The organism is Amycolatopsis sp. NPDC102522 (genome assembly GCF_055584485.1).
Genome location: NZ_JBVJLY010000003.1, coordinates 1 through 55011 on the forward strand (window position 1 = coordinate 1; position 55011 = coordinate 55011).

Consider the following 55011-nt stretch of genomic DNA (forward strand, 5'->3'; position numbering starts at 1 on the left):
TCAAGATCTCCGGCGGATGGCGCACCCACCACGGCGCCACCACCTGGCTCACCGTCCGCTCCTACATCTCCACCACCCGCAAAAACGGCCACAACGTCCTCGCCGCACTCCGCGCCGCCATCACCGGAAACCCCTGGCTACCAACCAACCTAGCCACCAGCTGACTAGTAACGATTCGTGTTCTAACCCGAATCGCCACTCACGACCACCTTGTCTTGAGCCGCCATAACCTCATCACCGTGCCGATAGGCCCACTCCCCAAAGGCCTCGATCGGACCGAGAAGGCTGACCCCGAGGTCCGTCAGCGAGTACTCGACCTTCGCCGTCCGCCCACAGTCGCGCCGGTGGACCAGGCCGTTGAACTCCAGCCGCCGGACGGTCTCCGTGAGCACCTTCGTGCTGATCCCGCCCAGCCGTCGCCGTAACTCGGCAGGCCGCTGTGGCCCGTCGCGCAGCGCCCACAGGACGACCGGGTTCCACGTGTTCGCCATCAGGTCGAAGGCCAGCCGGGCCCGGCAGTCGGCGAGGAAGACGTCGTTCATGGGACCTCCGGTAACCACTTGGTACCCGCGCGGCTTTCTACGGTCGTGTCGTAACTCGATCTTAGGGAGCGGCACATGCGTATCGGTATTTTCGGCGCGGGCGGGATGGCGGAGGCGCTCGGGGGCCAGTGGGCCGGGGCCGGGCACGAGGTGATGGTCGCCGCACGCGACCGCGCCAAGGCCGCGAAGATCTCCGCCCGCGTGGGCACCTGGGCGGAGACAGCGCGCTGGAGCGACGTGATCCTGCTCGCCGTCCCCGCGCCGTCGGTGGCGGAAGTCCTTGCCATGGCTGGAGATCTCGCCGGAAAGGCGCTGATCGACTGCACCAACGCGGTCGGCCCCGGCGCCTTGCTCACGATCCCCGACCAGGCGGAGCGAATCGCCGCCGCCGCGCCGGACGCGCACGTGGTCAAGGCGTTCAACCTGTGCCACGTGGACGTCTGGCGAATGACGCCCCCCGTGTTCGACGGCCGCCCGCTCGCGGTGCCGCTCTGCGGCACGCCGGACGCCGTCGAGGTGGTGAGCTCCTTGGTCCGCGACCTCGGTTGCACGCCCCTGAACGCCGGCGGACTCGACCGGGCGGGGCTCATGGAGGCGACCATGGCGTTCATGGTCGGGCTGTGGTTCGACGGCCACGACGCGCAGGCCTGCTTCCCGCCCCTTCCCGCCTGAATTCAGGGTCGTCCCCGATGTGCCGGGCCGGGTGGCCGGGCGAAGGTGTGCGGCATGGGGAAGAAGACCTGGCGGCAGCTGACCGTGTGGCTGCACGTGATCACGTCGGTGGGCTGGATGGGAGAGGCGCTGGCGCTGTTCACCCTCCTGGCGATCAGCCGCACCACCGACGACGGCGCGATCCGCGTCGCCGCGACGTCCATGGCGCACCAGATCGACTCGCTCCTGCTGGCACCGCTCGCCAACGCGTCGGCCTTCACCGGCTTCATGCTCGCGGCGGCGACTGCCTGGGGGTTCACCCGGCATTGGTGGGTGCTGGCGAAGTTCGCGATCACGCTCGTCCAGCTCTACGCCGGGATCTTCCTGCTGTCGGGCGCTTTGCGGGATTCCGTCGTGGCGGCGCGGGCCGGTGAACCGGCGCCCACACCGCCGGCGCTGGTGGCCGGAACGGCGCTGATGGCGAGCGCTTTGGCGTTCCAGGCTTGGCTTTCGATCGCGAAACCGTGGGGAAAGGCCCGCACAGGCGCGAAACTGCCGGTGGCGCCGACGTGGATGTTCGTCGCCGCGGTCGTGGCGCCGCTGGTGGACATCACGGTGGGCCTGCTGCTCGGGTACCCGTTGCCCGCGCTCTCCCTGATCGTGCTGATCGTCCAGCTGGTCCGGCGCCGCCGGGTTCTCGCCTCAAGTCCGTGAAGGCCTCCTTCTCTACCTTCAGAGTAGGGAAGGAGGCCTTCACGGACCTTCAGAGCTGGTCCACCGCCGTGATCCGGATGACCGCCGAGCCCGCCTCGTCCGACGCCGCCAGGTCGACCTCCGCACTGATACCCCAGTCGTGGTCGCCCGCCGGGTCGTCGAAGATCTGCCGCACCCGCCAGATCTCGGCTTCCTTCTCGATGATCAGCAGCTTGGGCCCGCGCGCGTCCGGCCCGATGCCGAGCGTTTCGTGCTCGTCGAAGTAGTCCTCGATGGCGTCTTCCCACGCGTCCGCGTCCCAGCCCGAAGCGGCGTCCAACTCGCCGAGTGTCCCGTAGGAACGCCGGGCGGCCAGTTCGACCCGGCGGAACAGCTCGTTCCGCACGAGCACCCGGAACGCCCGCTCGTTCCGCGTGACCGCGGGCGGCTCGGACGGCGGCCTCGCCGAAACGGGGCCTTCCTCTTCGGGATTCCGCAAGGCTTCCCACTCGTCGAGGAGACTGGAGTCGACCTGGCGCACCAGTTCACCGAGCCATTCGATGAGGTCCTGCAGCCCCTCGTCCTTGGCCTCGTCGGGAACTGTGTGCCGGAGCGAGTCGTAGGTGTCGGTGAGATACCGCAGCACCAGCCCTTCCGAGCGGGCGAGCTGGTAGAAACCGATGTACTCCACGAAGTTCATCGCGCGCTCGTACATGTCGCGCACGACGGACTTCGGCTTGAGCTCGTAGTCGTCGACCCACGGATGCCCTTGCCGGTAGCGGGAATACGCCGCCTCCAGCAGTTCCTCCAGCGGTTTCGGGTACGTGACGTTTTCGAGCAGTTCCATCCGCTCGTCGTATTCGATGCCCTCGGCCTTCATCGCCTGCACGGCCTCGCCGCGGGCCTTGAACTGCTGCTGCGAAAGCACCGGCCTCGGATTGTCCACAGTGGATTCCACAGTGGATACGACGTCGAGCGGATAGGACGGTGATTCGAGGTCGAGGAGTTCGATCGCGGCCAGCGCGAACGGCGAAAGCGGCTGGTTCAGTGCGAAGTCGAACTGCAGGTCCACGGTGAGCCGGACGATCCGGCCCTGCTCGTCGGGCTCGTCGAGCCGCTCCACGACACCGGCCGCGAGCAGCGCGCGGTAGATCGCGATCGCGCGCAGGATCAGCTTCCGCTGAGCGGGACGGTCGGAATGGTTGTCCTCCAGCAGATGCCGCATGGAGTCGAACGCGTTGCCCGGCCGGGAAACGACGTTCAGCAGCATCGAGTGGCTGACGTGGAAACTCGACGTCAGCGGCTCCGGCTCGGCCGCGATCAGCCGGTCGAAGGTGCTCTCCGTCCAGTTGACGAACCCTTCGGGCGCCTTCTTGCGGACAATCTTCTTTTTCTTCTTGGGATCGTCGCCCGCCTTCTCCAGCGCCTTGGCGTTTTCGACGACGTGGTCCGGCGCCTGCACGACGACGTAGCCGTCGGTGTCGTACCCGGCGCGGCCCGCCCGCCCGGCGATCTGGTGGAACTCACGTGCCTTGAGGTGCCGTTGCCGCACCCCGTCGTACTTCGTCAGCGCGGAGAAGACCACTGTGCGGATAGGTACGTTGATGCCGACGCCGAGCGTGTCGGTCCCGCAGATCACCTTCAGCAGCCCGGCTTGCGCGAGCTGCTCGACCAGGCGCCGGTACTTCGGCAGCATGCCGGCGTGGTGCACGCCGATACCGTGCCGGACAAGCCGCGACAACGTCTTCCCGAACCCTGCCGAAAAGCGGAAGTCGCCGAGCATCTCGGCGATGGCCTCCTTCTCCGCCTTCGAGGTGACGTTGATGCTCATCAGTGTCTGCGCGCGCTCGATCGCCGCCGCCTGCGAGAAGTGCACGACGTAGACCGGCGACTGACCGCCGTGGAGCAGCTCGGACATCGTTTCGTGCAACGGTGTCAGCGCGTAGCGGAAGGTGAGCGGCACCGGCCGCTCCGCCGAGGTGACCACCGCGGTCGGGCGGCCCGTGCGCCGGGTGAGATCTTTTTCGAAGAACGAGACGTCGCCCAGCGTCGCCGACATCAGCACGAACTGCGCCTTCGGCAGTTCCAGCAGCGGCACCTGCCAGGCCCAGCCGCGATCCGGCTCCGAATAGAAGTGGAACTCGTCCGCGATGACCTGGCCGACCGGCGCGTCGGCGCCGAACCGCAGCGCCATGTTCGCCAGGATTTCCGCCGTACAGCAGATGATCGGCGCGTCGGCGTTCACCGCCGAGTCGCCGGTCATCATGCCGACGTTCTCCGCGCCGAAGATCTCGATGAGCTGGAAGAACTTCTCCGAGACCAGCGCCTTGATCGGCGCCGTGTAGTAGCTGCGGAGGCCGCGCGCGAGGGCGGTGAAGTGGGCCCCGACGGCGACCAGGCTCTTCCCCGAACCCGTCGGTGTCGACAGGATCAGGTTCGCCCCGGAGACCACTTCGATGATGGCCTCCTCCTGCGCGGGGTACAGCTCTAGCCCGCGCTCGGCTGTCCAGGCGGAGAAGGCTTCGAACAGCGAGTCGGGGTCGGGAGCCGCAGGCAGGAGGTCTGTAAGTGTCATCAGGAGGCCTATCGTGCCATCCGTTGGTCGCTTCTTGCCCAGGGGTGATCGCGCCCATCGGCGGAAACCCGTAGGCTTCGCGGTACCGCGCACCCACCGGGCAGCATCACCCGGCCGCGCGCACACAGGCGGTAATCCGAGAGGGCTAAGGAATGGCACAGGACATCATCCCGATCGAACTCGGCCTGCCACAGGGTGACGTCGTCACTCTCTGGGCGCCGCGCTGGCGGGAAGACGGCGAGGAATGGGAAGCCTTCCTCGGCGACGAGGAGGACCTGTACGCCTTCCCGGACGCCGCGCATCTCGCCGCCTTCGTGCGGACTTCCGAGCAGCATGACCTGCTCGACCACCCCGCGTGGGAGGTCGTGCCGGCGCTGAACGTGCCCGAGCTGATCCCGGACGACGACCACACCTACGACCTGGTGGGCGTCCCCGAGCTGGTCGCCGAGAAGCCGGACCAGTGGACGCTCGGCGAGCTGGCCGAGATCATCGGCATCGTGCGTTCGCTCGCGGACGTGTGCGAGCTCGAAGAGGTCCACGAGGTCCTCGACGCGCACGAGAGCTTCTCGCTGCTGGACCAGGGCACGCTGCCCTTCTCCGGCCGCGACGGCGAGCGCCTGTGGGCGGACCTGTCGCAGGCGGTCTCCGAGAAGTGGGACATCGTGCTCGACGCGATCGACGGTCTGGCGACCGCTCCCGACGTCGACGAGAAGGTGCTTGAGCAGACGGCGGAGGAGCTCGCGACCTTCCTCGCGGAGTCCGCCGAAGCCGAGGCGGCCGCCGCCGAGGACGACGACCTCGAAGACGTCGACGAGGACGATGACGACGAAGACGACGAGCCCGTCGGCTTCTGGGGCGAGGTCGGCATCGACCCGATCAAGATCATCACCTCCGGCGCCGAGTACTACACGCTGCGCTGCTACCTCGACGACAAGCCGATCTTCCTCGGCAGCGAAGGCGAGATCGACGTCTTCTCCTCCGAGAAGGCCCTCATCCGCGCGATCGCGGACGGCAAGGAGCTGGCGGGCAACGATCTCGCCCAAGTGTCCACTTGGGACGAGGTGACCACGAAGGCCACCGCGGGCGAGCTCGAGATCGAGGTCGACACCGAGAACACCTACGTGCTGACCGGTATCGCCGACGACATCGCCGAAGGCCCGGAGTCGATCGACCCGACCCAGTTGGAGCTGGCCGTCGAGCTGATCACCGACGCCGCCGAATGGGCCGACGACGACAGCGTCGACACCGCGCTGGCCGCCAACGAAAGCCTCGGCTGGCTGGTGTCGTTCGTGCTGCGGCCGGACCCCACGCGCCTCGAGCCGAGCGCTCCGTTCGACGCCGAGCAGTCCGAGTGGCGCAAGCTCGTCGAGACCTTCGAAAACCGGCTCACGGTGGTGTAGCTCGCGCGCTGACGAAAAGCGCGCCGAAGGGGCGCCCTGGCCGTACGCAACTCACGTTGGGTGCGGAGGGCGCCCCTTCATCGCGTTTTCGTGGGCCTTCGGCCCGAAAGAGGGCGCGCGAGGTGAAGTCTCTCGTCGCGCTGGCGCGCTTCCGAGAGACAGTCCGCCGGTCACCTCGCGGCCCCTCAGGTTCGTCCTGAGGGGCTCTTTTCGTCTTTGACGGGTATCAGGGCCACGGCCAGCGCCGGGAAGACCGCGGCCACGCAGAAGGCCAGCGCGTACCGCGAATCACCGATCACCAAGCCCAGCATCGGCGGCGTCAGTGCGGCGGCGATGTTCTGGCCGGTGTTCTGTGTGCCCATCGCCCGCCCCGCCCACGCGAGCCCGGCCATCTCCGCCGACGCGGTGAACCCGAGCCCGTTGTCGGACACGGTGATCACCGCGGCCAGGACGAGCGCGAGCAGCACCAGCCACGGCCACGTCGCGTCCCCGAGCGCGACCAGCAGCATCGCCCCGGCGCTCGAGATCGCCAGCTGCCGCATCGGCCGCAGCCTGCTGCCGACGCGGTCGGACCAGTAGCCCGACACCAGCCTGCCCAGCGCGCCGAGGATCTGGACAGCGCCGACGAACCAGCCCGCGGACGCCGCCGTCCAGTGATGCATGGTCACCAGGTACACGGGGGTGAACGCGGAAACCGTGAACTGCGGGACGACGAGCAGCGCGCTCGCGCCGTGGACCCGCCACAACGCCGGCTTCCGGTACGGCGACGGCGGCTTCTCCCCCGGCGCGGTCCCCGACTCCGGCCGCGGCGGGTCGACCAGGAGCCAGGCGACCAGGAGCGCGACGACGACCGCGGCCAGCGCGGGCAACATGAGCGAAACCTGGAACCCCCAGCGATCCGCGAGCGGCGGGAGGCCGAACGCGGCGACGCCCACCCCGAGCGGCTGGGCCATCTGGCGGATGCCCATCGCGAGGCCGCGTTCGGCCGGGCCGAACCAGCCGAGGACAGCCCGGCCGCTCGCGGCGTTCACTGACGCGGTGCTCGCGCCGGCGAGCAGGAACACTCCAAAGAGGGTCCCGAGCGAGTGGTCACCGGCGGCCGCGTACACGAGGAGTAACCCCGAGACGCCGAGTCCGAGAGCCATTACCAAACGCTCTCCGTAACGGTCCGCGGCCGCACCCCACAGGATCAAGGTGAACAACAGGCCAAGACTCGGCGCCGCGACCACCGTTCCCGCTTCGGCGAGCGTGAGGCCCTCCGCACGCTGCATGGACGGCACCAGGAATGGGATCCCGTAGAGGAACGAACAGCTCGCGGTCTGCGCGGCGAGGCCGAGCGCGAGGATGAGCCAGCGTCGTTTTCCGCCGATCCCCACGTCCGCGACCTGCGCCATCATCGCCACCGTTTCACTATTTGGGAAAGTTCTCCTACATAGTGAACGATAGTTGCCGGTGCTAACTAACGCAAGGCGGCATACCCGGGCTTGATCACCGTGTTGATGATGTCGAGCCGCTGGTCGAAATCGAGGAACGCGGATTTCATCGCATTGATGGTGAACCACTCGAGATCGGCCAGCCCGAAGCCGAAGGCCTCGGCCAGGGCGGCGAATTCGCTGGTCATCGAGCAGCCGCTCATCAGCCGGTTGTCGGTGTTGACGGTGACCCGGAAGCGCAGCCGGGCGAGCAGGCCGATGGGATGTTCGCCGATCGAGCGCACCGCCCCGGTCTGGACATTGGACGTGGGGCAGATCTCCAGCGGGATCCGGCGGTCGCGGACGTAGGCGGCCAACCGTCCCAAATGGACCGTGCCGTCACTGTCGGTCTTGATGTCGTCGACGATGCGCACACCGTGGCCGAGCCGCTCCGCGCCGCAATGCTGAATCGCCTCCCAAATCGACGCGAGCCCGAACGCCTCCCCGGCATGAATGGTGAAATGCGCATTATTCGTCCGCAGAAACTCGAATGCGTCGAGATTTCTGGTAGGCGGAAATCCATCTTCCGGTCCGGCGATGTCGAACCCGACCACGCCGGCGTCGCGGTAGCGGACGGCGAGGCCGGCGATCTCGAGGGCCCTGGCGTGCTGGCGCATCGCGCAGAGCAACGTCCCGACGCGGATCCGGCCACCGGCGGCCGCCACTCTCCGTTCACCTTCCGCGAACCCGGCCTGAATAGCCTCGACCACCGCATCGAGTGACAGTCCGCGTTCGACGAAGAGTTCGGGCGCGTAACGCACCTCGGCGTAGACCACGCCGTCCGCCGCGAGGTCTTCCACCGCCTCGGCGGCCACTCTGACCAGCGCTTCCTCGGTCTGCATCACGCCACAGGTATGCGCGAACGTCTCAAGGTACGAGACGAGGGAGCCGGAGTCGGCGGCCTCGCGGAACCATCGGCCGAGTGCGACGGGATCGGTGGTGGGCAAGGCCCGGTACCCGGTCTGGTCGGCGAGTTCGGCGACCGTGGCGGGACGCAATCCGCCGTCCAGGTGGTCATGGAGGAGAACCTTGGGAGCGCGGGTCAGTACCGCCTCCGGGATGCGGGAACTACTGCTTTCAGAGGACATACGTAACGGTAACCAGGCTGTCATTCCCCTACATGGTGGTAAGTCACCGGCTCTGGTTAACCCTCAGCTTTGTCGATCACGGGCTGAATCGGCCATCAGGGGCAGAGCTCGGCATTGTCCGATACCCGGGGGCCATACGCACAGCAATTTCGCAATGGATAAGCTTCACGTCACGTCCCTCCCATTTCCCCGCCCCCGAAGGACACCGCAGTGACCACTGACAACCACATTGCAGCCCCGTCCTTCGACCGGATGCGCAACATGCTGGTGCGCGCGGCCGAAGTGCGTGAGAGCGAACAGCAGCAGATCTTCGACGCGCTCGACGACATCTACGCACGTCTGGCGCCGGTCGACTCGCTCGGCGCGGTCCGCAAGCGCCTCTCGGAGATGCCCGACCGCACCGAGACCGGCGTGCTCGCCGAGCGCCTCGACGAGACCATGTCGCGGCTCGAAGCGCAGGACACCGCGATCGCCGCGCTGACCCGCGCCGTCGAGAGCATCGTCGACAAGCTGGCCAAGCCGTTCGCCCAGCTCGACGGCCGCCTCGACGGCATGGCCGCGCGCCTCGAAGGCGTCGGGGGCCGGATGGACGGGCTCGAGGACAAGCTCCAGAACATCCACCGCCGTCTCGACGAGCTCGGCGCGCACCTGGACAAGCAGGACGTGAAGACCGACTCGCTGCCGCAGTCGGTGATCGGCCCGGTGCGCGAGCGCGTCGAGCAGGCCGAGTCGGCCCTGCGCGACCGCGTCGACACCGTCGACCGCGAGCTGCGCACCCGCGTCGAGAACCTCGACAAGGCCACCAAGGAAAGCCTCACCGCGAACACCGAAGCGCTGAAGACCGCGCTGACCGAGACCGGCGAGATGATCGACGCCTCGGATCGCCTCGACGGCCTCGGCGACCGCCTCGAGAAGGTCACCTCGCGCCTCGACGACCTCGCGGAGCGGCTCGACAAGGTCGAGGACGGCTTCACCGGGCGCCTCGGCGACCTCGACGGCTCGATCCGCAGCGGCCTGTCGAAGGTCGAGAGCACGCTGCAGAAGCAGCCGGACACCGACTCGGTCGACACGCTGGTGCGCAAGAGCAACGACGAGTCCGTGCGCCGCATCGGCGGCCAGCTGGACGAGGCCATGGCGACCTTCGCGGAGCTCATGCTCGGCGGTGGCCCGGCCGTGCAGCAGATCTCCCCGCCGCCGCCCGCGCCGCGTCAGCCGCGTCGCAGCTCGCGCAACGGCCGGGCGCCCAAGGCGGCCGACGCCAAGGTCAAGGCCGACGGCACCGACGAGACCACCGACTGACCTCTTCACGCGTGAAGGCCCCCTTCCCCGGCTCCGCCTCGGGAAGGGGGCCTTCACGCTTCTCCGCCTCGCTACGCCCCCCGCCCTCCGACCTGCGTTTAGCGGGCTAAACGCGATCTGGCGGCGACTGGCACGCCCCGCATTTAGTCCTCTGAATGCAGTAAGGGGCTCACCGCGACAAGGGCGCGCGCCGCGGGTGCCCGGTGTGGTCGCCAGGAGCCAGCCACCACACCCCGCGCGTGCGGGAACGCGTCGCGTTTAGCGGGCTAAACGCGATCCGGCGCCAGCCGGGCCCCGGACGTCCTGAAGGCCCCCTTTGAGACGTTCAACGTCTCAAAGGGGGCCTTCAGGACACGAGGCCGCGACCCGGGGTCCGGCGCCGCCACAGATCGCGTTTAGCCCGCTAAACGCAGGTCAGGGGCGCACGGTCTCCAGGACGAGCGGAGCGGAGTCCGGCGCAGAGGAGCCGACAGCGTAGGCGTCTTCGAGCGCAGCGAGAGCCGAAGCAACGGCGTCCGGAGTGTCCGTGTGCAGCTCCAGCAGCGGCTGCCCGGCCGACACCTTGTCGCCCGGCTTCGCCAGGCACAGCACACCGGCCGCGGCCTGCACCGGATCCTCCTTGCGCGCCCGCCCGGCCCCGAGCCGCCAAGCGGCGACCCCGACCGAGTACGCGTCCAACGACGTCAGCACCCCATCCGAAGGCGCCGAAACGACGTGCACGTGCTTAGGCCGCGGCAGAGCGGCCTCCGGATCCCCGCCCTGAGCGGCGATCATCCGGCACCACGTCTCATAAGCCCGACCCGAAGCGAGCACCGCGGCCGGGTCCACATCGGACAGCCCCGCCAGCGCCAGCATCTCTCGCGCCAAAGCCACGGTCAGCTCGACGACATCCGCCGGGCCGCCGCCGCGCAGGACCTCGACCGACTCCGCGACCTCGATCGCGTTCCCGACGGCATATCCCAAAGGCACGTTCATGTCCGTGATCAGCGCCGTCGTCGCGACGCCGTGCGCGGTCCCGATCTCCACCAGCGTCCGCGCGAGTTCCCGCGCCTCCGGAAGCGTCTTCATGAACGCGCCCGAACCGGTCTTCACGTCGAGAACGAGCCCGGCCGAGCCTTCCGCGATCTTCTTGCTCATGATCGAGCTCGCGATCAGCGGGATCGACTCCACCGTCGACGTCACGTCCCGCAGCGCATACAGCTTCTTGTCCGCCGGAGCCAGCCCGGACGTCGCCGCGCAGACCACCGCGCCGACCTCGTCGAGCTGCCGGATGATCTCCGACGTCGACAGCGCGGCACGCCAGCCAGGGATCGACTCCAGTTTGTCCAGCGTCCCGCCGGTGTGCCCGAGCCCGCGCCCGGACAGTTGCGGCACGGCCGCGCCACAAGCCGCGACGAGCGGCGCCAGCGGCAGCGTGATCTTGTCGCCGACACCGCCTGTCGAATGCTTGTCGATCGTCGGACGGCTAACCTTCAGATCAAGCCGCTCCCCCGAGGAGATCATCGCGCCGGTCCAGCGCGCGATCTCGCCGGAATCCATCCCCCGCAGGAAGATGGCCATCGCGAGCGCGGCCATCTGTTCCTCGGCGATGTCGCCGCGCGTGTACGCGTCGATCGTCCAGTCGATCTGCTCGTCGGAGAGCCGTCCGCCGTCCCGCTTGGCACGGATGACGTCGACGGCGGCGAACCCGCTCATGGCAGATCGTCCGGTCCGAAGGCGTCCGGCAGCACCGAAGACATCGGCAGGATCCCGCTCGGGGTGTCCACCAGGCAGTCGGAACCGCCGTGCTCGAACAGGATCTGACGGCAGCGCCCGCACGGCATCAGCAGAGCGCCTTCACCACTGCGGCACGCGACGGCGACGAGCTTGCCGCCGCCGGTCAGCCGCAGCTGCCCCGCCATCGTGCATTCCGCGCACATTCCCAAGCCGTACGAAGCGTTTTCGACGTTGCAGCCGACGACGATCCGGCCGTCGTCCACCACGGCCGCCGCACCGACGTGCAGCCCCGAGTACGGCGCGTACGCCGACTTCGCCGCTTCGACGGCTTGAGCCCGCAGGGCTTCCCAGTCGTACTCAGCCATGTCAGTCCTCACCTCGTCGGTACAGCGCGCCGTCCGCCTTGGGCGGCCGCAGCCGCTGCGAAGCCACCGCCAGCACGATCAGCGTCACGAAGTGCGCCGTGTACGGGATGAGGTCGCTGGGCAGATCGTCGTTCGTCCAGTAGATCGCGTACAGCAGAGCCGCGCCGAAGACACCGAGCGCGGCGGCGATCCACTGACGGCGGAACAGCTGCACGGCCACGATCACGGCCAGCAGGATCACCGCGCCGTACAGCAGCGCGAGCACCGCGGTACCGCCACCGGCGAGCTGGAGACCGTCGGCGTACCCGAACAGCGCCGCGCCGCCGAGCAGGCCACCCGGCCGCCAGTTGCCGAAGATCATCGCCGCGAGACCGATGTAACCGCGGTTGTTGGTCTGGTTCTCCAGGTAGTCCGCGCCGCCGGCGAGCAGCACGAGTGACGCGCCACCCATCCCGGCGAGCCCGCCGGAGATGATCATGGCGACGTACTTGTGCAGGTAGACGTTCACGCCGAGGGACTCGGCCGCGACCGGGTTCTCACCGCAGGACCGCAGCCGCAGGCCGAACCGCGTGCGCCACAGCACGAGGTAGCTGATCGGGACCAGCGCGATCGCGATCATCGTCAGCGGCGCGACCTCGGTGACCAGGCCGTTGAGGATCCCGGCGAGGTCGGAGATGAAGACGCGCTGCATCTTCTCCAGATCCGCGAGCCAGTCCGAAAGGAACGTCGCCGAATAGGTGTCGAACTTCGGCACCGGCGGCGACTGGCGCGGGTTCCCCGAAAGCGGGGTGAAGATCAGGTTCGCCAGGTACTTCGCGACCCCGAGACCGAGCAGGTTGATCGCCACACCGGAGACGATGTGGTTGACGTTGAAGGTCACCGTCGCGACGGCGTGCAGCAGCCCGCCGAGCGCGCCGAACACGATCGCCGCGATCAGCCCGGCCCAGACCCCGCCGTGGTACGCGCCCCACGCGGCACCCCAGGTGCCGAGGATCATCATGCCTTCGAGGCCGATGTTGATCACGCCCGCGCGTTCGGCCCAGAGCCCGCCGAGCGCGCACAGCAGGATCGGCAGCGCCAGCCGCAGCGCGGTGTGCGCGGTGTTGGTCGAGGTCAGCGTGTTGACGCCGGTGGCGTAAGACGCGATCGCGAGCACACCGACCGCCAGCAGACCCCAGATGGCGCCCTTGAGCCAGCCCGGGATACGCCGCTTCGGCGGCTTCACCGGCATGGTGGTCCCGCCCGTGTTGGGCGAAAGAACGTCCGTAGTCATGCCGCCTCCGCGGTGAAAAGTACGTCGGCGGTGGTGATCACACCGCACCTCCCTCGGACACGCTGGAACCCTTACCCGCCAGCGCGCGACCGACGCGACGCTGTTCGGCGGCCAGGTCCGCGCGGCGCACGATCTCGTACGCGATGACGACCGACAGCACGATCACGCCCTGCATGATCGTGGCGATCTCTTTGGACACGTTGATCTGCTCCAGCGACACCGCGGACCGGTCGAGGAACGCCCACAGCAGGGCGCCCAACGCGATCCCCGCCGGGTGGTTCCGGCCGAGCAGCGCGACCGCGATGCCGGTGAAGCCGTACATCTGGGTCGAGGTGATGCCGTAGGTGAAGTCGCGGCCGAGCAGTTCCGGCATCGCGATCAGACCGGCGACACCGCCGGAAAGCAGCATCGCGATCAGCGTCATCTTCTTGGCGTTGACGCCACCCGCCGCGGCGGCCGTCGTCGATTCGCCGGAGGCCTTCAGCTCGAACCCGAACCGGGTCCGGTTGAGCATGAACCAGTAGGCCGCGCCGATCAGCGCCGCGATGATCACGAAGCCGAACAGCTCGCCCGACCCGATCGGGATCCCGGGGATGCGGCCGGTTTCGGCGATCTCACGGGTGGCGATGTTGTTGCCGGTCTGCACGCCGAACTGGTCGGCGTTGACCAGGAACGCCACGATGCCGCCGACGATCGCGTTCAGCATGATCGTCGAGATGACCTCGGAAACACCTCGGGTCACCTTCAGCACCGCGGGGATCGCCGCGTAGAGCATGCCGCTCAAGACCGCGACGACCAGGATCGCGAGCACGTGGATCACCGGCGGCAGCCGCAGCGCCCCGCCGATGATGGCGGTGACGATGGCGGCGAACCGGTACTGGCCCTCGACACCGATGTTGAAGAGGTTCATCTGGAAGCCGATGGCCACCGCGAGCCCGGACAGGTAGTAGATCGTCGCGAGGTTCACCGTGTCGACGGCCGTCGAGCCCTTGAAGAGCTGCCCGACCATCGTGCCGTAGGCCTGGAGCGGGTCCGCGCCCGAGATGATCAGCGCGATGGCGGTCAGGATGACCGCGAAAACGATCGCGAGCAGAGGCGGCAGCAGCCTCGTACGCCAGGAACTCACGATGCACCTTCTTCTTCGGAGTCTTCGGAAGCACCCGTCATCGCGGAGCCCAGTTGCTGCGGGGTCACGGTCGCGGGGTCGGCCTCGCCGACCAGCCGGCCGCGGAGCATGACCTGGATGGTGTCCGACAGCCCGATCAGCTCGTCGAGGTCGGCCGAAACCAGCAGGACGGCCAGCCCGGCCGCGCGGGCCTGGCGGATCTGCTCCCAGATCAGCGCCTGCGCGCCGACGTCGACACCACGCGTCGGATGCGAAGCGATCAGCAGGACAGGGTTGCCGGAAAGCTCGCGTCCGACGATCAGCTTCTGCTGGTTACCACCGGAAAGCGCGGCGGCCGGGACGTCGATGCCCGGCGTGCGGACGTCGTACTGCTCGACGATGCGGCGGGTGTCTTCACGCGCGCCGGCGATGTCGAGCAGCTGGCCCTTGGCGACCGGCTCTCGCGTCTGGTAGCCGAGGATCCGGTTGACCCACAACGGTTGCGTGAGCAGGAGGCTGTGCCGCGTGCGGTCTTCGGCGATGTAGCCGATCCCGGCCTCGCGGCGGGCGAGCGTCCCCAGTTTGTGCAGTTCGACGGTCTCGCCGTCGACACCCGTGAGCTCGATCCGGCCGCCGCCCTTGCGCATGCCCATGATCGTCTCGACGAGCTCGGTCTGGCCGTTGCCCTCGACGCCGGCGATGCCGAGCACCTCACCCGCGTGCACGGTGAAGGAGATGTGGTCGAGCACGTTCCGCTCGGAACCCTCGACCTTCAGGCACACGTCGTCCAAGCGCAGGACGTCCCGATCGGTCACCGTGGACTCGCGGGTCTCGGGGCTGGGCAGTTCCGAACCGACCATCATCTCGGCCAGCTGGCGCGAGGTGATCGTCTTCGGATCGGCCGTGCCGACCGTGGTGCCGCGGCGGATCACGGTGACCGTGTCGGCGATCGCGCGCACCTCGTCGAGCTTGTGCGAGATGAAGAGGAAGGTGAAGCCGTCCTTCTGCATGGTGCGGACGGTCTCGAACAGCGCGTCGACCTCCTGCGGCACGAGCACCGCGGTGGGCTCGTCGAGGATGATGATCCGCGCGCCGCGGTAGAGCACCTTGACGATCTCCACGCGCTGGCGGTCGGCGACGCCGAGTTCTTCGAGCAGCACGTCGGGGCGGGCGTTGAGGCCGACCTGTTCGGCGAACTTCGCCAGCTTCGCCCTGGCCGCGCGGCCGATGCCGTGCAGGTTCTCCGCGCCGAGGAAGACGTTCTCCCCGACGGTGAGGTTGTCGGCCAGCATGAAGTGCTGGTGGACCATCCCGATCCCGGCCTTGATGGCGTCCTGCGGGTTGCGCAGTTTCACCGGTTCGCCGTTGATCGCGATGCCGCCCTCGTCCGGCTGTTGCATGCCGTAGAGGATTTTCATCAGGGTCGATTTGCCCGCGCCGTTCTCGCCGCAGACGGCGTGCACCTCGCCCTTGATGACGGTGAGGTTGACGTCGGAGTTGGCCACGACACCGGGGAATCGCTTCGTGATCCCGGTCAGCTGCACGGCCGGTTCACCCCGGTCGGGGGCGTCGGTGACCTCGGCCTGGGGAGCGCTCATGAAAAGCCATCCAGTTCTGGGAGTAAACAGGTGAGGGCTCGGAAGGGGTTACCCTCCCGAGCCCCGCTGCCTGGTAGAGCTTACTTCTGCGGCTTGTCCGAGACGGTGATCGCCCCGGAGACGATCTGCGCCTTGTAGCCGTCGAGGACGTCCTTGATGTCGTCGATCTTGCCACCGGAGGTGGCGTAGCCGACGCCGTCGACCTTGAGGTCGAAGCGCTTCGGCAGCGACGTCAGGTCGCCCTTCGCCAGTGCGCGCAGGTAGTCGAACACCGCCACGTCGACGCGCTTGAGCATCGAGGTGATGATGACGTCCTTCGACGCCTCGACCGTCTTCTGGTTGTACTGGTCGGAGTCGACGCCGATGGCGAGCGCGTTGTTCGTCTTGGCGGCCTCGAAAACGCCCTTACCGGAGGCGCCGGCGGCGTGGTAGACGACGTCCGCGCCCTTGGCGATCTGCGCGGCGGCCTTCACGTTGCCCTTCGCCGGGTCCTGGAACCCGGAGAAGTCACCGGCCGGGGTGAGGTACTCGTCCTCGATGACGGCCTTGGTCGAAGCGGCCTTCACGCCCTGGAGGAAGCCGGCCTCGAACTTCTGGATCAGCGGCGTGTTCACGCCACCGACGAAGCCCACGTGGCACTTCTTCGACTTGTACGCGGCGGCGACACCGGCCAGGAACGAGCCCTGCTCCTCGGCGAAGACCAGCGGGGTGACGTTCGGCGCCTTGACGGAGTCGTCGTCGACGATCGCGAACTGGGTGTTCGGGTACTTCGGCGCGATGGCGCCGACGGCCTTGGCGTAGGCGAAGCCGACCGCGATGACCGGGCTGAAGCCCTGCGACGCGAGCTGGTCGAGACGCTGCGACTTGGCGGCCTCGTCCTCGGTCGCCGCGGCGGTGCTTTCGGTGACCGCGGTGACGCCGAGGTCACTCTTGGCCTTGTCGGTACCGGCGGCGGCGGAGTCGTTGAACGACGCGTCGCCACGGCCGCCGACGTCGAAGGCCAGCGCGACCTTGAGCTTGCTGCCGTCGACCTTCTCACCCGCCTGCGCGGAGCTTGTCGACGCGGCCGCCGCGGCGGGCGGCTTCGGCGCCGTCACGCAGCTGGCGGACTGGTCCCCCGTGCTCGCGTTGTTGTTGTTCCCCGCACCCGAATCCTTCGCGCACCCGGTCAGTACCAAAGCACCGGCCATGGCGGCGGCGGCCAGCGCGGTTCCACGCATGCGACGCAACGTGTGTCTCCCTCCCCGCTGATCCAGCGGATGGTCCGAAGAAAGCGACCCGGCAACGTTGCCGGGTTCGACCGAGAGACGGTACCTAACGGCCGCTTTGCTGCCATAGGAAAGGCACGCTACGTAACACAAACGTTTACTCATGAGTCGTAAGCGCGACGAAGGAAGTACTTACGGTGATCACAATGGAGTAGTCGCGGGACGGTCCCCTTCCCCCGTTCGAGCCGGGCGACGAGGGCGTTAACGCGCTGTTCAGGGCCGCTGTGCGAGCATGCCGAGGCGACGACTGACGCCCCTACCGCAGGGGATGCCGTCGCCACCGTCGGTGACTTCAGACGAGCTGGAAGGACTTCAGGCCGCGGATGTTCTGGTGGCAGTTCTTGAGGCCGGCGGAGTTCAGGCTGCGGTAGACGCCCCATTTCGGCCGCAGATAGTTCACGTCCCGCCACAGATCCGCGGCCTTCCGGACGTCGGCGACGGTCCGGGAACCGTCCTTGAGCACGCAGTGCAGATAGCCGCTGTGCGAAGCCTTGAACTCCCAGGCCACGTCGATCCACTTGTTCTGCAGCGGCGCGTAGTCGGCGAGGTCGGCTTCCGCGCCCGAGTCACCGCTGATGGTCAGCACCCCTTCGCCGCCCTTTTGGCGCGGCGTGAGGGTCCACTGCGGAGGACCGACGTCGGGCACCTTCATCTGGAACAGGTGGGTGAACGCCGTCGTCGCGGTCAGTTCGGTGGGCCAAAAGGCCTGGTACGAGATCCGCCACGTCTCGTCCTTCAGGATCTTGTACGTCTTGTCGCCGTCGCGCATCCCTTTCGACTCGTTGCGCTGCCGGTCGGTCGACGTGTCGACATCCCGCGTGTGCATGTCGAAGCGCCAGTGGTCGCCTTCGGGGTAGATGTGCTTCACCCCGGGATGCGATCCGGCGCGGTCGTCCTCCAGTCCTTCGAAAGCGCGCAGGCCGTCCTTCGCCGGGTCCGGGCTCCATCGCGGTGTCCAGGTGGCCGCGTGCGCGGTCCCGGTGCCGAGCGCGGCCGCGCCGAGCACGCCCGCCCCCAGGATGAGCGCCTTCCGGCGGTCGAGGTTCTCCATGGCTACTTTCCCTTCTCCAGGGTGACCGCGAACACGTGCGGCCTCGGGGTGGCGGCGGGGAGCGTGACCGACACGACCTCACGCGCCGGGTCGAGCGGGATCCGCTGGTGGAAGATCGCGAGCTTCACGGACTGGATCCCGGCCCGCGAGTGCAGCTGGTTCGTGGTGACGGCCTCGCTCTCGCCGAACGAGGCCGCCGCACGCCAGCCGGTGAGCCGCAGAGGGACGTCGACCGATCCATCCACATAGGACACCTTCAGCGTGGTCACGGCGTTGCCGGTGTCGGCGGCGCCGAGCAGGTGCAGGGTGGCGTACCTCCCGGCAGGCAACGGGATCGTCGCGCCGACGACGTTGTTCGGCGTGCCCTCGCTGCCGTTGACGAACAGGAACGGGACCCCGTCGTCGGCGACCTGCCCGGTCTGCGGCAGCTGGGCGGCCGGATAGGTGTTGCCCGAGCCGTCGAAATCGCCGTCGCCGAGGTAGAACTCGCTGGTCGCGCCGTCGGAGTTCAGCACGGCGGCGAGGTCCACCGGGACGAGGTCCCCGGCGGGCGGCAGCGCGGGAAGCCCCCACGCGGCCGCGGGTTCGCCGACCGGCACCGGCGCGATCGTCGTGTCCGGACGTCTTCCCCGCGCGTAGATCAGCACTTCGCGGCCCCGCGCGAGGTCGATGGTCACCGTGCCGTCGGGACGCTGCCGCCAGGACCGGGCGCCTTCGACCTCGAGCCTTCCGGGGATGGACGGCCTGAGCTTCAGCGGCTCGCCCGCCAGGCTCCGGACGCGGACGAACTTCGTGACCCCGGCCTTGCGCACCGCGCTGACCAGGAACGCGCCCTGCGTGCGGAAGTCGTGCAGGGTGACGTCGCGCCAGGTGGCCGGCACCGCGGGGAAGATCCGGATCGTGTCGCCCCAGCTCTGGCAGAGCATGTCGTGGATCGACTGCGCCGCGGACAACGGCGTTTCGATGACCGGGCCCGCCTCGTAGTACATGGTGTTGGGCTGGACGAACCGCGTGACGAACTCGCGCAGGTGCTTCAGCGCGTCGTCCCCGCGCTCCAGCGCCGCCGAAAGCGAAGCGGCGCCGGTGAAGCTGAACCCGCGCAAGGCGCCTTCGAAGCTGATCCAGTGCGCCAGCGACTTCGAGATCAGCTCCGCCTGCGCCGGGTCGTCCACGTTCAGCAGGTACAGCGGGTACGCCGCGAGCAGGTGCGAGTAGTGGCGATGCGATTTGGCGAACGGAACGCCGGTGCCGACCATCAGGCCGTTTTCGTCGACAGGGAAGGCGACGAGCTTGTCGAGCACCTCGCGCCACTTCGGTGCCAGCGGATCGTCGATCCGCAAGGTCTTCGCGGCGTCGAGCAGGGTTTGGCAGCTCCACCGGATCAGCGCGAGGTCGTAGTGGCAGTCGGGCGCGCGGCCGTACTCCGGCGAGAACGTCGGCGGCAGGTGCAGGCGGCCGTCGGCACCGGGCTTCAGGAAGTGGAGGTAGTAGTTCATCGCCTTGCGCAGCACCGGGAACAGGACGTCGCGCAGGATCGGAGTGTCCATGGTGTGGCGGTAGCTCAGCCAGACGTTGTGCAGCAGCCACGGCAGGTCGCCGATCTCGGCGTCCGCGTCCGGCCCCGGCACGCCGACGAACCCGGCGTCCGCGAACCGCGCGTCGGCGCTGCGCCGCAGCCCCATCGAATCCGCGCGGTACTCGGGCCGCAGACCGTCGATCAGCATCTGGCCGTTCTCGGCGATCGTCCGCGGGATCGGGTCGAGTTCGAGGTGGTTGGCTCCGTGCACCGGCCAGTATTCGAGCTGGGCGTTGAGGTTGTACCAGACCGACGGCCACGGCGTCGGCTCCAGCCAAGGACCGGTCGTCGCCATGATCGGCGCTTCGGCGCGGGCGGCGGACGCCAGTTTGTACAGCTGGATCCAGTAGAAGCCCTGCAGCCTCGCGTCCGGAATGGACAGGAAGCTCCGGCGGTGGAACGTATGCCACCAGCGCCGGTGGAGCACGGCCAGTGCGTCCACCGTGGACACTCCTGCGACGGCGGATCGCACCCGCCCCTCGGCTTCCGTCCCAGGATGGCTGTGCGCCGTCGACAGGACGAGCGTCTTGCCGCCGCGGCCCGCCCGGCGCGTCCGGTACGCCGTCGCGTTCTGCCCGCCCGCCACGAGCGGCTGGACGACCACGGTGGTGTCGCCTTCGACACGGGTCACCGGCGGCGGGTTGGGCTCGAAACCCTTCGGCGGCTGCTCGCGGACGATGCGCGGGCTCACCGCGGGCACCGGCGCGAAAGTGAGACCGAACCCTCGTTCTCCCGCGCTCGGTGCGACCTCCACCACGAACAGGTCGCGCGAAGTGTGGACGAACGCGCGGATCTCCAGGGTGCCCTTGTCGGTGGTCACGGTCCCGGTGAGCTCGGCGTTCCAGAGGTCGAGTCGCAGCCGGGCACCGGTGAGTTCACCCACTGGTGTGAGCAGCACCTTCCCGATCGGGAGCCGCGCGACACCCCATTCGTTACCGAAGGTGGGCCGGTGGTCCTGGGATTCGCTGTGGTCGATGGTGAACTTCAGCGCGTCCTGGTCGCGGTAGACCTGCACGCCGACGAAACCGTTGCCCAGGAACGGCCCCTCGTACCAGGTGCGCGGCAACCGTTCCCAGCGTGGATCCTGCCCGGCGAGGAAGCGTGACCAGTCCGCGTCCGTGCTCATCCCGTGACATCCGGCCGTGGCATCGCCGGTGTCCACAGAGGTCTCAGCGGTCTCAGCGGCTCCCGCCGCCGTCACGGGAAGCGCCCCGAGGAGGAGGCCCGCGGCGGTGCCGCCCAGCAGGTCGCGTCGTGGGAAACCAGCGGACTGGCCCATAGTCACCCCATCGTGAACTCGGCCGATTCATCGGATGTCTGACCGGACGAACCTAAGATATGACATATCACTCGTCAACAAGTCAATGTATCGACAACTCCTTTGGCCGAATCTTTCCGGATGTACCGCTGAGAGAGATCAGATGTTCGGCGTCCAGAGCGCCTGAGAGCAGGGCGGCCACGAGGAGCCAGGGCGGATTCGCCGGTATCACCCGCGACAGGGCGTGATGTCTGGTCCATCACACAGACGAACCCGGAAGTGAGCCCACCGTGAGGAGCGGGTCTAGCATCCTTTTCATCCACGCTCGATGACCATGATCTCGGCACCGTCGCCGGAGCCGTCCCCAGGTGGGCGACCCGGCGCAGGCGCGGAAACCAGCGGTCAGCGGGCCCAAGCCATGACGTTGGAGGCCGTTCACCGATGTCCACCACGGCTAGCACCGCCTCTGAGGCGGCCGCGAGCGATCGGTCGGGTGCCTCACGCCGGCAAGGGACCTTCTACCGGGGCGACCCCGGCATGTGGTCCTGGGTGCTGCACCGCATCACCGGCGTGCTGACATTCTTCTTCCTCTTCGTGCACGTGCTCGACACCGCGCTCGTGCGCGTGTCGCCCGACACGTACAACGAGGTCATCGAGACCTACAAGACCCCGCTGGTCAACCTCCTCGAGGTCGGCCTCGTCGGCGCGGTGCTGTTCCACGCGCTCAACGGCATCCGGGTCATGCTGGTCGACTTCTGGGAGAAGGGACCGAAGTTCCAGAAGCCGATGCTCTGGACCATCCTGGCCATCTGGGTCGTGGTGATGATTCCCGGTGCCTTCTTCATGATGAAGCGCACCGTCGAGGTTATGTTCGGGGGTAACTGACCATGGCTGAACTCGCTCTCGAGCGCCCGCGCGCCCCGAAGCGCGCCGCCGCCCGCCGCAGCAACTTCGAGCTCTACAGCTGGCTGTTCATGCGTATCTCGGGCCTCGCCCTGATCGTGCTGGTGCTCGGCCACCTGTTCATCATGAACATCCTCGACGGCGGCGTGCACCGCATCAACTGGGGCTTCGTCGCCGGCCGCTGGGCTTCGCCGTTCTGGCAGTTCTGGGACCTGTCGATGCTGTGGCTCGCCGAGATCCACGGTGGCAACGGGCTGCGCACGATCATCGACGACTACGCCCGCAAGGACAGCACCAGGTTCTGGCTGAAGATCGTGCTCTACGTCTCGATGGTGCTCATCCTCGCCGTCGGCACGATGGTGATCTTCACCTTCGATCCCGGTATCTCGGCCAACTGACGCCCACCACACGTTAAGCGGAGTCCTCATGCAGTTCCACAAGTACGACGTGGTGATCGTCGGCGCCGGTGGCGCCGGCATGCGCGCGGCCATCGAATCCGGCCAGCGCACGCGCACCGCGGTCCTCACCAAGCTCTACCCGACACGTTCGCACACCGGTGCCGCCCAGGGCGGCATGTGCGCCGCGCTCGCGAACGTCGAAGAGGACAACTGGGAGTGGCACACCTTCGACACGATCAAGGGTGGCGACTACCTGGTCGACCAGGACGCCGCCGAGATCATGGCGAAGGAAGCCATCGACGCGGTCCTCGACCTCGAGAAGATGGGCCTGCCGTTCAACCGGACGCCCGAAGGCAAGATCGACCAGCGCCGCTTCGGCGGGCACACCCGTGACCACGGCAAGGCCGCGGTGCGCCGCGCCTGCTACGCCGCGGACCGCACCGGGCACATGATCCTGCAGACGCTGTACCAAAACTGCGTCAAGCACGGCACCGAGTTCTACAACGAGTTCTACGTGCTCGACCTGGTGCTCACCCCGGACGAGAACGGCGACCCGGTCGCCTCCGGCGTCGTCGCCTACGAGCTGGCCACCGGCGAGCTGCACGTCTTCCAGGCGAAGTCGATCGTGTTCGCCACCGGCGGCGCGGGCAAGATCTTCAAGACGACGTCGAACGCGCACACCCTCACCGGTGACGGCCTCGGCATCATCTTCCGCAAGGGCCTGCCGCTGGAGGACATGGAGTTCTTCCAGTTCCACCCGACAGGTCTGGCCGGGCTCGGCATCCTCATCTCCGAGGCCGTGCGCGGTGAAGGCGGCATCCTCCGCAACGCCGACGGCGAGCGGTTCATGGAGCGCTACGCCCCCACCATCAAGGACCTCGCGCCGCGCGACATCGTCGCCAGGTCGATGGTTCAGGAAGTGCTGCAGGGCCGCGGTTGCGGGCCGAACAAGGACTACGTCGTCCTCGACGTCACGCACATCCCGGAAGAGACGCTGAACGCGAAACTCCCGGACATCATGGAATTCTCGCGGACGTACCTCGGCGTCGACCCGGTCACCGAGCCGGTGCCGGTGTTCCCGACCTGTCACTACGTGATGGGCGGAATCCCGACGAACATCCACGGCGAAGCGTTGCGGGACAACGAGAACGTCATCCCCGGCCTGTACGCCGCGGGTGAGGTGGCGTGCGTGTCCGTGCACGGCTCGAACCGGCTCGGCACCAACTCGCTGCTGGACATCAACGTCTTCGGCCGTCGCGCCGGCATCGCCGCCGCCGAGTACGCGCTGGCACACGACTTCGTCGAGCTGCCGGAGAACCCGACCACCATCGTCGAAGAGCAGCTTTCGGGCCTGCTTTCGGAGCACGGGGACGAGCGCGTCGCCGACATCCGCACCGAACTGCAGAAGACGATGGACTCGCACGCTTCGGTGTACCGCACCGAGGACACGCTGAAGCAGGCGCTGACCGACGTGCAGTCGCTGAAGGACCGCTACGAGCGGATCACCGTGTCGGACAAGGGGAAGCGGTACAACACCGACGTCCTCGAAGCCATCGAGCTGGGCTTCCTGCTCGAACTCGCCGAGGTCCTCGTCGTCGGCGCCCTGGCGCGCAAGGAATCCCGCGGCGGACACGCGCGCGAGGACTACCCGAACCGCGACGACACGAACTTCATGCGGCACACCATGGCCTACAAGCAGGGTTCCGAGCTGGCCTCCGATATCCGACTGGACTACAAGCCGGTGACCTTCACCCGCTACGAACCGATGGAGCGGAAGTACTGATGACCACGGCCACCCCCGAGAAGTCGGAGGCCGTGTCCTCCGACCACACGCCGATCACCGTCACACTGAAGATCCTGCGGTTCAACCCCGAGATCGACACCGAGCCGCACTGGGAGTCCTACGACGTCCCGGCGCAGCGCACCGACCGGCTGCTGAACCTGCTTTTCTACGTGAAGGACTACCTCGACGGGACGTTCTCGTTCCGTCGCTCGTGCGCGCACGGTGTCTGTGGTTCCGACGCGATGCAGATCAACGGCATCAACCGGCTGGCGTGCAAGGTCCTGATGAAGGACCTGCTGTCGCAGGACGGCAAGAAGACGACCATCACGATCGCGCCGATCAAGGGCCTGACGACGCTCAAGGACCTTTACGTCGACATGGACCCGTTCTTCGAGGCGTACCGTGCGGTGAAGCCGTACCTGATCGCCTACGGGAACGAGCCCACGCGCGAGCGGATCCAGTCGCAGGCCGACCGCGACCGGTTCGACGACACGACCAAGTGCATCCTGTGCGCCTGCTGCACGTCCTCGTGCCCGGTGTACTGGAACGACGGCTCGTACTTCGGCCCGGCGGCGATCGTCAACGCGCACCGGTTCATCTTCGACTCGCGTGACGAAGGCGCCGAAGAGCGTCTGGACATCCTGAACGACTCCGAGGGTGTCTGGCGGTGCCGGACGACGTTCAACTGCACCGACGCTTGCCCGCGCGGCATCCAGGTCACCAAAGCGATCCAAGAGGTCAAGCGCGCCCTCCTCTTCAAGCGCGTCTAACGTTTAAGTACATGAAGGCCCCCTTCCTTGCGCCTAGTGCAAGGAAGGGGGCCTTCATGTACTTCTGGCCGAGTTATCCACAATGGGGCAGTTATCCACAGGTCGACAAAACGGCTCTGGTGGGGCAGCCGGTCCGTACCCCACGCTGATCACCATGACCAAGAGGGGGAGATGGGCTCAGCATCCCGAACTGCTGCAGGAGCGGAGTCGCAACGGCGTCGTCCGAGCTTCCGATCTGGAAAACCTCGAAATGAGCAGCCGGACGATCTACACCCGTTGCCTGCCCGGCGGCCCTTGGCAACGCCTGCTGCCAGGCATAGTCCTGTTGCACAGCAACGAACCAACGACCGAACAACTCGTGACCGCCGGGCTCCTGCACGGCGGAGCGGAAGCGGTGGTCACCGGCACCGAAGCTTGCGTGCGGCACGGCCTGCGCTCGGCCGCGATGCCGCCGGAAACGGGACTACACCTGCTCATCCCGCATGAACGGAAGGTCCGTAGTACCGGCTTCGTGACGATGGAACGGACGGTCCGCTTGCCGTCGTCGATCGTCCGGGACGGAGTTCCCTTGGCACCGTTGATCCGAGCCACGACGGACACGGTCCGCCGGCTCGGGAACGCCGAGCAGGCCGAGGCGATCTTGATCGAAGCGGTCCAGAACGGCGGCTGCCATCCGAAGGCCCTGCTTCACGAACTCGACCATGGCACACAACGAGGAACCGCGGTGCCGCGACGTCTGCTGACGGGCTGGGTGGACCTGCGCTCGATGGCGGAGTCACGCGCCAAAATGCTCAGCCAACGCATGCCCTCGCCACCGAGCCATTGGAACGCCGCGATCTACGACCGGGAAGGGCGCTACATCGGACGTCCCGACGCGTTATGGGAGGACGTGGGTCTCGTCTGGGAAGTCGACTCTTTCGAATTTCATTTCCGGAAGTCGGACTACGCACGAACCGTTGCCCGCAACACGCGGTACGCCGCGGCAGGTCTCGTCGTCGTGCAGACCCTGCCTTCCCAGCTGCGAGACGACCCGGACGGCGTCATCACCGACCTCACCTCCGCACACCGAGTGGCCGCTGCCAGGCCCCGACCCGACTTTCACCTCGCGACCGCCGCCTGAAGTACATGAAGGCCCCCTTCCTTGCGCTAGGCGCAAGGAAGGGGGCCTTCATGTACTTCAACCCGACCCAACCGCTACTCCAGCACCCGCGCCGACGCGGCCGACTCGGCGGTGCCGGGCAGCAGGTCGAAACCCTCCGGGTCGATATCGCCGACAGCGCCCGTGCTCACGTCCCGCAGCATGTTGTACAGCCCCGCCATCACCGCGCGCGTGAAGTGCTCCCGGTGCTGTTGCCCGAGCGTCTGCGTCTGCCCGCGCACCTCGAACAGCACCGTCCCCGTCCCGTTCAGCGCGAACGAACACCGCGCCTGCCCCGGCAGATCGCGATCCGGGCCATGCGGATAGCGCGCCCCGACGAACCCGCGCGACGTCATCCCGTTGAACCCGCTGATCGCCAGCTGCCGCGATTCGTCCTTTGTGTACACATCACGGTACTTCGCATATTTCTGGCCGGGCTCGAAGAACTTGTCGGGCAGCGGCGGATAGTCGATGCCGACGTCGAGGAGCCGGTCGCTGCCTTCCTGCCGGACGCACGCACCTTGATGGTGCAGATCGACGTACACGTCAGGCACCTTCCCGCGCTGTGCGGTCAGCGAGACGTACACCGAACGCAGCGCCCGCGCCTCGGGCGTGATGAACCAGCCCGGCTGGTCCGGCGCACCGGGGAAGTCCTCCGCGCGCGGGAGATAATTCAGCTCAGGGTTGAAGTCGCGGTTGACGTCGAAACCGGGACGCTTCCGGTAGTCGTCGCCCTGGATGACGTCGCTGAGGTAGTTCCAGGCGGGCGGCCGCTCCTTGAGCTGCGGGAACCTTCGCTGGACCTCGGCCCACGACAGGTCGTTGCCGCGCCGGTCGAGTTCGGCGCCGTCCGGGTTCAGTTTCGGCACCGCGACGAACGTGATGGTCTTCCGCAGCCGCTCGGCGTCCCGCGACTCCGACGTGCCGAGGTAGTCGAGGATGCGCAGAAGCGCGTCGGTGCCGGTCTTCTCGTTCCCGTGGATCTCGCTGGAGACCACGAAGACCTTCGGCCCCGTCCCGACACTCGCCTGATGGATCACCCTGCCGTGATTCGACCGCCCGACCTCCTTGACCGCCACCCGGCCTTTGCTCACCCGTTCGAGCCTGCCGAGCTCGCGCACCATCTCGCGATAGTCGGTGAACTCGTCGATGGGGAGCTCCCGCGGCTCCTCACTGCAGGCCTGGACCGGCGCCGCCACCGCGGCGGGTGCGCTGACCAGCGGAAGCACCGCCAAGCCCACCATCACGGGAACCAACCGACCGAACACCGACATCGTGAACTCCCCACTGTCGAAGGTGTTCACAACGTAGCGAGTCCGGCACCGGTCGCGAATCCGGCGAAAGTGCCCGAAAAGCAAACCGGGGCCGGCCCACGGAAGTGGACCGGCCCCGGCAGTCGAAAAGGCTTACTTCACCGCGTCCAGAGCGTTGACGCGGCCGTGGCCGTAGTACGAGTTGTCCTTCGCCGGGCCTTCACAGACCGGCGCGGCGGTGCCGCAAGGGACAGTGTCGGCCTGGTGCTCGAGCAGCCACCTCAGCGCCACGGGCGGCGCGTGACGGAAACGCGACGCCAGCAGCGCGGCGACACCGGCGGCGTGCGGCGACGCCATCGAGGTGCCGCACTTGGTGCCGTACGCGCCGTTGAAGATCGTCGACAGCGGGCAGCCCGCACCCTGGCCGGTGGGCGGCAGCTGGGCACGGTCACCACCGGGGGCGGTGACCGAAACGTCGTCACCGTAGTTGCTGTACGAAGACTTCGAGCCCGCGTAGCCGATGGCCGAGACGTTGACGACGCCGTCGATGGCCTTGGGCAGGATGCCGCAGCTCTTGTCGACCGGGTGCGGCCGGTTCGGGTCGGTGGTCTGCTCGTCCGGGTTGAAGCCGCTGTTGCCGGCGGCGGCGACGTTCAGCACGCCACGCCCGGTCGAGTAGGTCACCGCGCGGCGGACGGCCTCGAACGCGGCCGCGTCGCCCGGCTCCTTCGTGCAGTAGAACATGCCCGGGTCGATGTAGTAGCTGTTGTTCGTGACCGGGAAGCGGTGCTTCGCCGCCCACATGAACCCGCAGACGGCGGCTTCGGGGAGGATCAGGCCGTCGTCGTTCACGACCTTCACCGACGCCAGCTTGACGCCGGGCGCGATGCCCGTGAAGCCGCGCTCGGTGTCCTTGCCGGCGATGGTGCCGGCGACGTGCGTGCCGTGGTCGGAGTTCGTCGGCGCCCAGGCGGCGGGCGTGGTGTCCGGCGCGCCGGTGTTGCATCCGGCCGACGTCTTCGGGTCCAGGGCGTTCTTGAGCGCGGGGTGGGTGGGCTCGATGCCCGAGTCCAGCACGCCGACGGTCACCGAGCGGCTGCCACCGGAGACCTTGTTCGCCTCGGGAGCCTGGATCGCCCGCATGTCCCACTGCTGGGCCGACAGGTCCTCTTCGGCCGCGACGCTGGTGGTCTCTTCGCTTTCCTTGGTGTCGACCACGGCGGAGCGGGTCGAACGGGTCGAGGCCGCGGGCGGGAACGCCACGTCACGGCCGCCCGAGTAGGCGCGGAAGACGCCGATCTTCGCCTGGAAGTCGGCGTTGCGCGAGGTCGCCACCGCGACCCCGATCTCGGGGTAGTACGCGACCTTCTCGCCGCACTTGGCGCGCAGCTCGGTGTCGACCTTGCGCTCCGGGGTACGCGGGTTGTAAAGCACCACGTAGTTGAACGGCGCGCTCGCGGTGTCGCACTGGGGCGCGGGCGCGGCGCTCGCCGACGGGGCCGCGAACACACTTCCCGCCGCCGCCGCGACGAGCGCGGGGACGAGCAGGCGTCTGATCCGGGACATTCAACCTCCATGATTCGGTGGAGTGAACGTAAGGGAGCCGGCGCCTGGCCACCACCGTCAAAAGGACGACAAACCGGATCAGGCGTCAGCCTTTTCCGCGTCCCGTGACTTGGCGCCACGAAGCGTGCGCAGACCGATGAGGCCGATGACGGTGCCGAGCACGAACGAGACCACCGTCAGCACGGCGTGCACGATGAAGTAGGCGGTGGGCGAGCCGTCGGCGGCCCAGGCGCGGTCGCTGTCCCAGAGGTTCTTGGCGAACGTGATCCAGATGATCCACGACCACACGCCGAAACCCAGCAGGAACATCGAAGTACCTCGCGAAATGCGCATGCCCCTGAGTATGCAGCGAGCCCGGCGACGCTACATTGCTCGGGTGCACAGCGCTATCTCCCGGTCGCTCATGGTCCTCGTTTCCGGTGTGCTCGCCCTCGCGGTGACGCCGGTGGCCACAGCCGCCCCGAAGCCACCTGTCCAGGCACAGCCGTGCGCGAACAAGACGACACCGCCCGCACCGATCGACACCTCCGAGAAACCGCGCCCCGGCGAGGCCGTGCCGGAGCCGTTGCCGGTCCCGCCGGCCCCGGTGGGCGGCGACCGGATGGCCGAATGCGGGCTCGTGCTCCCGAAGCGCGCGCTGAACCCGCCGGAAGGAAGCACCGCCGCGTCCTGGGTGCTGCAGGACCTCGAAACCGGCGACGTCATCGCGGCGAAGGATCCGCACGCCCGTCAGCGGCCGGCGTCGCTGATCAAGGTCCTGCTCGGACTGGTGGTGGTCACCGAACTCAAGCCGGAACAGGTCATCATCCCGACCAAGGAGGACGCCGAGCAGGAGTGCACCTGCGTCGGCATCGCGGCCGGCGGTCAGTACACAGTGGACCAGCTGCTGCACGGACTGCTGATGCACTCCGGCAACGACGCGGCGCACGCGCTCTCCACCGTGCTCGGCGGCGTCGACGCCACCGTCGCGAAGATGAACGCGCTGGCCACCCGCATCGGCGCCACGGACACCCGGGCCGCGACGCCGTCCGGGCTCGACGGCCCCGGCATGTCGACCTCGGCCTACGACATGAGCCTGATCTTCCACTACGCGATGAGGAAGCCGGAATTCGCGCAGGTGGTCAAGACCAAGAGCTTCGAAATCCCGCCCATCGCGGGAAAGCCGGTCATCACGATCTACAACGACAACAAGCTCCTCGGGTCCTACCCCGGGTTCATCGGCGGCAAGACCGGCTTCACCGACGACGCGCGGCACACCTACGTCGGCGGCGCGCTCCAGAACGGCCACCGGGTCGCTGTCGTGATGCTCCGCGCCGAGCAGCGTCCGACACGGGTCACCGAACAGGCGGCGAAACTCCTCGATTACGGCATCGCGCTGCGTGAGGCCAAGGCCGAATCGGTCGGGCGCATCGAATACAAGGCGACGGAAGCCGTGGACGCGGGCCAGGCGGCGGCCGCGCCGAACGCCGACGGCACGTCGAACAGCGGTGCCGCCGCCGCGGCCGAAGACCCGTTCGGGGTGACCGGCTGGATCATCACGCTGGTGGTCTTCCTGATCATCGTGGCGTCGTTCGTCGTCGGTCACCAGCGCAAGAAGGCCATGGCGGGCGAGTAGGGAGTCAGGACTTCCGGCGGCCGAACCAGCCCAGAAGCGCTCCGGTCGCGAAAGCCCCGCCGACGGCACCGAGCCCCGGCCCCTGCTGAACGGTCACCCTCGGGTGGATCAGCACCGGGGCCGGCGGCTCGATGACCGTCTGCAAGTTCTCCTTCGCCGTCGCCGTCCACGCGGTGACGAACAGCAGGAACCGCGAAACGAGATTCGCGAACACGAGCAGGCCGATCACCGGGCCGAACAGCGTGAACGCCGGTGATTTCGTGACGCTGCCGAGGTAGAGGGTCGCGCCCTGCTGGAGCACGATGAACCCGACGGCGGCGAAGATCGCGCCCTTGACCGCACTGCGGAGCGCGACGTGCTCGCGAGGAAGCCTCGCGATGACCCAGAGGAACACCAGTGTGTTCGCGAGCAGGCCGAGCAGGATCGTCGCGACCTTCAGCAGGAACACCGCCCAACCCTGGTTTTCCAGGCCGACGAGTTCGAGCAGGAACCGCCCGATCCCACTGCCCGCGGCGGTGAGACCGAACGAGACCACCAGCGCGACGCCGAGCCCGACGAGGGACAGCAAGTCCTTGATCGTCGTCGAAACCAGCGGCAGCTGCTGCTTCTCCTGACCCCATTGGGCGGTCAGCGCGTCACGCAGGTTCGTCATCCAGCCGATGCCGGAGTACAGCGCGAGCGCCAGGCCGAAGATCCCGATGCCGCCGCCGGACTTCAGTGCCGCGCCGACGATGCCGCCGACCAGGTCGCGCAGGCCGTCGGGCACCGACTTGTTGATGCCGTCGGTGATCTGGTTGAGCACCGTCTGATCGCCGGCGACCACCATCCCGATGACCGCGAACGCGACCATCAGGATCGGGATCACCGAAAGCACACTGAAGTAGGTGATGGCGGCGGCGTAGTGGTTGCCGTAGCGCTCGGTGAAGGCGTCGTTCGCCCGGATGAGGTGATCTAGCCAGCCGTACTTCCGCCTCAGGCGCGGTAACAGCTTGTCCTCTTCCGGCTTCGCGCCGTCATCTTTCGCCACCGTCAAACGCTAACCACACGTCGGCGACATCGCAGCGCGAATCAGCCTGCCGGGGGAAGGAACCCGATGTTGTCGTAGACGTTCCGCAACGTCACCGAAGCGACTTCCCGCGCCCGTTGCGCACCGAGGGCCAGCGCCTTGTCGAGCTCGGCGACGTCGTCCATGTAGGACTGGACACGCTCCTGCACCGGCGTGGCCCACTCGACGAACGCCTCGGCGACACCCTTTTTCAGGTCGCCGTAGCCCTTGCCCTCGTAGGCGGTGACGAGTCCGGCGACAGGCTGGTCGGTCAGCGCGGAGAGGATCGTCAGCAGGTTCGAGACACCCGGCTTGTTCTCGGTGTCGAAGACGATCTCGCGGCCGGTGTCGGTGACCGCCGAGCGGACCTTCTTCGCCGACTTCTTCGGGTCTTCGAGCAACTCGATGAGGCCGTTGCCGGTCGACGAGGACTTGCTCATCTTCGCGGTCGGGTCCTGCAGGTCGTAGATCTTCGCCGTGTCCTTGACGATATGCGGCTCCGGCACGGTGAACGTCTTGCCGTAGCGGTTGTTGAACCGCTGCGCGAGGTTGCGCGTCAGCTCCAGGTGCTGCCGCTGGTCCTCGCCGACGGGGACCTCGTTCGCCTGGTACAGCAGGATGTCCGCGGCCTGCAGGACCGGGTAGGTGAACAGGCCGACGCTGGCGCGATCCGTGCCCTGCTTCGCGGCCTTGTCCTTGAACTGCGTCATCCGGCTCGCCTCGCCGAACCCGGTCTGGCATTCCAGCACCCAGCTCAGCTGGGCGTGCTCGGGCACCTGGCTCTGGACGAACAGCGCGCTGCGGGCCGGGTCGACGCCGAGGGCGAGCAACTGCGCGGCCGAGCGGCGCGTGCGGTCACGCAGCACCTTCGGGTCCTGCTCGACGGTGATCGCGTGCAGGTCGACGACCATGTAGAAGGTCTCGTGGGTGTCCTGCAGCCGCACCCATTGCCGCAGCGCGCCCAGGTAGTTGCCCAAGTGGAACGAGTCGGCGGTCGGCTGGATCCCGGAGAGCACCCGCGGGCGCTTCAGTTCGTCGGACACGCCCGGATTCTGTCAGGCCACGCCGCGGCGGGTCATCCGAGGTCGCCCCCGCCGAACGGTCTAAACGGTTAAACGCCCCATACTTCCGACGGTTCTGGGCGCGATGTCCGATTCCTAGCGTTCATGGCACCGGATCTTCCGGCCACACCGAAGGAGAACCCAGATGAAGGCACGATCCCTGCTGATGGGCTTGGCCATCGCGGCTGCGGCCGTGTTCACGCTCCCCGGAGTCGCGACGGCGGCCGAGCCCACCGGCGGCGTCCAGCCGAACATCGTCGGCGGCGGCAACGCGACCCAGGTCTACTCGTTCATGGTGTCCCAGCAGTCGAGCTCCGGTGGGCACCAGTGTGGTGGCTCACTGATCAGCGCGACCTGGGTGGTCACCGCGAAGCACTGTGGCACGCCGGCTCAGGTGCGCGTCGGCACCACGAACCGCACCAGCGGCGGCACCGTGGCCCGCGTGGCCCAGCGGATCGCCCACCCGAGCGCCGACCTGGCGCTGCTGCGGCTCTCGTCGTCGGTTTCGCAGGCGCCGGTCACGATCGCCGACGCGTCCGGGGCCGTCGGCACCGCGACGCGGATCATCGGCTGGGGCCAGACCTGCGCCCCGCAGGGCGGCTGCGGTGCCCCGGTCACCCTGCAGCAGCTGGACACCTCGATCGTCGCCGACAACAAGTGCCTCGGGATCAGCGGCGCGAGCGAGATCTGCACCAACAACCCCGGCGGGAACAAGGGCGCCTGCTACGGCGACTCGGGCGGCCCGCAGGTGAAGCAGGTCAACGGTGTCTGGCAGCTGGTCGGCGCCACCAGCCGCGCCGGGAACAACAGCAGCACCTGTGCGACCGGGCCGTCGATCTACGTGGACGTCCCCTACTTCCGCAGCTGGATCCGCACCAACTCCGGAGTCTGATCCGGTTCCCGCGTCGCCCCACCGTCCCCTGGGGCGACGCGGTCCCAGCCGGTTCAGCAAGGAACCGTGCGGAAGTTCGAAGAGCCGCTCCAGCAGCGCGACCGCCTTCAGGGAGTCGCACCGCTCGGGGCGGCTTCTTCCGGTTCGCCAGTAGCTCAAGGTCGCGACGCTGACCCGGACGCCCTGCTGGGCGAGCCGGTGGCGGATCCGGTCGAGTCCGAGACCGCTGTTCGCGATCGCACGGTCCAGGGCACGGGGGAAGGGATCCCCGGGCCGGCTGCGACGCCGCGTCACCGTCATGTACCCGAGCGTGGCGATCGCCGCTACCCAAAACAATCCGGGCCGGACTAGGTGTCCCTACCCAAGAAATCCGGCACGTCGCCTTTAGCGGGCTAAACGCGATCCGCCCCGCCCCAGCGCCCACCTGCGTTTAGCGGGCTAATCGCGATCTGTGACCGCGTCGCCTTTAGCGGGCTAAACGCGATCTGGGGCGGGAGATCGGCAGGTCAGGGGTGTCGCTGGCGGGCGAGGGCTTCGTCCGTGAGGACTGCCTCGGCCATCGCGGCGACGTGCGGGGTGGCAGGCTGGACCGGGGCGGCGGGAGCGGGGGCGGCAGCGGCCGCGCGGGCCTTCCGGCGCTGACGGAACACACCGAAGGCCATGCCGACGATGCCGAGCGCGACGGCGATCAGGCCGACCGGGCCCAGAAGACCGAACGCCATCTCCGAACGCGACGTCGACTCCGCGGCCGACGCCGGGACAGCGCCCGCGACGAGCAGCGCGACCGGGATCGCGATGACCGCCGTGACCCTGGCCGCAGGCAGGGCCGAGCGCATCAGGAGATGAACTGGGTTCCGCACCGGAGTGCCTCCCGTGACGTGACTTTGCCGAACCGGAACGCTAACCCGAAAGAGTGAGCATTTCCAGGCTGCTGGTCAAAAAACTACCGAGCGTGTCAAGACCTGTGGGTTCTGATCAACTCGGGGCACGAGACTAGCCCCTCACAGGGGGGATCTTTCGAGCACCCCTCGTCTCAGAGTTGTCGTGCGTGGAAACGGTTTTTGACAGAACCGGACAGGGTTAGGCCGTTCGGATGTCACCACAGGGCCGAACAGGCACGATCCGACTTTCCCCGGTTGGTTTCTTGTGCGCAATGGTCTATACCTGTTGGCCATACCCCTTAAAAGGTATAGACCAATATCTCCCTGCATGGTCCCCTCGTACGAAGGAGCCACCGATGTCTCTTCGACGTATTCTCGCGGCGGTCGCCGCCACCTTCGCCGCCACCACGGTCGCCGTGGTCGTCCCGGCCCAGTCCGCCTCCGCCGCGGACTGCGTCGCACCGTGGAACGCGAGCTCGGTCTACTGGGGCGGCAACACCGCCTCGCACAACGGACACAACTGGTCCGCGAAGTGGTGGACGCAGAACGAAACCCCAGGTACGGCGCAGGTTTGGGCCGATCAGGGCGCCTGCGGCGGCGGCACGACCAACCCGCCGAACCCGTCCGGCTTCGTGGTCAGCGAAACACAGTTCAACCAGATGTTCCCGGGCCGGAACGCCTTCTACACCTACAGCGGCCTGGTCACCGCCCTCAGCGCGTACCCGGCCTTCGCGGGCACGGGCAGCGACACCGTGAAGAAGCAGGAAGCGGCCGCTTTCCTGGCGAACGTCAGCCACGAGACCGGCGGTCTGGTCTACATCGTCGAGCAGAATGAAGCCAACTACCCGCACTACTGCGACACGAGCCAGTCCTACGGCTGCCCGGCGGGCAACGCCGCGTACTACGGCCGCGGCCCGATCCAGCTGAGCTGGAACTTCAACTACAAGGCCGCCGGCGACGCGCTGGGCCTGCCGCTGCTGACCAACCCGTGGCTGGTGCAGAACGACGCGGCGGTCGCCTGGAAGACCGGCATCTGGTACTGGATGACCCAGAACGGCCCGGGCACGATGACCCCGCACAACGCGATGGTCAACAGCCGCGGCTTCGGTGAGACCATCCGCAGCATCAACGGCAGCATCGAGTGCAACGGCGGCAACCCCGGCCAGGTGCAGAGCCGCGTGAGCAAGTACCAGCAGTTCACCGGGATCCTCGGCGTCGACCCCGGCGGCAACCTGTCCTGCTGATCCATCCAGAGAACCAAAGGGGCCCTTCGCCGCATCTGATGCGGCGAAGGGCCCCTTCGTCATTCGAGAGAGCCGAGAAGGCGGCGCAGTGCCCCATCCAGGACATCGAGATCCTCGCCCAGCGGCGAGAGGAGCTTCGCGACGTTCGCCGTGTGCTCGGTCATCGCGGCGTCGACGACTTCGAACCCGCGCTCGGTCAGCGTGACCCGGAAGCTGCGCCGGTCCTCCGGATCGAGCGCCCGCTCGACCAGTCCCGCCGACTCCAGCCTGTCGATCCGGCTGGTCATCCCGGCCCTGGACATCATCAGCGTCGCGGACAGCTCGGACGGGATCAGCGTGTACGGCTTCCCGGACCGCCTGAGCGCCGCGAGCACGTCGAACTCACCCTGTTTCAAGCCATGTCTCGCGAATACGGCCTCGACCATCGGCGTGGTCAGCATCGTCACGCGTCCGAGCCGTCCGGCGACCCCGATCGCGGCCAAGTCCAGTTCCGGCCGTTCCCGCCGCCACGCGCCGACCACCTCGTCGATCGCGTCGACGTTCCGCTCTTCACTCACGTCCGGCAGTCTATTCGACGGGAGATAGTTTGACAGCGAACTATCAGCAGTGGAACTATTCAGGTATGACACAGCACATCGACACCCGCGAACCCGTCCTCGTCCGTGCGGCCGAAGCCGAGACAGTCGGCGCGGCCCCCACCCTCGTCACGCTGCTCGCCGACGTCTCGACCACAGGCGGGGTCATGAGCAGCGCGAGAACACAACTGGGCATCGGCGCCGATGGAGCGGCGCCGCACTATCACACCGGCTCCTCCGAGATGTTCTTCATGCTCGGCGGAAAACTGGAAGTCCTTGTGGGAGAAGAGATCGTCACCGTTTCCGAGGGTGACATGCTCGTCGTCCCGCCACTGACCACGCACGCTTTCCGTGCGGCCGTGGACTCATCGGCGGACGTGCTGATCGTGTTCATCCCCGGCGTGGAACGGTTCGACTACTTCCGCCTGCTGGAAAAGGTCGGCCATGGCAAAGCGACCGTCCAGGATCTCTTGGACAGCCAGGAAAAGTTCGACAATCACTTCACCGAAAGTCCGGTGTGGACGGAAAGCGCGAAGTCCCGTCAGTAACCGCGCGGCGGGTATCCCGGCGGCGGACCGTACGGCCCTGGCGGCGGGTAGCCCTGCGGCGGATACCCGGGCTGCGGGTACTGGGGCGGCGGGTACTGCGGTTGTGGGTACTGGGGTTGCGGATAGTGCGGCGGTGGGTACCGGGGCGGCGGATATCCCGGATGTTGCGGCGGGTACGGCGGCTGGCCGTACTGCGGCGGGGGCGGGTACTGCTGCGGATACCCGGGATTCTGCGGCGGATACGGCTGTTGCGGTTGCTGGGGCTGCTGCGGCGGTGGCGCGGCGGGCTGCCCGCCACCGAGGTGGAACGGCAGAAGCGACACCAGGTTCCCGAGGTGCCCCAGCGTCAAAAGCACGTCGTCCGGCTTGGTCCGGCCGAACGTCGGATTCTCGACGTAGACCAGCTCAGCGCCCACCAGCGACCAGGTGTGCAGCTTCGAAGACCGCATCGTGGCGGCGACCTGCGGCGTCAGCACCGCGACCGCGACGTTCGGGTCGGTGTCGATCAGCTTGTACCAGCGGTTGAACTTCCGGTCCGCCGTGGCGGGCTCGGGATACTGATCGACGTCCCAGGCGGCCTCGATGCTCGACACGATCTGGAAGTTCGGCATCGGCGCGGGCAGGGTGAGCACCCAGACCGTGTCGATCGAGATCGTGTCGAGTTCGTTGACCTTCTTGTTGGTCCAGCGCGTGTGCACGCTGGTGACCGTCGGGCGGCGGTGGTAGTCGAAGACGCTGAACTGGAGCCCGTTGTACGTGCCGCTCAGTGCGCCGAACGCCATTCGCTTGTCGCCGCGCTGGTTGAACGGCAGCACCGTCCAGCGCTCCAGGAGGTTCGGCGCGTCCGGGCTGAACTCCCACCCGTACTGGGCGGACATCGCGTAGCGCTCGGCGTTCGTCGCTTCGATACGCCTGGCTTCGTTCGTCTCCATCGCAGCCTCGGGTCAGCCGGAGTAGGTCGCCGTCACGGGGGCATGGTCCGACCAGCGCTGGTCGTAGGACTCGGCGCGCTCGACCACGACGGAGGTGCACCGCTCGGCCAGACCGGGGGTGGCGATCTGGCAGTCGATGCGCCAGCCCGAGTCGTTGTCGAACGCCTTCCCGCGGTACGACCACCAGGTGTACGGGCCGGGGCCTTCCGGGTCGAGCTTGCGCTGCACGTCGACGTAACCGGCCTCGGTGAACACGCGGCCGAGCCACTCCCGCTCCTCCGGCAGGAAGCCCGAGCTCTTCTGGTTCCCGCGCCAGTTCTTCAGGTCTGTCTTCTCGTAGGCGATGTTCCAATCGCCCACGACGACGACCTCACGTCCGCCGGCCTCGGCCTTGGCGCGCAGGTCGACGAGATACGGCAGGAACGCCGCCATGAAGCGTTCCTTCTCGTCCTGGCGCGGGGTCCCGACGTCGCCGCTGGGCAGGTACAGGCTCGCGACCACGACGTTCGGCAGGTGGATCTCGGCGTAGCGGCCGCTGTCCTCGAATTCGGGCTCGCCGAAACCGATGCGGACCTCGTCCGGCTCAGTCCGGCTGAAGAGCATGACGCCGTTGCGCCCCTTCTGCTCCGACGGCGCGTGCACCACGTGCCAGCCTTCGGGCGCGGCGGCACCGGCCGGCAGCTCCTTGAGCTCGGCCCGGACCTCCTGGCAGGCGACGACATCGGCCTTCGTGGAGCCCAGCCACTCGACGAAGCCCTTTTTCGCGGCGGCGCGGAGGCCGTTGACATTCACAGTGGAGACGGTCAGCACCCTCCGCACGCTACCCGGAGGGTCCGACAGAACCGTCAGGGAGTTCGTTCTGCGAGACTGCGCGCATGAGCGAGCTGACCGTGCTGGGCAGCTGCGGCGCCTGGCCGGAACCGGGGCGGGCCTGCGCCGGGTTCCTCCTGGTCCACGAGGGTTTCAAGGTCGTGCTCGACCTCGGCTACGGGGCCGCGTCACGGCTGTTCGAACACGCCCCTGGCGGCCGGGTCGACGCGGTGGTGGTGACGCATGAACATCCCGATCACTGCGCCGACGTGAGCGCGCTCGGCCGTGCCCGCGCCTACGGGCTGCCGGACGAGCCGAGGATCCCGCTGCACTGCACGCCGGGCACGGTGCGGCGGCTCGAAGCGATGGAACCCCGGCCGCATCCGACGACGATCTTCGACGTGTCCGACCTCGGCCCGCCGCGTGAGGTCGGGCCGTTCCGGATGACCACGTTCCTGCTGCCGCACCACGTGCCGAACCACGGGGTGCGGCTGACGGCGCCCGGGCTCACCGTCGCGTACACCGGTGACAGCGGGCCCAGCCCGATCCTGGCGGAGCTGGCGCGCGACGCCGACCTGCTCATCGCGGACGCCACGTTGCAGGGGCCGTCTCCCGACGAGACGCCGCGGCTGGTGTCGACGGCGGGCGAGGCCGGGTACTGGGCCGAACGCGGGGGTGCGCGGCGGCTGCTGCTGACCCACTTCTGGCCCGGCTCCGACCGCGAGGTCTCGCTCGCCGAAGCGCGAAGGGAGTTCAGGGGCGAGGTGCTGGCGGCCGAGGAAGGCGCCCACCTGCGTTTAGCGGGCTAAACGCGATCCCCCAGGTCAGGGGCACCGACTCGCCTTTAGCGGGCTAAACGCGATCCCCCGGGCCAGAGGCACCGACCTGCGTTTAGCCCCCTAATCGCGATCCCCAGGTCGAAGACGCCCCACCTGCGTTTCGCGGGCTAAACGCGATCCCCCAGGTCAGGGGCAGGTCGCCTTTCGCGGGCTAAACGCGAAGCCGCAGGTCACGGGCCGCATTTGGAGCCTTCGACCGGGGGCGCGAACTGCGCGGAGACCCACTTGCCCTCGGCGATCTTGCGGAAGCCGTTCTCGACCACCGGCTGCGCGTCGATCTTCGCGTCCTTGACGTACTTGCCGACGATCTTCTGTCCACCGGGGATGTCGCGCGCGTTGAGCACGTCGGCCGTCACCACGACCTGGCACCCGGTCGGGCTCGCGCTCGACGCCTTGTCCTGCCCTGAGATGGCGACGACGACGATCAGCGCCGCGCCGGCGCCGAGGAACAAGACCGGTTTCGAGATGGCCATGATGGTCACTCCTCGAACAAGGGAATCGTTTTCTGTCCGGTCCAGAGTGGCAGAAGCCGGGGCGGTCGCCCAGATCCCGGATTGCCAACCACCCGGAGGCGCCAACCGGACGGCGTCCGTACTACCCAGGGTCACAACGCGAAAGGCCCCCTTCCGCGAGGAAGGGGGCCTTCACGTACTTACAGCGAGACTCAGCCCTGGGCGATCTTCTTGGCCAGGTTCTCGTCCAGCGTCGCGAGGAACTCCTCGGTGGTCTGGAACGCCTGCTCCTTGCTGATCAGCAGCGCGAGGTCCTTGGTCATCTTGCCGTTCTCGACGGTCTCGATGACGACCTGCTCCAACTTGTTCGCGAACCCGATCAGCTCCGGGTTCGAGTCCAGCTTGCCGCGGTGCTCGAGGCCCCGGGTCCACGCGAAGATCGACGCGATCGGGTTGGTCGAGGTCGGCTTGCCCTGCTGGTGCTGGCGGTAGTGCCGGGTGACCGTGCCGTGCGCGGCCTCGGCCTCGACGGTCCTGCCGTCCGGGGTGCGCAGCACCGAGGTCATCAGGCCCAGCGAGCCGAAGCCCTGCGCGACCGTGTCGGACTGCACGTCACCGTCGTAGTTCTTGCAGGCCCAGACGTAGCCGCCTTCCCACTTCATGGCCGCGGCGACCATGTCGTCGATCAGGCGGTGCTCGTAGGAGATGCCCTTGGCGTCGAAGTCGGCCTTGAACTCGGCCTGGTAGATCTCCTCGAACACGTCCTTGAACATGCCGTCGTAGGCCTTCAGGATGGTGTTCTTGGTCGACATGTAGACCGGGTACTCACGGTCGAGGCCGTACTGCAGCGAGGCGCGCGCGAAGTCCTCGATGGACTTGCGGTAGTTGTACATGCCCATGGCGACGCCGCCGCCCTCGGGGAACTTCGCGACGTCGAACTGCATCGGCTCGGAGCCGTCGTCCGGGGTGTAGCTGATGGTCAGCGTGCCGGGACCGGGGACCTTGAAGTTGGTCGCCTTGTACTGGTCGCCGTGCGCGTGACGGCCGATGATGATCGGCTTGGTCCAGCCCGGCACCAGGCGCGGGATGTTCTGGATGACGATCGGCTCGCGGAAGATCACGCCGCCGAGGATGTTGCGGATCGTGCCGTTCGGCGAGAGCCACATCTTCTTCAGGCCGAATTCTTCGACGCGCGCCTCGTCCGGCGTGATCGTGGCGCACTTGACGCCGACGCCGTGCTTCTTGATGGCGTTGGCGGAGTCGATGGTGATCTGGTCGTCGGTGCGGTCCCGCTCCTCGATGCCCAGGTCGTAGTACTCGAGGTTGAGGTCCAGGTAGGGGTGGACCAGCTTGTCCTTGATGAACTGCCAAATGATGCGGGTCATCTCATCGCCGTCGAGCTCGACGACGGTGCCCTGGACCTTGATCTTGGCCATGAGCAGCGGTGCTCCTTCCGCGGATCTTCGCGTTCTTCTTAAGTCTCCGGTAGCGGTACAAGCGTACTGCTTAACGGCGCTGGATGGTTCCAGTAGTGGTGGGTATCAAGTCTCCACGAGGCCGATGTGGCCGACGTCACCCGGTCGGACGACGGCCATCCGGCCGTCACGGGACCCCCGGTGACCGCGCCATCATCGAACCGCACTCCTCAGCCGGTCACCGGAAGGACGGTCCCCATGTCCACCAACCCCTACGCCGTGCCGCCGCACGAGCAGCCTTCGGCGCCGGAGCCTTACCTCCAGCCTAGGCAAAGCAGCCGCGCCGTGCCTCGCGTGATCAGCGCGCTCGGCGGGGTTCTGCTCACGCCGGTCGCGCTCGGCCTGGTGATCTACGGCGGCTCGCGGCTGCAGCGGACGTACGCGCAGGCCTACACCGTCGGCGAAGACCCGCTGGGCCTGATCCTGCTGATCGTCGGCGGCCTTTTCCTGCTCGGCGTCGCGCTCCTCGGCGCGCTGTCCGGACTCGGGCCGGTGCTCGGCGGTCTGATCTGGGGAGTGGTGCCGGGACTGACCACCCTGCTGGGCGGGCAGAGCGTCATGAGCACCATGTACGACGTCGGCGGCCGCGAACTCGGCGTCGGCCTGGTGACCTGGCTGGTGATGGGCGCCCTGTTCGCGAGCGGTTTCCTACTGGTCGGGGCCGGCCTGGTCGGGACCATCACCCGGCGCCGCCCAAATCGCGTTTAGCCCGCTAAACGCGATCCGGGCGCCGGCCTCCCGCCGACCTGCGTTTAGCGGGCTAAACGCGATCCGCGGAGATCGAAGTGAACCGAAGGGGCTTCGCATCCGTAGTCCGGTTCAGGGAGGTGGCCCGCCCATGTCATCACACCGGTATGTCGCGGAGTACGACGACGAGGACTACCAGGAGTACGGCGAATACGAGCAACAGCAGCCCAAAGACCCGCGAAGGCCGTACGAGGACGTCGAGTCGTACGAACCGTACGAGCCCTTCGACGACGACGTGGGCTCCGAAGACCCCCGCGCGGGCCGAGGCGCGCGTCGCGTCCTCAGCGGCGCAGGCGGCCTGATTCTGACGCCGGTCGCCCTCGGCCTGCTGGCCTGGGGCGGCCTGCGGCAGCAGATGCTCGTCCAGGCGACGCTGAGCACCCAGCGTGACGTCTTCAGCATCGGCCTGCTCGTGGGCGGCGGGATCCTGCTGCTGGCGGTCGGGCTGCTCGGCGCGCTCTCGGCGACCGGCCCGATCCTCGGCGGCCTCGTCTGGGGCCTCGCACCCGGCGTGGCCACCGCCGCGGTCCCCGAATGGGGCTTCCGGCTCATGAAGTACCTGCCGCAGAACGACGTCACCTACGGCGTCACGAGCTGGCTGTTCATCGGCGGACTGCTCGGGACGGGCTTCCTTTTGGTCGGCGCGGGCCTCGCGTCGAGACTCGCCCGGCGGCGCCGCTGAGCGGGCTGGGAACATCGGCGCATGGGATTGTTCACCGTTCCTGAAGCCCGCGCCGAGCTCGCTCGGCTACGCCCCGTGCTCGACGAGCTCGTCCGGCTGCGCGCCGACGCGGCCGAACTCGCCGCGTCCCTGCGCCCGGGCGGCCAGGAGACCGCGCTCGGCGGGATGCCGGAGTGGAAGGCCGCGCAGGCCAGGCTGGACGATCTGATGACCACCGTCCAGCGGACCGGCGCGGAGCTGAAGGGGTTCGCCCCGCTCCTGATCGACTTCCCCGCCGAACTCGACGGCGTCGACGTCCTGTTGTGCTGGCTCGAGGGCGATCCGGAGCTGGGCTGGTATCACCGCCTCGACCTGGGTTTCGCCGGCCGCCGCCGGCTCCCCGGCAAGGTCGCCGCCGTGACCGAGGAGATCGCGGCAGGCCTCTTCGACGGCGTCGCCGCGCACTACGACGAAGACACCTTTCACGGCCTCGTCGCCGAAGCGCTTGTCGACGGCCTCGGCCGCACGGCTCCCGAATGCGTTCTCGACGTCGCGACCGGAACCGGCGTGGCCGCGTTCGCCGCGCTGCGCCTGGAGCCGGGCGAGGTGCTCGCGATCGACATCTCGCCGGGCATGATCGCCAAGGCCGAGGCGAAGGCGGCGACGCGCGATCCCGGCAAGGTCATCACCTGGCAGGTCGCTTCGGCGGTTCCGGCGCCGGTGGAGGATGAAGGCGCGGACGCCGTGCTCTGCGCGTCCTCGCTGCATTTCCTCGGCGCGGCCGCGCTCCGCGACTGGCTGCGGGCGCTGCGCCCCGGCGGACGGGTGGGCTTCAGCCTGCCGCTGGCCTCGGCGTTCCGGCCGTCGGAGGCGTTCGCCGCGATCGTCCCCACCGACCTGAAGCTGCCGGAAACCGAGGACGACGCGGCGGAACTGGCCTCCGAAGCGGGCTTCACCGAAGTGACCGTGAAGCGCCTCGACGTCGAGTCCGAGGACAGGGTCCGGTCGGTGTTCGTGGTGCACGCGACCAAACCCTGAGGCCTACAGCGGCGCGAAGAACGGCACGCACTTCGGCGCGGGCGCGCCTTCCGGGTCGAGGGCCTTGAGGATCAGGCTCGTCACGTTCGGGTCGATAGCCTGGCTCAGGTGCCCGGAGACGTCCGCGCCGCATTTGTCCTGCAGCACGATGTCGGTCGCGCCCGGCTCGTTCAGCACCCCGCTCGTGTAAGGCGTGACCACTCGATCGTGGCGGCTGACGATGCTCGTGTACGTCGGTCCCGGCACACTCACGCCGCCGCGGGCGAGGTCGTCGAGGAAGTCCGAAGGCGCGAGGTACTCGCGGCACGCCCCGCACACGCCATCGGCGAGCAGGTCGAGGCCAGGCAGCGAAAGCACGGCCTTGGCCAGCCCGGAAAGGCCGTTGAGCGACGTTCCCTTGAAGTTCGAGCCGAAGCCGACGAAATGCTTCACCTTCTCCGCGCCGCCCTCGAACTTGAGGTAGTACGCGGGCATCGTCGTGCCCTCGGAGTGCCCGACGATGTCGACCTTCCCCGCGCCTGTGCTCGACCGCACCCGGTCCACGAACGCGCCGAGTTCGACGGCACTCTTCCGCATCGAGGCCATCCCGCCGAACAACTGTCCACCCAGGACGGTGCCGCCGTAGGTCAGCGAATAGACGCAATAGCCGGCGTTCTTGAGCTTCGGCGCGTGATAGAACCAGTTCGTCGTCGCGTTGCCGCCGAGGCCGTGCACCAGCACGACGGGCTCGGGGTGGTTCGCGCTCGGCTTGCACGACCAGTCGTTCCAGCCGCTCGACGGCGCCGCGCTCGCCGCCGCCGCCGGGACGGCGATCGTGAACGTCAAGGCCGCGACAAGCGTGGTGAGGATCTTCCTGGTCTTCGTGGCACCGCCGTTGGTGACCCGAGCCCGCATCCCTGCCTCCGGTTACTCGTCAGTATGTGACTTGAGTCATCATGCGTCACAAACCGGCGACCGGAACCGGGAGAAGAACCAGACTTGCTCCCGCCTCTTTGTGACAGATCACAGAGGCAGCAGGATTCGTCGTTCGATCGGACTGGACATCACGATCGAGGTCGTCGTCGATCCCAGCGTAGAGAGGTCTTCGAGCAGATCCTCCAGATGCGTGGTGTCGCGGACGGCGATCTTGAGGATCCAGCAGTCCTCCCCCACCACGTGGTGCAGTTCGAGGATTTCGGGGCGGTCCATGATCTTCCGCGTCCGGGGGTGCCGGACGGTGAACCCGCTGTGCGGCGCCATCCGCACGAACGCCCGCAGCCCGAGGCCGATCCCGGACGGCGAGACGAGCGCCGCGTAGCCGGTGATCGTGCCGTCCGCTTCCAGCCGTTTGACGCGTTCACCGACGGCGGCGGGACTCAGCGAAACGCGGCGCCCGAGTTCGCTCAGGGTCATCCGGCCTTCCTCCTGGAGGAGTTCGAGGAGTCGCTTGTCGATCACGTCCAGTGAGCTTTCAGCGGAACCGCGATTCGACCGAGGTTCTTTCAGTGATCCCGCCGATTCACCCATGTTCTCCCCTTCAAACACCCGGATCGCCACCGTAACACTGGTCAGCATGAAGAAAGTGCTCGTTCTGGGCGGAAGCCGGTACTTCGGCCGCGGGGCGGTCGAGCGGCTGCGCGACGCCGGACTGGACGTCACGGTGCTCAATCGCGGCTCCTCCCCGGCGCCGACCGGCGTCGCCCACCTGATCGCCGACCGCGACGACGAAGCCGGTTTGAAGGCCGCGCTGGGTTCCCGCTCCTTCGACGTCGTGCTCGACCAGGTCTGCTACACCCCGCTCCAGGCGGCGATCGCGCGCCGGGTGATCCGCGCGGACCGGTACGTGATGACGTCCACGATCGAGGTCTACGACCGGATCCGGACGGATACTCCGATGGTCGAATCGCTGGTCTCGCGGTCTCCCGTCGATGCCGGACTTCCTTGGCATGACGCGACTTTCCTCGAAGCGCACTACGGCGAGGGCAAGCGCCAGGCGGAGGCGGTCTTCGCGGACGGAGACGCTTCGTTCGCTTCGGTGCGGGTCGCCCACGTCCTCGGCGGCGACGATTTCACCGGACGGCTGCGCCATTACGTCGAACGGCTGGACACGGGCGACGCCGTCGAGATCCACGCGAAACCGCGTCCGTCGACGTTCATCCACGCACGCGAGATCGCGGGCTTCCTGGCCTGGGCGACACGGGCGGATTTCACGGGCCCGGTCAACGCCGGTTCGCACGGCGAGCTGTCCGCGCTGGATCTCGCCGCCGCTATCTCCGCCGAGCCCCGCTTCCGGGTCGTCGAGCGGGACGCCTCGCCGTTCTCTTTCGACCGGTACGCCGTCATGGACACCTCGCGCGCGACGGGTCTCGGCTTCTCCTTCTCCAGCACCACCGATTGGCTCGGCGAAGCCATCGAAGACCTCAGAAAGGCTTGAGCAAAGTGCACTACCGCAGTATCGGAGACGTCGAAGTGAGCGCGATCGGCCTGGGCGCGATGCCGTTGTCGATCGAAGGCCGCCCGGACCGTGACCGCGCGATCGCCACGATCCACGCCGCCCTCGACGCCGGGGTCACGCTGATCGACACGGCCGATTCCTATCACTGGCACGCGGGCGAAACCGGCCACAACGAGGTGCTGATCGCCGAGGCGCTGGCCGGCTACGGCGGCGACTCGGACGCGGTGCTCGTCGCGACCAAGGGCGGTCGCGGCAGGCCCGGTGACGGCTCGTGGACCGTCACCGGGACACCCGCGCACCTCAAGAACGCCTGTGAAGGCTCGCTGAAACGGCTCGGCGTCGACGCGATCGGGCTCTACCAGCTGCACAAGCCCGATGAGAACGTGCCGTGGGCGGAGTCCGTCGGCGCGGTCAAGGAACTGGCCGACGAAGGCAAGATCCGGCTCGGCGGAGTGTCCAATGTGTCCAGTGCGCAGATTCTCGAAGCACACGAAATCCTGGGCGAAAAGCTGGTCTCCGTGCAGAACGAGCACTCGCCGGCGCATCTGGCGCACGAGCCGGAACTGGCGCTGTGCACGGAACTCGGGCTCACCTACCTGCCGTGGGGGCCGCTCCGCGGGATCGGCGGGGAATTCCTGGCCGTGGCCGAAGAACACGGCGTCAGCCCGCAGCGGGTGTGCCTGGCTTGGCTGCTCGCGAAGTCGCCGTCGATGATCGCGATCCCCGGTTCGACGAGGCCCGCGACGATCCGCGATTCGGCGGCCGCCGCCGACCTCGTGCTCACCGCCGAGGAGTTGGCTCGCCTGTCGTGATCAGGCGCTCGCGACCAGTGTCACGCCGAGGCCGATCATCATCGCGGCGACCAGGCCGTCCAGCACCCGCCAAGACGACGGCTTGCGGAAGAACCCGCTGAGCAGCCTCGCGCCGAAGCCGAGCGCGAGGAACCAGAGCACGCTGGCGGACACCGCTCCGACGCCGAACGCCCACCGGCCGCTGCCGTGCCCCGCGGCGATCGCGCCCAGCAGGAGCAGCGTGTCGAGGTAGACGTGGGGGTTCAGCCAGGTGATCGCCAGCGTGGTCAGCACGATGCGGCGCAGCGATCCGCCGGTCTCCGGGCCACCGGTTTCCAGTGCCGACGGCTTGATCGCGCGACGGGCCGCGAGAGCGCCGTAGCACAGCAGAAAAGCGCCGCCGACCAGCGCGACGATGGTCAGCGCTTCGGGCGAGGTCCCCACCAGCGCGCCGACTCCGCCGACGCCGAGGCTGACCAGGATGACGTCCGAGACGATGCAGATCAGGACCACCACGGGGACCGCTTCGCGGCGGATGCCCTGGCGCAGCACGAACGCGTTCTGCGCGCCGATCGCGACGATGAGGGCCATGGTGGCGCCGAACCCGGCGACCGCGCTGAGCAGAACGTTTCCCATACGAAGGACACTAGGAAGCGGATCGTCAACAGTACAGCTAAAGATTCTTACGTAACATTAGCGTTCGTGACGAAAGAATTGCCGCTGGACCTCGTCCGCACGCTACTGGCGGTCGCCGACGAAGGCACGTTCGACGCGGCGGCCTCGGCCCTGCACGTGACACCGTCGGCGATCAGCCAACGCGTGAAAGCGCTCGAACAACGCACCGGCCGGGTGCTGCTGATCCGCACGAAACCGGTGCGCCTGACCGAATCCGGACAGGCGGTCGTGCGCTTCGGCCGCCAGCTGGCCCTGCTGGAGGCCGACACCCGGGCCGAACTCGGCCTGACCGCCGACGACGAACCGGTCCGGCTGCCGATCGCGGTGAACGCCGATTCGCTGGCGACGTGGTTCCTGCCCGCCCTCAAGCGGGTGCCGCCCGAGCACAAGATCTGCTTCGAACTGCACCGTGAGGATCAGGACCACACCACGACCCTGCTGCGGGAAGGCCAGGTGATGGCGGCCGTGACGTCGTCCCCCGATCCGGTCGCGGGGTGTTCGGTACACCGGCTCGGGCAAATGCGCTACCTGGCTGTGGCGAGCCCGACGCTCGGCACGGACCTCGACCTCGCCGAAGCCCCCGTCGTCGTCTTCGGCCGCCGTGACGACCTTCAGGACCGCTTCGCGCGCGAGCGAGGCACGATCGCGAGCTCGCTGCGGCACTACGTCCCCTCCTCCGAAGGGTTCTTCGACGCCGTCGCCGGCGGGATGGGCTGGGGCATGGTGCCGCTGGCGCAGATCGGCGACCGCCTGCGCGACGGCACGTTCGCCTGCCTCGACCCGGACCACCCGATCGACGTACCGCTGTTCTGGCAGCAGTGGAAACTCGACTCCCCCGCGCTGGCCGCGGTGTCGGCCGCCGTCACCACCGCGGCCGCGGACCTGCTCGTCGACCCACACGGATGAGGACGCGCGCGGCGGCCCGGTCGTGAGATCCTGGGCGCATGACGCGCGCATTGCACCTGGTCGGGGACGAGGAAGCGGACCGGTTGCTGACCGAGGACCCGTTCGCCCTGCTCGTCGGGATGCTCCTCGACCAGCAGTTCCCGATGGAACACGCGTTCCGCGGCCCGCAGAAGATCGCGGACCGGATGGACGGTTTCGACATCGGGAAGATCCACGCGATGGACACCGAGACCTTCGTCGAGCTTTGCGTGGTCCCACCCGCGATCCACCGCTACGGCGGCTCGATGGCCCGGCGGGTGAAGGACCTCGCCCAGCACGTCGTCGAGGTCTACGACGGTGATGCGGCCGGGATCTGGACCGCCGGGCGCCCCAAACCGGACGGCCCCGAAGTCCTCAAGCGACTGAAGGCGCTGCCCGGTTTCGGCGACCAGAAGGCCGCGATCTTCCTCGCGCTGCTCGGCAAGCAGCTCGGCGTGCACCCCAAGGGCTGGCGCGCGGCCACCGGCTCCTACGGCGACCGCGGCTCCCGGCGTTCGATCGCCGACGTCGTGGACACGAAGACCCTCGGTGAGGTGCGTGCGTTCAAGAAGGCGGCGAAGGCCGCGGCGAAGTAGCTACCCCTTCGCCGCTCCCGGCCACGGTCCCGGCGTCTCGGCGGGCAGTTCGGCCTGCTCGACCTCGGTGCGGAACAGCCGGAAGCCGCGGGCCTGGTAGTTCTTCAGCGCGGCCGGGCCGTCCGTGGTGCAGGTGTGGACCGTGACGCGGCGCGTCGGCGTCTTGCCCGGCCAGCGCTCCGCGAGCGCCCACGCCTCCCGCAGCGCGACGGTCAGCAGGTGCCCGCCGACACCCTTGCCGACGAAGGTCGACATCAGGCCGAAGTACGCGAGCTCCACGGTGCCCTCAAGACCGGCCTTCTCGCTGCCGTCGAGTTCGAAGTAGCCGCACGGCGTCCCCTGCGAGTACGCGACCCAGGTCTCGACGCCCGGCCTGTCCAGCCACTCGATCCACTGAGCCCAGGTCCAGCCGAGTCGGTCGATCCAGAACCAGTCGCCGCCGACGGCGGTGTAGAGGTAGCGGTTCAGCTCCGGGCTGACCAGCTCGGCACGCGTGACCGTCACCGGCACGGCGGGCGGCTTCGCCGTGCTCAGGTCGTCCGGCGAGGTCTGTTCGAGGTGCCAGGTCGTGATCTCCATGCGGCGATCATTTCAGCCACACCCGAAGTGGCCCCAGTGCCGTGTAGCCGTTCCGCGGGGCCGCGTCGAGATCCTCGCCGCGTTCGTAGCCGGTGATCGGCAAGCCTGGGAAGCTCGACGCGTCGTCGATGCCGCCGTGAGTGTGCAAATTGGACAGTCCGACGAAGTGTCGATCCCGTCCAGCACTTCCGGCACCGTCACGTCCGACTTCCAGACGCGGAAAGCGAACGTGCCCTCGATCCCGTGCGCGCGGCACACCGTATGACACCAGCGGGCGTTGACCCGCGCGGCGTCCGCTACCTCCGCGCGAACCACAGCACGTCCGGTTCGCCTTGCGGCACCGGGATCTTAAGCTCCCGCACCTCACCGAACCGCGCTCTCAGCCGCTTCGCGAACGACGGCACCGACTCGGCGCTCCACACGCCGAGCACGCCACCGGGACGCAGTCGCTCGGCGAGCATGTCGAGCCCGTCCGCCTGATACAGCTTCGCGTTGCTGTCGGTGACCGTCCACTCAGGACCGTTGTCGATGTCGAGGCACAGCGCGTCGAACCGTTCTTCCGTCCGGCGTAACCATTTCACCAGATCGGCCTCGACGACGGTGACCCGTTCGTCGGAAAGGGCGTCGTCGTGGACGTCCTTGAGCGGGCCCTCGCGGTTCCAGCCGATCACGGCGGGTTCGCGCTCGACGACCACGATCTCACCGACGCCGGGGTGGTCCAGCGCGGCACGCAGCGAGTAGCCGACACCGAGGCCGCCGATCAGCATCCGTGCCTTACCGGGCACCAGGTCGGCCGCCACCGAGACGAGCAGGCGTTCGGATTCGCCGTTCCGGGTGTCCATCAGGAAGACGCCGTTGGCGATGACCTCGAAGTCGTCCCCCGTCCGGCGGAGTACCAATTCGCCGCTCTTCCCGGCCACTGTGTCGAGTACGTCGGTCATCCGGGCAGCCTATCGGCGACGGTCACAGCAAGCCCGCCAATTTATACAACACGAGACTGCCCGCGACGGCGACGTTGAGACTCGCGCCGGTGCCCACCATCGGGATTTCGACGACGGTGTCGAGAAGATCTAGTGCTTCCGGCGGAATGCCTTGCTGCTCATGGCCGAGTACGGCGATCGTCCGGCCCCGCACGGGCGGGAGATCGGCGAGACGCACGGATTCTTCGGCGAGTTCGACGCCGACGATCGCCGTGCCCGCCGCCCGTTCCCGCGTCAGCCAGCCCGGCGGGTCGTGGACCCAGTGCACACAAGCCGGGCGCCGCAACGTGTTCCCGCGGCGCAACGCCTCCGGCACCCACGGAAACCTCGGCACGGCAAGGCAGGCACCCACCGCGTCGCAGGTTCGCAAAAGGGTACCGAGATTCGCGCCGTGCAGCGGCCACAGCGGTGCCGCGACGAGATGTCCCCAGCAGGGATGGGATTTCCTTCGTCTGGCCGCACGCAGTTCCGAGGGCGTGCGGACCCGGATCGACGGGCTCACCGGCGGCGAGGCGTCGCGCCTCCAAGGATTTCGAGGATCATGACGACACTGTAGCGGGATCACCTCCGACGCTCCTAACCTTGAAGCGTCGGAGGTGGTTCTCATGCAGGCGACCGTCGGAGACGAGATCCACGTGCACGGACGCACGGTGGGCTCGGCCGAGCAGCGCGGCGAAATCCTCGAGGTACGCGGAGAACACGGTGGTCCGCCGTATCTCGTCCGGTTCGCGGACGGGCACGAAGGACTGGTCTTCCCCGGACCGGACTGCGAGGTCCAGACCCGCTCCGAATAGCCGTCACTCGGCGGGAACGGGCCGCGCCACGCGAGTCCGCCAGCCCGCCACGACCACGGCCGCGCAGAGCGCGGTCAACACCGCCGCGATCTCGGGCAGCAGGAGCGGGCCACCGCCGCTGAGCACCGCTCCCCCGACCAGGCCGGAGAGCCCGACGCCGAGATAGATCGCGGACGCGTTGAGCGAGAGGACGAGCCCGGCGTTCTGCTTGGACAGTTCGATCAGCCGGTGCTGGATCGGCGGGTTGACCGACCAGGTCGCCAGGCCCCAGAGGAACAGGACGACGGCCGCGCCCGCGACGGTGGTCGCCACCAGCGGCAGCAGCGCCAGCACCACGGTGATCCCGCCGAACACGACCAGCAGCGGGCCCTTGGCACCCCAGCGGTCGGCCGCGCGGCCGCCGAAGACGTTGCCGAGCGCGCCGCCCGCGCCGTAGACGAACAGCAGGATGCTGACCGTCGTGCCGTGGACGCCGGCGGTGGCGGACAGGACCGGCGAGATGAAGGTGTAGACCGAGAACGCGGCGAGGCAGCCGAGCACGGTCGCGCCGAGCATGGCGAGCACACGCGGGTCCTTGGCGACGGTGAACCGTTCGGCCAGGCGGACCGGTGGCGGCGCCGGGACGGGAGGCAAGACCAGCCGGACCGCGAAGGCGCCGAGAAGGGAGAAGGCGGCGACGAGCGCGAAGACAGCCTGGTAGCCGACGCTCTGCGAGAGGACGCTGCCGAGCGGGACACCGAGGATCGTCGCGACGGTCAGCCCGCCGAAGACGAGCGCGACCGCGCGGCCCCGGCGTTCCGGGGAGGTGAGTTCGGCGGCGACGGCGCTCGCGGCCGGGGTGAAGACCGCCGCGCCGATCGCGGTGACGATCCGCGCGAGGAGCAGGGTCACGTAGCCGGGAGCGAGGGCAGCGAGGGCGTTGCCGATGGCTGTGACGACGAGGGCGGCGACGAGGAGCGTGCGCCGCTCCCAACGGCCCGTGACAGCGGCGAACAGCGGTGAGCCGATCGCGTACGCGATGGCGAAGGCGGTGACCAGCTGGGCGGCGGCCGTCTCGGAGACCGCGAGCTCGCCGGTCAGCGCGGGCAGCAGCCCGGCGACGACGTACCCGCTGGTGCCGACCGCGAAGGTGCCGAGCGCCAGCACCGCGGTCCTGGGTGGTGCGAAAGTCATGACTCCCCAGCTCCAGACCCCTTTTGCGTCAACTCCACGGCGGCGGCCGGATCGCGATTAGCCCGCTAAAGTCGCTCCCGGGCCCCAGTCGCCCAGGTGCCGCCGGATCGCGATTAGCCCGCTAAACGCAGGTCGGGGCCGGAGCGCGATTAGCCCGCGAAAGTCGACTTGGGTCGTTGTTCGATGGTTGTCGTAGTTCGATGGAGACCGTACTACGAACTCGCGGAAAGTTCGAGGGGCGTCGTACTATGGACGGATGGCCGCGACGACCCAGCAGTACGTCTACCCCGATCAGGACGAGATCCGGATCGAGGCGGTCCTCGCCGCGCTCGCGGACCCGGTGCGGCTCGACATGGTCCGCCAGCTGGCCGAACCCGGCACCGAGATCTCGTGCAGCGGTTTCAACGTCGCCGTGACCAAGTCCACACTCACCCATCACCTGCGCACACTGCGCGAGGCGGGCGTCATCATGGGCCGCCAGCAGGGCACCGCGCGCTACAACTCCTTGCGCCGCAACGATCTCGACGACCTCTTCCCCGGCCTGCTCCAGGGCGTGCTCGCCGCCCGCCGCTGAGGGTGGGCAGCCTCACCCGAAACCGGGATGACAAAGGCCCCCTTGATCCGTTGAACTGAATGCCGGACAGCTCGTCGACGTCGAGGCCGCACGCGCTGTCCTCTTTTGTGTCCGAGACCTAAATCGATTCAGCTCCCCTTCCGCGACGACGGGTGAGTAATCGTTTACCCAGCATCACCACCCCGGAAGGAGAGCCGTGCCCGTCGCGCTGCTCGCGCTCGCCATCGGTGCCTTCGGCATCGGGACCACCGAATTCGTCATGATGGGCGTGCTGCCCGAAGCCGCCGCAGACTTCGGCGTGTCGATCCCGTCCGCCGGCTACCTGATCTCCGGGTACGCCCTCGGCGTCGTGGTCGGCGCACCGCTGCTCACCGCCGCCGCCGTCCGGCTGCCGCGCAAGACCATGCTGCTGGCGATGATGGGGCTGTTCACGCTCGGCAACGTCCTCTTCGCGCTCTCGCCGAACCAGGAGTTCGGCGTCGCCTTCCGGTTCCTCGCCGGCCTGCCGCACGGCGCGTTCTTCGGCGCCGGCGCGGTCGTCGCGTCCAGCCTGGCCAAGCCGGGCGAACGCGCGAAGGCCGTCTCGATGATGTTCATGGGACTGACCCTGGCCAACGTCGTCGGCGTACCGTTGGGGACGCTGCTCGGCCAGAAGGTCGGCTGGCGCGCGACCTTCGGCGTTGTCGCCGTGATCGGCCTGGTCGCCATGGCCGCGATCGCGAAAATGGTCCCCCACCAGGGCAAACCGGTCGAGCCGTCGCTGCGCGGCGAACTCGGCGCGTTCCGCCGCCCGCAGGTGTGGCTCGCACTCGCGATCGTCACCTTCGGCCTCGGCGGCGTCTTCGCCTGCCTGTCCTACATCGCGCCGATGCTGACCGACGTCACCGGCTACTCGCCGTCGAACGTCACCCTGCTGCTCTCGCTGGCCGGGATCGGCATGACGATCGGCAACTACCTCGGCGGCAGGCTCGCCGACAAGGCGCTGATGCCGAGCCTCTACGTGTCGCTGTTCGGGCTGGCCACGGTGCTGGCGATCTTCACCTTCACCGCGAACGGCAAGGTCGGCGCGGCGGTGACGATCTTCTTCGTCGGCCTCGCCGGGTTCATGATCGGCCCGATGATGCAGGCCCGGATCATGGAGAAGGCGGGCGGCACGCCGTCGCTGGTCTCCGCCGCCGTGCAGTCGGCGTTCAACATCGCGAACTCCATCGGCGCCTACCTGGGCGGCCTGGTGATCGCGGGCGGCCTCGGCCTGGTCGCACCCAACTGGGTGGGTGCGTCGCTGGCCGTGCTGGGGCTCTCGCTGGCCGTGGTGTCCGGCGGCCTGGACCGCCGCGAAGCGCGCCTCACCCCCGCCATGGCCTCCTGACCGCGTTCAGGACAGCGGGCCGCCGGTGATCGTGAAGGCGATGAACAGGATCAAGACGGACAGCGCGCCGTAGGTCAGGACGTCGACCGGTTTGCCCCGGATCGCCAGCAGTCCGGCCTTGGCGTCGGACAGGACCGCCCGGAGCAGTCCCGCGAGCAGCAGCGCCCCGCCGATCAGCACGGTCCCCTGTCGCCAGTGGTACTGGCCGATCCGCAGGGCGGCGACGGCCACCACCAGCATCACCAGCAGGAACGGCAGGTGATGGAGCAGTGCCCCACGGTCACGCCGCTGTCCGGCCACCGCCATCAGTCCTCGTCCTTCGGGGTCTCGCGGGCAAGTCGGTTCACTTCTTCAGTATCCCGGGTGAGTGACCCGGCACCAGGTCAGGGCGTCTTCCGGATTGTCAAGAGCGGCAAAACCCACATGCGGGGTGCACACAAGCGCGGATACGGTCAAAATGTGACCGTGGCACAACCGACGACTCAGTTGAACGCGACCGAGCAGGACACCCTGGTCAAACAGATCGGCCTCGCCCTGCTGCGGGCCGCGCCGCGCGATTGGCGGAA

At 68.1% G+C, this 55011-nt stretch carries 56 protein-coding genes (1 of these 56 only partly in view); 25 read left to right on the forward strand and 31 right to left on the reverse strand.

Going from position 1 to position 55011, the window contains the following annotated elements:
- Positions 1-182: 182 nt before the first annotated feature.
- Entirely contained in the window at positions 183-542 is a 360-nt protein-coding gene (locus tag ACZ6YV_RS10130) for a winged helix-turn-helix transcriptional regulator (RefSeq protein ID WP_465509307.1), read from the reverse strand.
- Between the two features lie 75 nt (positions 543-617).
- Between ACZ6YV_RS10130 and ACZ6YV_RS10135 the strand changes: the two genes are divergently transcribed.
- Positions 618-1214 (forward strand): NADPH-dependent F420 reductase, encoded by a 597-nt coding sequence (locus tag ACZ6YV_RS10135; RefSeq protein WP_465509308.1) that lies wholly within the window; start codon positions 618-620, stop codon positions 1212-1214.
- Positions 1215-1268: 54 nt separating this feature from the next.
- Positions 1269-1907 (forward strand): hypothetical protein, encoded by a 639-nt coding sequence (locus tag ACZ6YV_RS10140; protein WP_465509309.1) that lies wholly within the window; start codon positions 1269-1271, stop codon positions 1905-1907.
- A gap of 49 nt (positions 1908-1956) precedes the next feature.
- Here the strand turns inward: ACZ6YV_RS10140 and ACZ6YV_RS10145 are convergent, their stop codons facing one another.
- Positions 1957-4461, reverse strand: a complete 2505-nt coding sequence (locus tag ACZ6YV_RS10145) for a DEAD/DEAH box helicase (RefSeq protein ID WP_465509310.1) — start codon at positions 4459-4461, stop codon at positions 1957-1959.
- A 152-nt stretch (positions 4462-4613) separates the two neighbouring features.
- On the opposite strand from ACZ6YV_RS10145, the gene ACZ6YV_RS10150 reads away from it, so the two are divergent.
- Positions 4614-5861, forward strand: a complete 1248-nt coding sequence (locus ACZ6YV_RS10150) for a primosomal protein (protein WP_465509311.1) — start codon at positions 4614-4616, stop codon at positions 5859-5861.
- 185 nt (positions 5862-6046) lie between these two features.
- On the opposite strand, the gene ACZ6YV_RS10155 is transcribed toward ACZ6YV_RS10150, so the two are convergent.
- Positions 6047-7255: an MFS transporter gene (locus tag ACZ6YV_RS10155; RefSeq protein WP_465509736.1), complete on the reverse strand. Its 1209-nt coding sequence runs from the start codon at positions 7253-7255 to the stop codon at positions 6047-6049.
- A 65-nt stretch (positions 7256-7320) separates the two neighbouring features.
- Positions 7321-8421, reverse strand: coding sequence for an adenosine deaminase (locus ACZ6YV_RS10160; RefSeq protein ID WP_465509737.1), 1101 nt, complete (start codon positions 8419-8421; stop codon positions 7321-7323).
- Positions 8422-8631: 210 nt separating this feature from the next.
- On the opposite strand from ACZ6YV_RS10160, the gene ACZ6YV_RS10165 reads away from it, so the two are divergent.
- Complete coding sequence (locus ACZ6YV_RS10165; RefSeq protein ID WP_465509312.1) at positions 8632-9720, forward strand: PA containing protein; 1089 nt, start codon at positions 8632-8634, stop codon at positions 9718-9720.
- A gap of 414 nt (positions 9721-10134) precedes the next feature.
- Here the strand turns inward: ACZ6YV_RS10165 and ACZ6YV_RS10170 are convergent, their stop codons facing one another.
- From ACZ6YV_RS10170 to ACZ6YV_RS10205, 8 genes are all read right to left on the reverse strand, one after another.
- Positions 10135-11415 (reverse strand): thymidine phosphorylase, encoded by a 1281-nt coding sequence (locus ACZ6YV_RS10170; protein WP_465509313.1) that lies wholly within the window; start codon positions 11413-11415, stop codon positions 10135-10137.
- Complete coding sequence (locus tag ACZ6YV_RS10175; RefSeq protein ID WP_465509314.1) at positions 11412-11801, reverse strand: cytidine deaminase; 390 nt, start codon at positions 11799-11801, stop codon at positions 11412-11414. Before ACZ6YV_RS10175 ends, ACZ6YV_RS10170 begins: the two co-directional genes overlap by 4 nt.
- A 1-nt stretch (position 11802) precedes the next feature.
- A complete protein-coding gene (locus ACZ6YV_RS10180) occupies positions 11803-13074 on the reverse strand; it encodes an ABC transporter permease (protein WP_465509315.1) in 1272 nt (423 codons plus the stop codon).
- A gap of 37 nt (positions 13075-13111) precedes the next feature.
- Positions 13112-14200: an ABC transporter permease gene (locus tag ACZ6YV_RS10185; protein WP_465509316.1), complete on the reverse strand. Its 1089-nt coding sequence runs from the start codon at positions 14198-14200 to the stop codon at positions 13112-13114.
- Entirely contained in the window at positions 14197-15777 is a 1581-nt protein-coding gene (locus tag ACZ6YV_RS10190; RefSeq protein WP_465509317.1) for an ABC transporter ATP-binding protein, read from the reverse strand. The genes ACZ6YV_RS10185 and ACZ6YV_RS10190 overlap by 4 nt, the downstream gene beginning before the upstream one ends.
- Before the next feature lie 80 nt (positions 15778-15857).
- Entirely contained in the window at positions 15858-16997 is a 1140-nt protein-coding gene (locus ACZ6YV_RS10195; protein ID WP_465509318.1) for a BMP family lipoprotein, read from the reverse strand.
- Between the two features lie 340 nt (positions 16998-17337).
- Complete coding sequence (locus ACZ6YV_RS10200; protein WP_465509319.1) at positions 17338-18096, reverse strand: Tat pathway signal sequence domain protein; 759 nt, start codon at positions 18094-18096, stop codon at positions 17338-17340.
- A gap of 2 nt (positions 18097-18098) precedes the next feature.
- Positions 18099-20951: a glycosyl hydrolase family 95 catalytic domain-containing protein gene (locus ACZ6YV_RS10205; protein ID WP_465509320.1), complete on the reverse strand. Its 2853-nt coding sequence runs from the start codon at positions 20949-20951 to the stop codon at positions 18099-18101.
- Between the two features lie 420 nt (positions 20952-21371).
- On the opposite strand from ACZ6YV_RS10205, the gene sdhC reads away from it, so the two are divergent.
- The 5 genes from sdhC (at position 21372) to ACZ6YV_RS10230 (ending at position 25904) form a co-directional block, all read left to right on the forward strand.
- On the forward strand, positions 21372-21815 hold the full coding sequence (gene sdhC / locus ACZ6YV_RS10210) for a succinate dehydrogenase, cytochrome b556 subunit (protein WP_465509321.1): 444 nt from the start codon (positions 21372-21374) through the stop codon (positions 21813-21815).
- Between the two features lie 2 nt (positions 21816-21817).
- A complete protein-coding gene (locus tag ACZ6YV_RS10215) occupies positions 21818-22231 on the forward strand; it encodes a succinate dehydrogenase hydrophobic membrane anchor subunit (protein ID WP_005165555.1) in 414 nt (137 codons plus the stop codon).
- Between the two features lie 28 nt (positions 22232-22259).
- A complete protein-coding gene (sdhA, locus tag ACZ6YV_RS10220) occupies positions 22260-24014 on the forward strand; it encodes a succinate dehydrogenase flavoprotein subunit (protein WP_465509322.1) in 1755 nt (584 codons plus the stop codon).
- Positions 24014-24784, forward strand: coding sequence for a succinate dehydrogenase iron-sulfur subunit (locus ACZ6YV_RS10225; RefSeq protein ID WP_465509323.1), 771 nt, complete (start codon positions 24014-24016; stop codon positions 24782-24784). Before sdhA ends, ACZ6YV_RS10225 begins: the two co-directional genes overlap by 1 nt.
- Positions 24785-24938: 154 nt before the next feature.
- Positions 24939-25904, forward strand: coding sequence for a hypothetical protein (locus ACZ6YV_RS10230; RefSeq protein ID WP_465509324.1), 966 nt, complete (start codon positions 24939-24941; stop codon positions 25902-25904).
- Positions 25905-25978: 74 nt separating this feature from the next.
- Here ACZ6YV_RS10230 and ACZ6YV_RS10235 read toward each other — a convergent pair whose 3' ends face one another.
- The 3 genes from ACZ6YV_RS10235 to ACZ6YV_RS10245 form a co-directional block, all read right to left on the reverse strand.
- A complete protein-coding gene (locus ACZ6YV_RS10235) occupies positions 25979-27196 on the reverse strand; it encodes a M14 family zinc carboxypeptidase (RefSeq protein WP_465509325.1) in 1218 nt (405 codons plus the stop codon).
- A 132-nt stretch (positions 27197-27328) separates the two neighbouring features.
- Positions 27329-28741 carry a S8 family peptidase gene (locus ACZ6YV_RS10240; RefSeq protein ID WP_465509326.1) on the reverse strand — a complete coding sequence of 471 codons (1413 nt, stop codon included), beginning with the start codon at positions 28739-28741 and terminating at the stop codon, positions 27329-27331.
- A gap of 78 nt (positions 28742-28819) precedes the next feature.
- Positions 28820-29074 carry an SCO4848 family membrane protein gene (locus ACZ6YV_RS10245; protein ID WP_276366612.1) on the reverse strand — a complete coding sequence of 85 codons (255 nt, stop codon included), beginning with the start codon at positions 29072-29074 and terminating at the stop codon, positions 28820-28822.
- 43 nt (positions 29075-29117) lie between these two features.
- Between ACZ6YV_RS10245 and ACZ6YV_RS10250 the strand changes: the two genes are divergently transcribed.
- On the forward strand, positions 29118-30356 hold the full coding sequence (locus tag ACZ6YV_RS10250) for a D-alanyl-D-alanine carboxypeptidase family protein (protein WP_465509327.1): 1239 nt from the start codon (positions 29118-29120) through the stop codon (positions 30354-30356).
- 4 nt (positions 30357-30360) lie between these two features.
- Here the strand turns inward: ACZ6YV_RS10250 and ACZ6YV_RS10255 are convergent, their stop codons facing one another.
- Entirely contained in the window at positions 30361-31389 is a 1029-nt protein-coding gene (locus ACZ6YV_RS10255; protein WP_465509328.1) for a YhjD/YihY/BrkB family envelope integrity protein, read from the reverse strand.
- Between the two features lie 35 nt (positions 31390-31424).
- Complete coding sequence (trpS, locus tag ACZ6YV_RS10260; RefSeq protein ID WP_465509329.1) at positions 31425-32444, reverse strand: tryptophan--tRNA ligase; 1020 nt, start codon at positions 32442-32444, stop codon at positions 31425-31427.
- A gap of 163 nt (positions 32445-32607) precedes the next feature.
- On the opposite strand from trpS, the gene ACZ6YV_RS10265 reads away from it, so the two are divergent.
- Positions 32608-33354, forward strand: coding sequence for a S1 family peptidase (locus ACZ6YV_RS10265; RefSeq protein WP_465509330.1), 747 nt, complete (start codon positions 32608-32610; stop codon positions 33352-33354).
- A gap of 506 nt (positions 33355-33860) precedes the next feature.
- On the opposite strand, the gene ACZ6YV_RS10270 is transcribed toward ACZ6YV_RS10265, so the two are convergent.
- A complete protein-coding gene (locus ACZ6YV_RS10270) occupies positions 33861-34190 on the reverse strand; it encodes a hypothetical protein (protein WP_465509738.1) in 330 nt (109 codons plus the stop codon).
- Between the two features lie 401 nt (positions 34191-34591).
- Here ACZ6YV_RS10270 and ACZ6YV_RS10275 point away from each other — a divergent pair, with 401 nt between their 5' ends.
- The gene (locus ACZ6YV_RS10275) at positions 34592-35479 is read left to right on the forward strand and encodes a glycoside hydrolase family 19 protein (protein ID WP_465509331.1); all 888 of its coding nucleotides are present in this window, start codon (positions 34592-34594) and stop codon (positions 35477-35479) included.
- A 59-nt stretch (positions 35480-35538) separates the two neighbouring features.
- Here ACZ6YV_RS10275 and ACZ6YV_RS10280 read toward each other — a convergent pair whose 3' ends face one another.
- Complete coding sequence (locus tag ACZ6YV_RS10280; protein WP_465509332.1) at positions 35539-36036, reverse strand: MarR family winged helix-turn-helix transcriptional regulator; 498 nt, start codon at positions 36034-36036, stop codon at positions 35539-35541.
- 65 nt (positions 36037-36101) lie between these two features.
- Here ACZ6YV_RS10280 and ACZ6YV_RS10285 point away from each other — a divergent pair, with 65 nt between their 5' ends.
- Positions 36102-36602 (forward strand): cupin domain-containing protein, encoded by a 501-nt coding sequence (locus ACZ6YV_RS10285; protein ID WP_465509333.1) that lies wholly within the window; start codon positions 36102-36104, stop codon positions 36600-36602.
- Here ACZ6YV_RS10285 and ACZ6YV_RS10290 read toward each other — a convergent pair.
- Both ACZ6YV_RS10290 and ACZ6YV_RS10295 read right to left on the reverse strand, forming a co-directional pair.
- Positions 36596-37534 carry a hypothetical protein gene (locus ACZ6YV_RS10290; RefSeq protein WP_465509334.1) on the reverse strand — a complete coding sequence of 313 codons (939 nt, stop codon included), beginning with the start codon at positions 37532-37534 and terminating at the stop codon, positions 36596-36598. The two genes, ACZ6YV_RS10285 and ACZ6YV_RS10290, sit on opposite strands and share 7 nt — an antisense overlap.
- A gap of 12 nt (positions 37535-37546) precedes the next feature.
- Positions 37547-38353, reverse strand: a complete 807-nt coding sequence (locus ACZ6YV_RS10295) for an exodeoxyribonuclease III (protein ID WP_465509335.1) — start codon at positions 38351-38353, stop codon at positions 37547-37549.
- Positions 38354-38409: 56 nt separating this feature from the next.
- Between ACZ6YV_RS10295 and ACZ6YV_RS10300 the strand changes: the two genes are divergently transcribed.
- Entirely contained in the window at positions 38410-39153 is a 744-nt protein-coding gene (locus ACZ6YV_RS10300) for an MBL fold metallo-hydrolase (RefSeq protein ID WP_465509336.1), read from the forward strand.
- 200 nt (positions 39154-39353) lie between these two features.
- Here ACZ6YV_RS10300 and ACZ6YV_RS10305 read toward each other — a convergent pair whose 3' ends face one another.
- Both ACZ6YV_RS10305 and ACZ6YV_RS10310 read right to left on the reverse strand, forming a co-directional pair.
- Positions 39354-39656 carry an SH3 domain-containing protein gene (locus ACZ6YV_RS10305; protein ID WP_465509337.1) on the reverse strand — a complete coding sequence of 101 codons (303 nt, stop codon included), beginning with the start codon at positions 39654-39656 and terminating at the stop codon, positions 39354-39356.
- Positions 39657-39847: 191 nt separating this feature from the next.
- On the reverse strand, positions 39848-41071 hold the full coding sequence (locus tag ACZ6YV_RS10310) for an NADP-dependent isocitrate dehydrogenase (protein WP_465509338.1): 1224 nt from the start codon (positions 41069-41071) through the stop codon (positions 39848-39850).
- Positions 41072-41308: 237 nt separating this feature from the next.
- Between ACZ6YV_RS10310 and ACZ6YV_RS10315 the strand changes: the two genes are divergently transcribed.
- The 3 genes from ACZ6YV_RS10315 (at position 41309) to ACZ6YV_RS10325 (ending at position 43556) form a co-directional block, all read left to right on the forward strand.
- A complete protein-coding gene (locus ACZ6YV_RS10315; protein WP_465509339.1) occupies positions 41309-41818 on the forward strand; it encodes a hypothetical protein in 510 nt (169 codons plus the stop codon).
- Positions 41819-41948: 130 nt separating this feature from the next.
- On the forward strand, positions 41949-42539 hold the full coding sequence (locus ACZ6YV_RS10320; RefSeq protein ID WP_465509340.1) for a hypothetical protein: 591 nt from the start codon (positions 41949-41951) through the stop codon (positions 42537-42539).
- A gap of 21 nt (positions 42540-42560) precedes the next feature.
- A complete protein-coding gene (locus ACZ6YV_RS10325; protein WP_465509341.1) occupies positions 42561-43556 on the forward strand; it encodes a DUF2203 family protein in 996 nt (331 codons plus the stop codon).
- 3 nt (positions 43557-43559) lie between these two features.
- On the opposite strand, the gene ACZ6YV_RS10330 is transcribed toward ACZ6YV_RS10325, so the two are convergent.
- Together ACZ6YV_RS10330 and ACZ6YV_RS10335 are read right to left on the reverse strand one after the other, a co-directional pair.
- The gene (locus tag ACZ6YV_RS10330) at positions 43560-44450 is read right to left on the reverse strand and encodes an alpha/beta fold hydrolase (RefSeq protein WP_465509342.1); all 891 of its coding nucleotides are present in this window, start codon (positions 44448-44450) and stop codon (positions 43560-43562) included.
- Positions 44451-44558: 108 nt separating this feature from the next.
- Positions 44559-44993 carry an Lrp/AsnC family transcriptional regulator gene (locus ACZ6YV_RS10335; protein ID WP_465509343.1) on the reverse strand — a complete coding sequence of 145 codons (435 nt, stop codon included), beginning with the start codon at positions 44991-44993 and terminating at the stop codon, positions 44559-44561.
- A 115-nt stretch (positions 44994-45108) separates the two neighbouring features.
- On the opposite strand from ACZ6YV_RS10335, the gene ACZ6YV_RS10340 reads away from it, so the two are divergent.
- Positions 45109-45969 carry an NAD-dependent epimerase/dehydratase family protein gene (locus tag ACZ6YV_RS10340; protein WP_465509344.1) on the forward strand — a complete coding sequence of 287 codons (861 nt, stop codon included), beginning with the start codon at positions 45109-45111 and terminating at the stop codon, positions 45967-45969.
- Between the two features lie 35 nt (positions 45970-46004).
- Positions 46005-46802, forward strand: coding sequence for an aldo/keto reductase (locus ACZ6YV_RS10345; RefSeq protein ID WP_465509345.1), 798 nt, complete (start codon positions 46005-46007; stop codon positions 46800-46802).
- Here ACZ6YV_RS10345 and ACZ6YV_RS10350 read toward each other — a convergent pair whose 3' ends face one another.
- Entirely contained in the window at positions 46803-47417 is a 615-nt protein-coding gene (locus ACZ6YV_RS10350; RefSeq protein ID WP_465509346.1) for a LysE/ArgO family amino acid transporter, read from the reverse strand.
- A 66-nt stretch (positions 47418-47483) separates the two neighbouring features.
- On the opposite strand from ACZ6YV_RS10350, the gene ACZ6YV_RS10355 reads away from it, so the two are divergent.
- The gene (locus ACZ6YV_RS10355; RefSeq protein ID WP_465509347.1) at positions 47484-48362 is read left to right on the forward strand and encodes a LysR family transcriptional regulator ArgP; all 879 of its coding nucleotides are present in this window, start codon (positions 47484-47486) and stop codon (positions 48360-48362) included.
- 38 nt (positions 48363-48400) lie between these two features.
- Positions 48401-48976 carry an HhH-GPD-type base excision DNA repair protein gene (locus ACZ6YV_RS10360; RefSeq protein ID WP_465509348.1) on the forward strand — a complete coding sequence of 192 codons (576 nt, stop codon included), beginning with the start codon at positions 48401-48403 and terminating at the stop codon, positions 48974-48976.
- Here ACZ6YV_RS10360 and ACZ6YV_RS10365 read toward each other — a convergent pair whose 3' ends face one another.
- From ACZ6YV_RS10365 to ACZ6YV_RS10375, 3 genes are all read right to left on the reverse strand, one after another.
- Positions 48977-49555 (reverse strand): GNAT family N-acetyltransferase, encoded by a 579-nt coding sequence (locus ACZ6YV_RS10365; RefSeq protein ID WP_465509349.1) that lies wholly within the window; start codon positions 49553-49555, stop codon positions 48977-48979.
- A 296-nt stretch (positions 49556-49851) separates the two neighbouring features.
- Positions 49852-50496: a spermine/spermidine synthase domain-containing protein gene (locus ACZ6YV_RS10370; protein ID WP_465509350.1), complete on the reverse strand. Its 645-nt coding sequence runs from the start codon at positions 50494-50496 to the stop codon at positions 49852-49854.
- A gap of 22 nt (positions 50497-50518) precedes the next feature.
- Positions 50519-51142: a TrmH family RNA methyltransferase gene (locus ACZ6YV_RS10375; protein ID WP_465509351.1), complete on the reverse strand. Its 624-nt coding sequence runs from the start codon at positions 51140-51142 to the stop codon at positions 50519-50521.
- Here ACZ6YV_RS10375 and ACZ6YV_RS10380 point away from each other — a divergent pair.
- On the forward strand, positions 51141-51329 hold the full coding sequence (locus ACZ6YV_RS10380) for a DUF1918 domain-containing protein (RefSeq protein ID WP_465509352.1): 189 nt from the start codon (positions 51141-51143) through the stop codon (positions 51327-51329). The genes ACZ6YV_RS10375 and ACZ6YV_RS10380 overlap by 2 nt on opposite strands.
- 3 nt (positions 51330-51332) lie before the next feature.
- On the opposite strand, the gene ACZ6YV_RS10385 is transcribed toward ACZ6YV_RS10380, so the two are convergent.
- Positions 51333-52502, reverse strand: coding sequence for an MFS transporter (locus tag ACZ6YV_RS10385; protein ID WP_465509353.1), 1170 nt, complete (start codon positions 52500-52502; stop codon positions 51333-51335).
- 256 nt (positions 52503-52758) lie between these two features.
- On the opposite strand from ACZ6YV_RS10385, the gene ACZ6YV_RS10390 reads away from it, so the two are divergent.
- Both ACZ6YV_RS10390 and ACZ6YV_RS10395 read left to right on the forward strand, forming a co-directional pair.
- A complete protein-coding gene (locus ACZ6YV_RS10390; protein ID WP_465509354.1) occupies positions 52759-53076 on the forward strand; it encodes an ArsR/SmtB family transcription factor in 318 nt (105 codons plus the stop codon).
- A 196-nt stretch (positions 53077-53272) separates the two neighbouring features.
- Entirely contained in the window at positions 53273-54445 is a 1173-nt protein-coding gene (locus ACZ6YV_RS10395; RefSeq protein ID WP_465509355.1) for an MFS transporter, read from the forward strand.
- 6 nt (positions 54446-54451) lie between these two features.
- Here ACZ6YV_RS10395 and ACZ6YV_RS10400 read toward each other — a convergent pair whose 3' ends face one another.
- Complete coding sequence (locus ACZ6YV_RS10400; RefSeq protein ID WP_465509356.1) at positions 54452-54751, reverse strand: DUF3017 domain-containing protein; 300 nt, start codon at positions 54749-54751, stop codon at positions 54452-54454.
- A 153-nt stretch (positions 54752-54904) separates the two neighbouring features.
- Here ACZ6YV_RS10400 and ACZ6YV_RS10405 point away from each other — a divergent pair, with 153 nt between their 5' ends.
- Positions 54905-55011 carry the beginning of a TNT domain-containing protein gene (locus ACZ6YV_RS10405; RefSeq protein WP_465509357.1) on the forward strand. 2635 nt of this gene lie beyond the right edge of the window, so only the first 107 of its 2742 coding nucleotides appear in the window; it begins with the start codon at positions 54905-54907; its stop codon lies off the right edge, out of view.

Excerpts from the sequence above, each read along its gene's own strand:
- ACZ6YV_RS10385 (WP_465509353.1), bottom strand. The coding sequence starts at position 52,502 with ATGACTTTCGCACCACCCAGGACCGCGGTGCTGGCGCTCGGCACCTTC.
- ACZ6YV_RS10300 (WP_465509336.1), top strand. The coding sequence starts at position 38,410 with ATGAGCGAGCTGACCGTGCTGGGCAGCTGCGGCGCCTGGCCGGAACCG.
- ACZ6YV_RS10400 (WP_465509356.1), bottom strand. The coding sequence starts at position 54,751 with ATGGCGGTGGCCGGACAGCGGCGTGACCGTGGGGCACTGCTCCATCAC.
- ACZ6YV_RS10195 (WP_465509318.1), bottom strand. The coding sequence starts at position 16,997 with ATGCGTGGAACCGCGCTGGCCGCCGCCGCCATGGCCGGTGCTTTGGTA.
- ACZ6YV_RS10365 (WP_465509349.1), bottom strand. The coding sequence starts at position 49,555 with ATGGAGATCACGACCTGGCACCTCGAACAGACCTCGCCGGACGACCTG.
- ACZ6YV_RS10145 (WP_465509310.1), bottom strand. The coding sequence starts at position 4,461 with ATGACACTTACAGACCTCCTGCCTGCGGCTCCCGACCCCGACTCGCTG.
- ACZ6YV_RS10180 (WP_465509315.1), bottom strand. The coding sequence starts at position 13,074 with ATGACTACGGACGTTCTTTCGCCCAACACGGGCGGGACCACCATGCCG.
- ACZ6YV_RS10200 (WP_465509319.1), bottom strand. The coding sequence starts at position 18,096 with ATGGAGAACCTCGACCGCCGGAAGGCGCTCATCCTGGGGGCGGGCGTG.
- ACZ6YV_RS10310 (WP_465509338.1), bottom strand. The coding sequence starts at position 41,071 with ATGGCCAAGATCAAGGTCCAGGGCACCGTCGTCGAGCTCGACGGCGAT.
- ACZ6YV_RS10235 (WP_465509325.1), bottom strand. The coding sequence starts at position 27,196 with ATGTCGGTGTTCGGTCGGTTGGTTCCCGTGATGGTGGGCTTGGCGGTG.
- ACZ6YV_RS10305 (WP_465509337.1), bottom strand. The coding sequence starts at position 39,656 with ATGGCCATCTCGAAACCGGTCTTGTTCCTCGGCGCCGGCGCGGCGCTG.
- ACZ6YV_RS10130 (WP_465509307.1), bottom strand. The coding sequence starts at position 542 with ATGAACGACGTCTTCCTCGCCGACTGCCGGGCCCGGCTGGCCTTCGAC.
- ACZ6YV_RS10285 (WP_465509333.1), top strand. The coding sequence starts at position 36,102 with ATGACACAGCACATCGACACCCGCGAACCCGTCCTCGTCCGTGCGGCC.
- ACZ6YV_RS10270 (WP_465509738.1), bottom strand. The coding sequence starts at position 34,190 with ATGCGCTCGGCCCTGCCTGCGGCCAGGGTCACGGCGGTCATCGCGATC.
- ACZ6YV_RS10150 (WP_465509311.1), top strand. The coding sequence starts at position 4,614 with ATGGCACAGGACATCATCCCGATCGAACTCGGCCTGCCACAGGGTGAC.
- ACZ6YV_RS10190 (WP_465509317.1), bottom strand. The coding sequence starts at position 15,777 with ATGAGCGCTCCCCAGGCCGAGGTCACCGACGCCCCCGACCGGGGTGAA.
- ACZ6YV_RS10320 (WP_465509340.1), top strand. The coding sequence starts at position 41,949 with ATGTCATCACACCGGTATGTCGCGGAGTACGACGACGAGGACTACCAG.
- ACZ6YV_RS10215 (WP_005165555.1), top strand. The coding sequence starts at position 21,818 with ATGGCTGAACTCGCTCTCGAGCGCCCGCGCGCCCCGAAGCGCGCCGCC.
- ACZ6YV_RS10265 (WP_465509330.1), top strand. The coding sequence starts at position 32,608 with ATGAAGGCACGATCCCTGCTGATGGGCTTGGCCATCGCGGCTGCGGCC.
- ACZ6YV_RS10275 (WP_465509331.1), top strand. The coding sequence starts at position 34,592 with ATGTCTCTTCGACGTATTCTCGCGGCGGTCGCCGCCACCTTCGCCGCC.
- ACZ6YV_RS10340 (WP_465509344.1), top strand. The coding sequence starts at position 45,109 with ATGAAGAAAGTGCTCGTTCTGGGCGGAAGCCGGTACTTCGGCCGCGGG.
- ACZ6YV_RS10175 (WP_465509314.1), bottom strand. The coding sequence starts at position 11,801 with ATGGCTGAGTACGACTGGGAAGCCCTGCGGGCTCAAGCCGTCGAAGCG.
- sdhA (WP_465509322.1), top strand. The coding sequence starts at position 22,260 with ATGCAGTTCCACAAGTACGACGTGGTGATCGTCGGCGCCGGTGGCGCC.
- ACZ6YV_RS10245 (WP_276366612.1), bottom strand. The coding sequence starts at position 29,074 with ATGCGCATTTCGCGAGGTACTTCGATGTTCCTGCTGGGTTTCGGCGTG.
- ACZ6YV_RS10390 (WP_465509354.1), top strand. The coding sequence starts at position 52,759 with ATGGCCGCGACGACCCAGCAGTACGTCTACCCCGATCAGGACGAGATC.
- ACZ6YV_RS10230 (WP_465509324.1), top strand. The coding sequence starts at position 24,939 with ATGACCAAGAGGGGGAGATGGGCTCAGCATCCCGAACTGCTGCAGGAG.
- ACZ6YV_RS10360 (WP_465509348.1), top strand. The coding sequence starts at position 48,401 with ATGACGCGCGCATTGCACCTGGTCGGGGACGAGGAAGCGGACCGGTTG.
- ACZ6YV_RS10370 (WP_465509350.1), bottom strand. The coding sequence starts at position 50,496 with ATGACCGACGTACTCGACACAGTGGCCGGGAAGAGCGGCGAATTGGTA.
- ACZ6YV_RS10205 (WP_465509320.1), bottom strand. The coding sequence starts at position 20,951 with ATGGGCCAGTCCGCTGGTTTCCCACGACGCGACCTGCTGGGCGGCACC.
- sdhC (WP_465509321.1), top strand. The coding sequence starts at position 21,372 with ATGTCCACCACGGCTAGCACCGCCTCTGAGGCGGCCGCGAGCGATCGG.
- ACZ6YV_RS10325 (WP_465509341.1), top strand. The coding sequence starts at position 42,561 with ATGGGATTGTTCACCGTTCCTGAAGCCCGCGCCGAGCTCGCTCGGCTA.
- ACZ6YV_RS10135 (WP_465509308.1), top strand. The coding sequence starts at position 618 with ATGCGTATCGGTATTTTCGGCGCGGGCGGGATGGCGGAGGCGCTCGGG.
- ACZ6YV_RS10170 (WP_465509313.1), bottom strand. The coding sequence starts at position 11,415 with ATGAGCGGGTTCGCCGCCGTCGACGTCATCCGTGCCAAGCGGGACGGC.
- ACZ6YV_RS10225 (WP_465509323.1), top strand. The coding sequence starts at position 24,014 with ATGACCACGGCCACCCCCGAGAAGTCGGAGGCCGTGTCCTCCGACCAC.
- ACZ6YV_RS10350 (WP_465509346.1), bottom strand. The coding sequence starts at position 47,417 with ATGGGAAACGTTCTGCTCAGCGCGGTCGCCGGGTTCGGCGCCACCATG.
- ACZ6YV_RS10315 (WP_465509339.1), top strand. The coding sequence starts at position 41,309 with ATGTCCACCAACCCCTACGCCGTGCCGCCGCACGAGCAGCCTTCGGCG.
- ACZ6YV_RS10240 (WP_465509326.1), bottom strand. The coding sequence starts at position 28,741 with ATGTCCCGGATCAGACGCCTGCTCGTCCCCGCGCTCGTCGCGGCGGCG.
- ACZ6YV_RS10160 (WP_465509737.1), bottom strand. The coding sequence starts at position 8,421 with ATGTCCTCTGAAAGCAGTAGTTCCCGCATCCCGGAGGCGGTACTGACC.
- ACZ6YV_RS10380 (WP_465509352.1), top strand. The coding sequence starts at position 51,141 with ATGCAGGCGACCGTCGGAGACGAGATCCACGTGCACGGACGCACGGTG.
- ACZ6YV_RS10140 (WP_465509309.1), top strand. The coding sequence starts at position 1,269 with ATGGGGAAGAAGACCTGGCGGCAGCTGACCGTGTGGCTGCACGTGATC.
- ACZ6YV_RS10155 (WP_465509736.1), bottom strand. The coding sequence starts at position 7,255 with ATGGCGCAGGTCGCGGACGTGGGGATCGGCGGAAAACGACGCTGGCTC.
- ACZ6YV_RS10330 (WP_465509342.1), bottom strand. The coding sequence starts at position 44,450 with ATGCGGGCTCGGGTCACCAACGGCGGTGCCACGAAGACCAGGAAGATC.
- ACZ6YV_RS10375 (WP_465509351.1), bottom strand. The coding sequence starts at position 51,142 with ATGAGAACCACCTCCGACGCTTCAAGGTTAGGAGCGTCGGAGGTGATC.
- ACZ6YV_RS10290 (WP_465509334.1), bottom strand. The coding sequence starts at position 37,534 with ATGGAGACGAACGAAGCCAGGCGTATCGAAGCGACGAACGCCGAGCGC.